General features: G+C 63.3%; 38 protein-coding genes, 3 pseudogenes and 1 CRISPR repeat array. Of the genes and pseudogenes, 9 read left to right on the top strand and 32 right to left on the bottom strand.

The window, feature by feature from the left end:
• The 3 genes from Mrose_RS18835 to Mrose_RS08000 all read left to right on the top strand — a co-directional run.
• Positions 1-426 (top strand): hypothetical protein (locus Mrose_RS18835; protein WP_182482731.1); only part of this gene is annotated, 426 nt, incomplete at its 5' end.
• Positions 427-428: 2 nt separating this feature from the next.
• On the top strand, positions 429-719 hold the full coding sequence (locus tag Mrose_RS18575; protein WP_147371590.1) for a hypothetical protein: 291 nt from the start codon (positions 429-431) through the stop codon (positions 717-719).
• Between the two features lie 17 nt (positions 720-736).
• Positions 737-2,191 carry an Eco57I restriction-modification methylase domain-containing protein gene (locus Mrose_RS08000; RefSeq protein WP_119277181.1) on the top strand — a complete coding sequence of 485 codons (1,455 nt, stop codon included), beginning with the start codon at positions 737-739 and terminating at the stop codon, positions 2,189-2,191.
• On the opposite strand, the gene Mrose_RS07995 is transcribed toward Mrose_RS08000, so the two are convergent.
• From Mrose_RS07995 to Mrose_RS07885, 23 genes are all read right to left on the bottom strand, one after another.
• Positions 2,126-3,238 (bottom strand): ROK family transcriptional regulator, encoded by a 1,113-nt coding sequence (locus Mrose_RS07995; protein ID WP_245969728.1) that lies wholly within the window; start codon positions 3,236-3,238, stop codon positions 2,126-2,128. The two genes, Mrose_RS08000 and Mrose_RS07995, sit on opposite strands and share 66 nt — an antisense overlap.
• Before the next feature lie 115 nt (positions 3,239-3,353).
• On the bottom strand, positions 3,354-4,400 hold the full coding sequence (locus Mrose_RS07990; RefSeq protein WP_119277177.1) for a Gfo/Idh/MocA family protein: 1,047 nt from the start codon (positions 4,398-4,400) through the stop codon (positions 3,354-3,356).
• Between the two features lie 196 nt (positions 4,401-4,596).
• Positions 4,597-5,367: an ATP-binding cassette domain-containing protein gene (locus tag Mrose_RS07985; RefSeq protein ID WP_119277176.1), complete on the bottom strand. Its 771-nt coding sequence runs from the start codon at positions 5,365-5,367 to the stop codon at positions 4,597-4,599.
• Between the two features lie 2 nt (positions 5,368-5,369).
• Positions 5,370-6,590 (bottom strand): sugar ABC transporter permease, encoded by a 1,221-nt coding sequence (locus tag Mrose_RS07980; protein WP_119277189.1) that lies wholly within the window; start codon positions 6,588-6,590, stop codon positions 5,370-5,372.
• A 104-nt stretch (positions 6,591-6,694) separates the two neighbouring features.
• Positions 6,695-7,732: a D-xylose ABC transporter substrate-binding protein gene (xylF, locus tag Mrose_RS07975; RefSeq protein WP_119277174.1), complete on the bottom strand. Its 1,038-nt coding sequence runs from the start codon at positions 7,730-7,732 to the stop codon at positions 6,695-6,697.
• 777 nt (positions 7,733-8,509) lie between these two features.
• Positions 8,510-10,246, bottom strand: a complete 1,737-nt coding sequence (locus tag Mrose_RS07970) for an McrB family protein (protein ID WP_147371592.1) — start codon at positions 10,244-10,246, stop codon at positions 8,510-8,512.
• A complete protein-coding gene (locus tag Mrose_RS07965; protein ID WP_119277170.1) occupies positions 10,243-11,616 on the bottom strand; it encodes a DUF2357 domain-containing protein in 1,374 nt (457 codons plus the stop codon). The genes Mrose_RS07970 and Mrose_RS07965 overlap by 4 nt, the downstream gene beginning before the upstream one ends.
• A gap of 105 nt (positions 11,617-11,721) precedes the next feature.
• Positions 11,722-13,657: direct repeats of the CRISPR family, unit length 37 nt; unit sequence GTTTCAATCCTCAGTGAGCTTAATTGCCCACTGCAAC.
• A gap of 179 nt (positions 13,658-13,836) precedes the next feature.
• Positions 13,837-14,136 carry a CRISPR-associated endonuclease Cas2 gene (gene cas2, locus Mrose_RS07960; protein ID WP_119277168.1) on the bottom strand — a complete coding sequence of 100 codons (300 nt, stop codon included), beginning with the start codon at positions 14,134-14,136 and terminating at the stop codon, positions 13,837-13,839.
• A 10-nt stretch (positions 14,137-14,146) separates the two neighbouring features.
• Positions 14,147-15,166 carry a type I-C CRISPR-associated endonuclease Cas1c gene (gene cas1c, locus Mrose_RS07955; protein WP_119277187.1) on the bottom strand — a complete coding sequence of 340 codons (1,020 nt, stop codon included), beginning with the start codon at positions 15,164-15,166 and terminating at the stop codon, positions 14,147-14,149.
• Positions 15,163-15,816, bottom strand: a complete 654-nt coding sequence (gene cas4, locus Mrose_RS07950; RefSeq protein ID WP_119277166.1) for a CRISPR-associated protein Cas4 — start codon at positions 15,814-15,816, stop codon at positions 15,163-15,165. The genes cas1c and cas4 overlap by 4 nt, the downstream gene beginning before the upstream one ends.
• Positions 15,817-16,863, bottom strand: coding sequence for a putative CRISPR-associated protein (locus Mrose_RS07945; protein WP_119277164.1), 1,047 nt, complete (start codon positions 16,861-16,863; stop codon positions 15,817-15,819). It lies immediately after the preceding gene.
• Complete coding sequence (gene csx2, locus Mrose_RS07940) at positions 16,860-18,026, bottom strand: TIGR02221 family CRISPR-associated protein (protein WP_119277162.1); 1,167 nt, start codon at positions 18,024-18,026, stop codon at positions 16,860-16,862. The genes Mrose_RS07945 and csx2 overlap by 4 nt, the downstream gene beginning before the upstream one ends.
• Entirely contained in the window at positions 18,023-18,997 is a 975-nt protein-coding gene (gene cmr6, locus Mrose_RS07935; protein ID WP_119277160.1) for a type III-B CRISPR module RAMP protein Cmr6, read from the bottom strand. Before cmr6 ends, csx2 begins: the two co-directional genes overlap by 4 nt.
• A complete protein-coding gene (gene cmr5, locus Mrose_RS07930; RefSeq protein ID WP_119277158.1) occupies positions 18,978-19,391 on the bottom strand; it encodes a type III-B CRISPR module-associated protein Cmr5 in 414 nt (137 codons plus the stop codon). The genes cmr6 and cmr5 overlap by 20 nt, the downstream gene beginning before the upstream one ends.
• Positions 19,381-20,181 carry a type III-B CRISPR module RAMP protein Cmr4 gene (gene cmr4, locus Mrose_RS07925; RefSeq protein ID WP_119277156.1) on the bottom strand — a complete coding sequence of 267 codons (801 nt, stop codon included), beginning with the start codon at positions 20,179-20,181 and terminating at the stop codon, positions 19,381-19,383. Before cmr4 ends, cmr5 begins: the two co-directional genes overlap by 11 nt.
• A 2-nt stretch (positions 20,182-20,183) precedes the next feature.
• Positions 20,184-21,320, bottom strand: coding sequence for a type III-B CRISPR module-associated protein Cmr3 (cmr3, locus tag Mrose_RS07920; protein WP_119277154.1), 1,137 nt, complete (start codon positions 21,318-21,320; stop codon positions 20,184-20,186).
• Positions 21,301-22,776: a type III-B CRISPR-associated protein Cas10/Cmr2 gene (cas10, locus tag Mrose_RS07915; RefSeq protein ID WP_119277152.1), complete on the bottom strand. Its 1,476-nt coding sequence runs from the start codon at positions 22,774-22,776 to the stop codon at positions 21,301-21,303. Before cas10 ends, cmr3 begins: the two co-directional genes overlap by 20 nt.
• Entirely contained in the window at positions 22,773-23,996 is a 1,224-nt protein-coding gene (gene cmr1 / locus Mrose_RS07910; protein WP_119277150.1) for a type III-B CRISPR module RAMP protein Cmr1, read from the bottom strand. Before cmr1 ends, cas10 begins: the two co-directional genes overlap by 4 nt.
• A complete protein-coding gene (gene cas7c / locus Mrose_RS07905) occupies positions 23,989-24,972 on the bottom strand; it encodes a type I-C CRISPR-associated protein Cas7/Csd2 (RefSeq protein WP_119277148.1) in 984 nt (327 codons plus the stop codon). Before cas7c ends, cmr1 begins: the two co-directional genes overlap by 8 nt.
• 28 nt (positions 24,973-25,000) lie before the next feature.
• A complete protein-coding gene (cas8c, locus tag Mrose_RS07900) occupies positions 25,001-26,842 on the bottom strand; it encodes a type I-C CRISPR-associated protein Cas8c/Csd1 (protein WP_119277146.1) in 1,842 nt (613 codons plus the stop codon).
• Positions 26,842-27,588 (bottom strand): type I-C CRISPR-associated protein Cas5c, encoded by a 747-nt coding sequence (cas5c, locus tag Mrose_RS07895; protein ID WP_119277144.1) that lies wholly within the window; start codon positions 27,586-27,588, stop codon positions 26,842-26,844. Before cas5c ends, cas8c begins: the two co-directional genes overlap by 1 nt.
• Positions 27,589-27,649: 61 nt before the next feature.
• Positions 27,650-30,892, bottom strand: a complete 3,243-nt coding sequence (locus Mrose_RS07890; RefSeq protein WP_245969725.1) for a CRISPR-associated endonuclease Cas3'' — start codon at positions 30,890-30,892, stop codon at positions 27,650-27,652.
• A 132-nt stretch (positions 30,893-31,024) separates the two neighbouring features.
• Positions 31,025-32,653 (bottom strand): tetratricopeptide repeat protein, encoded by a 1,629-nt coding sequence (locus Mrose_RS07885; protein ID WP_245969711.1) that lies wholly within the window; start codon positions 32,651-32,653, stop codon positions 31,025-31,027.
• A 51-nt stretch (positions 32,654-32,704) separates the two neighbouring features.
• On the opposite strand from Mrose_RS07885, the gene Mrose_RS07880 reads away from it, so the two are divergent.
• On the top strand, positions 32,705-33,424 hold the full coding sequence (locus tag Mrose_RS07880) for an RNA-guided endonuclease InsQ/TnpB family protein (RefSeq protein WP_182482730.1): 720 nt from the start codon (positions 32,705-32,707) through the stop codon (positions 33,422-33,424).
• A gap of 81 nt (positions 33,425-33,505) precedes the next feature.
• On the opposite strand, the gene Mrose_RS07875 is transcribed toward Mrose_RS07880, so the two are convergent.
• A complete protein-coding gene (locus tag Mrose_RS07875) occupies positions 33,506-33,700 on the bottom strand; it encodes a hypothetical protein (RefSeq protein WP_147371591.1) in 195 nt (64 codons plus the stop codon).
• A gap of 315 nt (positions 33,701-34,015) precedes the next feature.
• Here Mrose_RS07875 and Mrose_RS07870 point away from each other — a divergent pair, with 315 nt between their 5' ends.
• From Mrose_RS07870 to Mrose_RS19380, 4 genes and pseudogenes are all read left to right on the top strand, one after another.
• Positions 34,016-34,216, top strand: a complete 201-nt coding sequence (locus Mrose_RS07870) for a hypothetical protein (RefSeq protein ID WP_119277136.1) — start codon at positions 34,016-34,018, stop codon at positions 34,214-34,216.
• Positions 34,213-35,781, top strand: coding sequence for a structural protein (locus Mrose_RS07865; protein WP_119277134.1), 1,569 nt, complete (start codon positions 34,213-34,215; stop codon positions 35,779-35,781). The genes Mrose_RS07870 and Mrose_RS07865 overlap by 4 nt, the downstream gene beginning before the upstream one ends.
• Positions 35,769-35,969 carry a hypothetical protein gene (locus Mrose_RS07860; protein ID WP_119277132.1) on the top strand — a complete coding sequence of 67 codons (201 nt, stop codon included), beginning with the start codon at positions 35,769-35,771 and terminating at the stop codon, positions 35,967-35,969. Before Mrose_RS07865 ends, Mrose_RS07860 begins: the two co-directional genes overlap by 13 nt.
• Positions 35,970-36,657: 688 nt before the next feature.
• Positions 36,658-36,792 (top strand): annotated as a pseudogene (locus Mrose_RS19380) (IS5/IS1182 family transposase); the annotation flags it as partial.
• On the opposite strand, the pseudogene Mrose_RS07850 reads toward Mrose_RS19380, so the two are convergent.
• A pseudogene (locus Mrose_RS07850) lies at positions 36,788-37,388 on the bottom strand (ParB/RepB/Spo0J family partition protein); the annotation flags it as partial. The pseudogenes Mrose_RS19380 and Mrose_RS07850 overlap by 5 nt on opposite strands.
• A 343-nt stretch (positions 37,389-37,731) precedes the next feature.
• Here Mrose_RS07850 and Mrose_RS07845 point away from each other — a divergent pair.
• Complete coding sequence (locus Mrose_RS07845) at positions 37,732-39,255, top strand: DEAD/DEAH box helicase (RefSeq protein WP_119277130.1); 1,524 nt, start codon at positions 37,732-37,734, stop codon at positions 39,253-39,255.
• A gap of 20 nt (positions 39,256-39,275) precedes the next feature.
• Here the strand turns inward: Mrose_RS07845 and Mrose_RS07840 are convergent, their stop codons facing one another.
• The 7 genes and pseudogenes from Mrose_RS07840 to Mrose_RS18830 all read right to left on the bottom strand — a co-directional run.
• Positions 39,276-40,400, bottom strand: coding sequence for an RNA-guided endonuclease InsQ/TnpB family protein (locus tag Mrose_RS07840; protein ID WP_119277128.1), 1,125 nt, complete (start codon positions 40,398-40,400; stop codon positions 39,276-39,278).
• Positions 40,393-40,509, bottom strand: a pseudogene (locus Mrose_RS07835) (transposase); the annotation flags it as partial. The pseudogene Mrose_RS07835 and the gene Mrose_RS07840, both read right to left, overlap by 8 nt.
• Positions 40,510-40,577: 68 nt before the next feature.
• Complete coding sequence (locus Mrose_RS07830) at positions 40,578-40,922, bottom strand: PIN domain-containing protein (RefSeq protein WP_119277126.1); 345 nt, start codon at positions 40,920-40,922, stop codon at positions 40,578-40,580.
• The gene (locus tag Mrose_RS07825; protein WP_245969700.1) at positions 40,904-41,152 is read right to left on the bottom strand and encodes an AbrB/MazE/SpoVT family DNA-binding domain-containing protein; all 249 of its coding nucleotides are present in this window, start codon (positions 41,150-41,152) and stop codon (positions 40,904-40,906) included. The genes Mrose_RS07830 and Mrose_RS07825 overlap by 19 nt, the downstream gene beginning before the upstream one ends.
• 222 nt (positions 41,153-41,374) lie before the next feature.
• The gene (locus Mrose_RS07820) at positions 41,375-42,004 is read right to left on the bottom strand and encodes a TaqI-like C-terminal specificity domain-containing protein (protein WP_245969698.1); all 630 of its coding nucleotides are present in this window, start codon (positions 42,002-42,004) and stop codon (positions 41,375-41,377) included.
• A 45-nt stretch (positions 42,005-42,049) separates the two neighbouring features.
• Positions 42,050-42,340 carry a hypothetical protein gene (locus tag Mrose_RS07815; protein WP_147371590.1) on the bottom strand — a complete coding sequence of 97 codons (291 nt, stop codon included), beginning with the start codon at positions 42,338-42,340 and terminating at the stop codon, positions 42,050-42,052.
• A 2-nt stretch (positions 42,341-42,342) separates the two neighbouring features.
• A partial coding sequence (locus tag Mrose_RS18830) for a hypothetical protein (RefSeq protein WP_182482729.1) occupies positions 42,343-42,768 on the bottom strand: 426 nt, incomplete at its 5' end.

The raw sequence follows: 42,768 nt of genomic DNA, 5'->3' as shown, positions 1-42,768 counted from the left end.
CCGGTGGCCCCCGCCAGCCCCCCCGCGCTGTACTACGGCTACGAGGGGGACATGGGCGATCCGGCTTTCATCGAGTACACCAACGGCAAGTACACTGCCGCCGCGGAGTACGCCTCTATACTCTCCGGGGTCGCTGCCATCGCCCCCGCCGACGCCCCGCTGAAGATCGTGATCTACGCTTCCTGGCGGGCCAGGTGGCACCCCCTCTACGGGCGCTGGGTGCGCATCTACCCCAAAGACCCCATCGCCCTGCGCATGGAGGGGGACCGGCTGGTGTGCGAGGGCTACCGCCCGGCGGACTGGGTGGTGGAGATGATGCCCGAGGGCTTCAACTTCCCCGGCTTCGATCCTCAGCGGGAGCGCTTCGACGACTTCAAAACCCCCTACAAGCTGCCGGTCGAACTCGACCCCCACGCGGGGAGGTGAGCATGGCCAGGATCGAAGCGCTGCTGCTGAAGGCGTTGGGAGGTCTGGCCCTGGGGCTGGCCCTGCTGGCCCTGCCCCCCCTGCTGCAACCGGCCCGATACCTCACCCCGGTGGCCCGGGCCCTGCCCGAGGGCTCGCTGCCCCGCCAGGAGGCCCTGGCCACGCTGCGCCAGAACGCGCTGGCCCAGCTCAGCCTGGGCGGCCTGGCCGGGGTGGTGCTGCTGGGGCTGGGCGGGCTGCGCTCGGAGGTGGCCCGGCTGCGCGAGCGGCTGGAGGAGCTGGCGGAGGACTGACCGAGGACCGCACCACGATGACCCCTGACCTGCCCCCTGCCGCCCGTGTTTCTCCGGAAGCGCGGGCGGCAGTCGAGCGATTGGCCTCCAGCGCCGAAGCCACCGCTCGGGGTGCGGTCTACACGCGCCGGGAGGTGGTCGATTTCGTCCTCGATCTGGTCGGCTACACACAGGACCGGCCCCTCCACGAGAAGCGGCTGCTGGAGCCCGCCTTTGGCGGGGGGAACTTCCTGCTTCCGGCCATCGAACGCCTGCTGAGCGCATGGCGGGCGGCGAGGCCGGACGGTTCCCCCCTGGCCGACCTGGCCGGGGCGATCCGGGCGGTCGAGCTGCACCACGAGACCTTCCGCGGCACCCACGCCTCCGTGGTGGCCCTTCTCCGGCGCGAGGGGCTGCCCGCCGACGTCGCGACGGCCCTGGCGGACCGCTGGCTGCTGCAGGGGGACTTCCTGCTGACGCCGCTGGAGGGCGAGTTCGACTTCGTGGTGGGCAACCCGCCCTATGTCCGCCAGGAGCGGATCCCGGCTTCCCTGCTGGCGGAGTACCGCCGTCGCTACCCCACCTTCAGTCACCGCGCCGACCTCTACGTGCCCTTCTTCGAGCGGGGCCTGTCGCTTTTGTCGCAGGGCGGCTGCCTGGGCTTCGTTTGCAGCGACCGCTGGATGAAGAACCGCTACGGCGGACGGTTGCGCAGCCTCGTGGCCGAACGCTTCCACCTGAAGGTCTACGTCGATATGGCGGACACCCTGGCCTTCCACTCCGAGGTGCTCGCCTACCCCGCGGTCAGCGTCATCAGCCGCGAGGCACCGGGGGCCACGCGCGTGGCCTACCGTCCGGCCCTCGACCGGGCGACGCTGGCCGCACTGGCAGACGCGCTTTGCGCACCGATCCTGCCGAAGAAACCTGAACCCGAACCCGGCCCCGGCCAGGTGCGCGAGCTTGCCCGGGTCGCCCACGGCGCGGAACCCTGGCTGCTGGAGTCGGCGGACCAGGCGGCGCTCCTTCGCCGCCTGGAAGCCGCTTTTCCCACCCTGGAAGAGGCGGGGTGCAGGGTCGGGATTGGGGTCGCAACCGGCGCGGACGAGGCCTTTATAGAAGCGAGGGGGTGTGGGGGAGCTATAAAACCCAGCGGCTTTAGCCCTGGTCGCCTCGCCACGGCGAGGCGAGGACTCCCCCACGTGCCCCGCAGGGGCATGTGGCATAGTGGGCGGCTGGTATGTGATAAAATGCCCATCGGTCTGGTGCGGCGAAAACCAAGCCGCACTCTTGACCAAACTCCGTACCGTGGGACACACGGGAAGTCACGCTTGAGGAGACGGTCGAAATACCGTGCATCACCGTGTAAGACGCTCGTACCGGGCGCAGTGGTGAGCCCAAGAATCCCACGCGCTTTAGCCGTGGGAGTGTCAACTCACCTCTTCGTAAGCCATTTGCTCCATAAAAAAGTCTGCTGCCAAGGCTCCCACCCCTAACAGCGCCGCCTCCCGGCCCAGCGGCGAGAGCGCCACCTGCTCGGGGGCGTGCACCGAGAGGGCGTAGCGGGGGAGTTTGGCCTGAATCAACCGCAGAAGAGCCTCGCCGGTGGCCTCGACCAGCGGCCCTCCCAACACCACGCGCTCGGGGTCGAGGGTGGCCAGCACCACCGCCGAAAGCTGGGCCAGGCGTTCGGCCATCTCACCCAGCCGGGCCAGGGTGGGGGCTTCCTGCCAGCGGCGAAGGCTGAGAAAGGCCTCGGCGCAGCCGCGCTTGCCGCAGCGGCAGGGGGGGCCCTGGGGGTCTAAGGAGATGTGTCCCACCTCTCCTGCGTGGAAGCGGGCCCCGTGGTAGACGCTCCGCTTCACCACCACCCCGCTCCCGACCCCTACCCCCAGGCTCAGGTAAACGCAGTGCTCCAGGGCCAGGCTCCCCAGGGCATAAAGGCCGTAGGCCGCGGCGTTGGCCTCGTTTTCCACCACCGCCAGGGTCTTGTTTAGCCCTAGCGCCTCAAGCGCCGCACGGAAGCGCTCCAGCAAGGGCAGGTCGGCCCAGCCCAGGTTGGGGGCTAGGGTCAGGTGGCCCTGGGCAGGCTCCAGAAGCCCCGGGATGGAAAGGCCCGCGGCCAGCACCCGCACTCCCGAAAGGTGGGGCGCGGTAGCCGCTTGCAGTTGCTCCAGCGCCGCCGAGAGGCTGTCGGGGGCCGGGGGCAGCACCGCTCGAGCCCGCACCTCCCCCCGCAGGTTCAACAGGGCTACCGCCATCCGATCGAGGTCAATCTCCCAGGCCAGCACTCCATGACACTCACCCTCGAGGTCGAGGGCTACCGAAGGGCGGCCCTGGCCTGTGGGGGGCAGCGGCTTCTCAACCAACAACCCTTCAGCCAATAGTTCGGCGACCGCCTCAGTGACGACAGAAGGCGAGAGGTCTAGCTTGCGGGCCAGCCTGAGCCTGGAGATGCCCGCCTCGGCCCGGATGGCCTGGAGGATACGCGCACGGTGCCAGCGCCGCAACTGTCGGGTGCCGCCAAGGGGGGTGGTTCTCATCGCTTTGGCCATAGGAGCTTCAGGGAACAGGTATTTATTTCTAGTTACGAAATAATAAGGGGGTATCCCCTAGCTCGTCAATTGGCCTGGATGGGGTGTTCGCCTGAGACACAGGCTACCCCACGGCCACCCAGTCTTGCTGTTGGCTGCTTTGCACCACCGCCTCGATCACCTTCTGGGCAGCCAGGCCGTCCTCAAGGCTGGGCGAGGGCTGCCGGTGGGTACGCGCGCCCTCGAGAAAGCGCCGGGCCAGCTCGATGAACTGAAAATAGCCCCAGGCGCTTTCTGGGTTGCGCCCCCGAAGCAGGCTGGGGTCAGGCGTGACCGGTTGATAGAAACCGGGACGACGGGCCAGCAACAGTTGGAAGCTGTCTCCCTGCCCCCACAGGGCGGGCGAAAGCTTGAGGGCCCCCTTGCTGCCCTGGATTTCCAGCTCGAGCCGCTGGTCTGCGCCGATGTGTACCCTCGAGAGCGAAAAAGCCCCGCTAGCCTCGCCCAGCCGGGCCAGCACCGCCCCTTCATCGAAGTTGGTGACCGGGTCAGGGCGCTTTAGGTGAATGTGGGCCTGGGTCATCACCTGGGTAAACTCGAGGCCGGTCACCATACGCACCAGGTCGAACAGGTGCGCTCCCAGGTCGGCCAGCGCACCCCCGGCTCCGCCGATCTCTGCTTTGGCCCGCCAGGTGGTGGGGCCTTGCGGGTCGCCCATGAAGCCCCCGTGGAAGTAGCCACGCACGTACAGGATTTCGCCCACTTCGCCCGACTGCACAAGACGCTGCGCGGTCTCGGCGGCCAGGTCGCCCCGGCTGGTGAAGGCGGTCAGGCCGATGCGCTGATGGGCTCTGGCAGCATCCACAATGGCCTGCCCCTCCTGCACGGTGCGGGCCAGCGGCTTGTCCATGAAAAGGTGTTTGCCCGCTTCAAGGGCCTGGATGCCCAGGGGGGCGTGGGTATCATCGGTGGTAGAGACGGCCACGCCGTCGCAGGCTGCTAGCAGGTCTTCGTAGCTCTCAAAGGCTCGGACGCCAAACTGCTCAGCCAGTTTTTGGGCATGGGTCGGGGTGCGGCTATAGATGCCGGCAATTTCGGCCCCCGCATCTTTGAAAGCTGGAAGATGGGCAAAACCGGCCCACCAGCCTGCCCCCACGATACCGATTCGCATAGGGTTCTCCTTTCAGTCACCACCTCAATCGCCTCGACAATCCAGTGCGGAACGTCCAGGGCCTGCATGGGCTTTCAGCCCACCAGCCCAACCCGTAGCCCTTTGCCCAGCCCTGCGCAACAGACCGGGCAGGCCGCTGCTCGGGCAAAGATACGGTTAGCACGGGTTGACCGCCTGTTCCCTCGAGGCCTGTCCCTCAAGCTCGCGGCGCAGGCTGGTCGGCAGGCCGGGCGTTTTTGGGCATCACTCCACCGATAATCATGCCCAGTACGTCGTCGTGGGTGACGTCCTGGGTGTAGACGGTGCCTACCAGTCGTCCGTTTTTCATTACCGTGATGCGGTCAGCCAGGTCAAAGACATCGTGCAGGTCGTGGCTAATCAAAAATATCCCCACCCCCTCGGCCTTGAGGGCCTTAATGAGCTGGTGGACTTTCTGGGTTTCCTCCGGCCCCAACGCTGCCGTGGGTTCATCCATGATCAGGCAGCGGGCTTTGAAATAGATGGCCCGCCCAATGGCCACGGTCTGGCGCTGGCCCCCCGACATCTGGGCCACCGGCAGGCGCAGGGAAGGGATTTTCACCCGCAGCCGATCCAGGGTCTTGCGGGCCTCGAGTTCCATGATGTCCTCGTCCAGCCTCACCCCCCGTACCTTCTCCCGCCCCAGAAATACGTTGGCCACCGCATCCAGGTTGTCGGCCAGGGCCAGGGTCTGGTAGATGGTCTCGATACCCTGGGCCTGGGCATCCTGGGGGGTGCGAATCTGCACCTCCTGCCCGTTTACCCAGATCTGGCCGGAGTCGGCCCGGTAAGCGCCGGAAAGCACCTTGATCAGGGTGGACTTGCCCGCTCCGTTGTGCCCCAGCAGCCCCACCACCTCGCCGGGGTACAGGTTGACCGATACGTTGTCCAGGGCCTGGTTCCCTCCGAAGCGAAGACTGATGTTGCGCATTTCAACCAGCGGGGTCATGCTTACCTCCGACTCCTCAAATAGACGCTGTTCCAGATAACGGCTGCCAACAGTACCGTCCCCAGCACCACGTTCTGCCACTCGGTGGGCAGTCCCATCAGCACCATCCCGCTACGCAAGGAAGACATCAGGAGGGCCCCCAGGGCCGCGCCCACGATGGTGCCGCTCCCCCCCGCCAGGGCCGTTCCCCCAATCACCGCTGCCGCGATCACGTCGAGCTCGAGGAGGTTCCCCATGCTGTTGGTCACGAAGTTCAAGCGGGCGGCCTGCACCGCCCCGGCCAGGGCGGCCAGCATCCCCATCAGGGCAAACACCGCTACCAGCATGCGCTTGACGTTGATACCGGCCAGCAAAGCGGCTTCGGGGTTTCCCCCAATGGCAAACACATAGCGGCCAAAACGGGTATTGAGCGCCACCCAGTTCAACACAAACAGCACAATCAAGGTAATCAGCACCGGCACCGGCATGCCCCGGGGCACGTTGGTGCCCGGATAGGGGAAGGCGTTCATCACCAGCACGAAGGCCAGGGTCAGGGCCAGCAGAGCCCCGTTGACCACCACCTCGGCCCACATCGGACGCACGGGCAGGCCGTTTTTGATACGCCGGTTGCGGTTGGTGAGGGCCTGGTAGACGATGTAAGCCATCACCGCCAACCCCACCACCCAGGTCCAGAACTCCCCAATCGAGCCGTTGAGGCCGCCGCCCAGCACCTTGAAGTTATCGTTGAGGGGGCCAATGGTGCGCCCACTGGCCACAATGAAGGTGGCGTTGCGAAAAATTAGCAATCCCGCTAAGGTAACCACAAAAGCCGGTACGCCCCAGTAGGCCACCCAGTACCCCTGAAAGGCCCCGATCAGGGCCCCGAGCAGTAAGCCAGCCAGCAGCGCCAGAAGCCAGTTCCCACCCCAGCCCAGGGGTGGAACCGTCTGGATCAGGGCCATGATCATGCCGCTGAAGCCCAGAACAGAACCGACCGAAAGGTCAATCTGGCGCGTCACGATCACCATCACCATGCCGCCCACCATGATGCCCACCACGGCTGTCTGGACCGAAAGGTTCCAGAGGTTTTGCGGGCTCAGGAACTGCCCCGGCTGGCCCATGGTGAGAATCTGGAATACTGTCCAAACCACCGCCAGCACCACCAGCATGGTCAGGATACGCCCATCCACTCCCAGGCTGCTGACCAGGCTGGTGTGGGCCTTCGAAACACTTTGCATCTGCATGCGCTGGTCCTCCACCTGCTTTTGATCGTTAAATTGGGATTATATCGCTATTGGAGCCCACAAATAGGGTGGGCAGAGCCCACCCTATTCATCCGACCGAGGAACTAACGGCAGGCAGCCGGCGCGGTCGAACCGCTAACCCCTTGGCAGAGGGCTTGCTTGGTAATCCAGCCTGCCCGCAGCACTACGTCGAGATTCTGACGGGTAATCGGAATGGGCTTGAGCAGGAGGGCGTTCATGCGAACCTTATTGGGGCCGTCGGCAAATACTGTTCTGCCCGGCAGCTTGTCCATGGGGGTGCCACGGGCCATGAGCACGGCGGCTTCGGCGGCCCTACGGCCCAGCTCGCGGGCATCCTTCCACACGCTCACGGTCTGAAGGCCGCGGGCTACGCGGTTGAGCGCAGCCTGGTCGCCGTCCTGACCCGAGACCGGCACCTTACCGGCCAGGCCCACCGCGGCCAGCGCAGCCACCACACCCCCGGCGGTGCCGTCGTTGGAGGCCACCACCGCGTCTACCTTGTTACCGTTGGCGGTCAGAATCTGCTCCATGTTGCGCTGGGCCACCTCGGGCTTCCAGCCCTCGGTGTACTGCTTGCCCACCACCTTGATATCGCCCCGCTTAATGGCCGCGTCGAGCACCTCGAGCTGGCCTTTATGCAGGAAATCAGCATTGGGATCAGTGTTGGCCCCCAGGATAAAGACATAGTTGCCTTTGGGACGAGCCTTGAACACCTCTCTTGCCTGCATCCGGCCCACTTCCACGTTGTCAAAGGTGATGTAATAAGCGTAGTCGTTCTCGATCAGGCGGTCATAGGCCACCACTGGGATCCCGGCGGCCTTGGCCTTGTCAATGGCGGGCAGGATGGCATCCTTGTCCCAAGCCAGAATAATCAGGGCTTTGGCACCACGGGCGATCAGAGCGTCTATGTCGTTGAGTTGTTTTTCCGAGGAGCTTTGCGCGTCGGCGCTGATGTAGGTTGCCCCCATGCGACCAAGCTGTTCACGGATGGCCCGCTCGTCTATCTTCCAGCGCTCTTCCTGGAAGTTGGCCCAGCTCACACCCACAATTAACGGCTGAGCAAAACTGGCCGCTATAAGCACAAACAACAAAAACACCAACATCCTGGCGAGTGACTTCATGTCCTCCTCCTCTTCAGGTTGAGCCGAGACGACCAGAGGGCGTGCTTGAGAAGGCCTTGGTTTTTTCGACTCAAGAAAAAACTATCATTGCATCTCCAGGCTGTCAAGTTGTTGTAATTTGGTCAACACATCTGAGACTCGTGGGTACACGGCAAGGTCGTGTCAAGATTTATGTGTAGGGGCCCCTGAGTTCTCCCACCAGGCAGCCACTTCTGGAGGGTGGACATGAAGGTGGCTACCGAGAGGCTGTTGCCGCTACCAAGAAGGACCATAGACAGCGTGAGCAGCGGGATCGAGAGGGCAACCGCCAGCAGCCCGAAGCTTCTACGGCTACCGGGTCGACGAGCGGGACCCCAACAGCGGGGTGGTGTGCACGAACACCACGCCCAAGCTGCTGCCGACCATGACCTTCGAGTAGGCCGGGTGTGCCCGGGAAGACCCCGTGGGGCCCGGAACTGAAAGTTCCCGACCCACGCTAGAGCGGAGGGGGCGGGCGTAGTTCCGGATCGAGACCTGCTGACCCCTCGAGCACGGCCCGCAACCACCGCCTCGCCGCCCGGGTACATTTCCCTTAATATTCGTTAGGGGAAATGTGGGCGGTTTGGGCCTCGAGGGGATGGGGGCCGCCCCCGCCCCCTCGAGGCCGCCCCAACCCCAGCCCCTAACTTAGGCCCCTCCACGGAGGGGCCTTACTTTTCGTTTTATGCGGTCGGCGGTCTTGAGTCCGTCCTGGACGGCATTATTATTCGGTATGGGTCCAGAGATAAATAATCCGGCCTAACCCAACGCGGCGGCGTACCCTTCGTGCTGGAGTTGGAGCCAGAGCCGGCGCAGTTGCCCGGCAGTAGTGGGATAGGGGGTAGCCGCATCAGGGTCTTCGAGGTCCAGCCCGAGCCATCCCGCCAGGCCCTGCAGCAGGCCCTCGAGCTGGGCCCGGTTGCCGTGCAGACGGGGGAGCAGCTTGCTGGACAGCGCCGCGTCGCGCGGATTCCAGTCTTCCACCCTCAACCGGCGGGCGTGGGACAGGAAGGCCAGCACCTCGTCGGCCACGCGGTAGCCGAAAGGCCACTGGTGAGCCGAAAAGTTGCGATGCACCTCCAGCAGCCACTCCCTATCTTCCGGGGCCACCCCCAATCCCCGCCAGTCGCGGCGGGCCTCCAGGCGCAGCCCTTCGTCCACGGGCTCGTCGGGCTGGGGCCCCTCGAGGGCCCCGTTTAGGTATCCCGCCAGGTCCACGTCGTTGAGCTCGATCACGAAGGCCCGGTCCAGGACCTTGGGGCTGAAGGCATAGGTAGTCTCGTCGACGTTGACGGTCCCGATCACCCAAAGGTTCTCGGGCAGGCGCAGGCTCGAGGGGATCCCCTGCTGCCTCTCCACGTCCGCGCTCAGATGCAGCGGGATGGGCTCACCGCTCTCCAAAGCCGAGAGGAAGTCGGCGAAGTAGCGCTCCACGTGGGCCAGGTTCATCTCGTCGAGGATAAGGAAATGCGGCAGGTCAGGTTGCCGGGCAGCCTGCAGGATAAAGCGGAGCGCCGGGGTGAGCTGGTAGTCCCCGCTGAGGGGATTGACGTAGCCCAGCACGCCCCGGGTGTCCGTCCAGTCCGGCTTGACCGGGATCACCACGGCCTCCCCCAGGTATTCCCCGACCCGCAGGGCGAGCTGGGTCTTGCCCGTCCCGCTGAGCCCCGAGAGGATCAGTAGCCGCTTGGTCTGTAGCGCGGCCAGACAGTGGGCCAGCTGGGCTCGCGTGAAGGCCAGGCCGCAGGAGCGCAGGTAGGCCTGCAGATCGTCGAAGGCGTGCGCGGGAGAGGCCGTGCCGTGGGATTGCCGCTCCTGAGCTTCCGTGCTCCCTTCGGCCCCCACGCCCGCCACCAGGGCGGGCAGGTGCCACAGCCCGCTCTGCACGTCCAGGAGGTGCCGGACCGGGATCCCGGCCTCCTGCCATCGGGGCAGGAGCTCCCGCAGGATGGCGTAATAGTCGCGCAGCAGCCCACCCGGAGTGTCGCCTTGGGGGGCACGGTGGCCAAGCACAGCCAGGCCATTGGCGATCCCCCGCAGCTTATAGGGAGGGTGGTTGTGGGGGTCGTGGACGAAGAGGAAGTACGAGGCGATGTTGGCCTGTCCCCCTTTCCCGCCCAGGGCCTGCAACTCATCCTGGGCTTCGGGGTCCGAGAGGCGGGACTCGAGCACGCTCCAGAAGCCGTCAGCGTCCCCGGTCTGCCACAGCAGCCGGATGGCCTCACGGAAGGCCTCGGGGTGCCGGCGCATCAGGCCCCTGAGCTTGTCCGCGCTGCGCCAGCCGAGGATGTTGAGGTTGCGGTGGAAGCTCCTGGCCAGCTCCTGGGCGTCGGCCTGGCCCTCGAGGAAGCGGGTGATGACCTCCCGAGCCCTCTCGGCGCCCGGCACCTTGTAGGCCTCCTCCTTTTGGATGTGGTCCCAGCGGTCGTGGAGGTAGCGGATGGCGGTCTCGGCGGTTTCTGCGGTCTCTGCGGCTGTCTGAGGCATTTGATTCATGACGAACTCCCCGGTCTGAGAATCCAGGCCCCGATCCCCTCCGAGCGCAGGAGGTCGGAATGGGCCCGGAGCAGGTAGGACCTCTCCGCGCTCGCCTCGCCGGCCCCCTCGGAAGCGCCCGGGTAGACCACCCAGGCCGAGCGGCACCCCCGGAGGGCGTCGCGGTAGGCGTGCATCTTGTAAAGGTCCTCGAGCTTGGCCTCGCCCCCCTCCTCGCGGCGGAACTTGGCGTCCAGCACGGTGAGCGTGCCGTCGGGCCAGTGGACGGCGAAGCCGGGCCGCAAGGGGAGGGAGTAGCTTTCGGCGGGCGGGCGGTAGGTGCGGTTGTAGTACAGGCTGCCCTCGGGCAGCCCCACCGACGCCTCGTGGCCCTGGGCGAGGTCGACGTGCAGGCCGCTGGCGCTGCGGCGGGACGGCAGGCGGGGCCGCTCGACCCCCAGCCGGCGCTGCAGCTCGAGGAAGACCCAGTACTCGTAGAGCACCTCGGTGTTGCGCAGCCCTCCTCGGAAGGCCTGCTCGAGGCCGGCCCAGCGCACCCGCGCCCCGCCCAGCAGCAGCGCGTAGCACTCCCGCAGCTCCCGGTAGCCCCTGCGGCGTAGCAGCACGCGGGAGTTCCCCGGGTAGTGGCGCAGGCGGCCTGCCCCGTCGAGGGGCCTGCGCCGCAGGGCCCGCCCCAGCCCGTCGGCCAGCCGCGCCGCGTGGGGGTCGTCCCTGAAGGGGCGCAGAACGGCCAGCATCCCCTCCACCGCGTGGCGCACGAAGCGGTTCTCCGGGGTGTCATGGCTCGGGCTGAGGTGCTCGTCCAGCCAGCGCCGGGGCTGCGCGTTCACCGGGGACCGGGGCCCCGCGGCGGGCACCAGCTCCCCGGCGGCAGCGACCCGGAGCAGGGCCTCGGGGCTCGCCCGGGTGGCCTGCCCCGGCTCCACCCAGCGGGCCTCGCGGGCCAGGGCCTCGTGGGGGCGGGCGTGAATGGCCTCGAGGGCCTCCAGCACCCGGTCGCCCAGCCCCCGCAGCAGCAGGTACTGCACGTAGCGGGTGCCGGGGGTGGGCTCCGGCGTCAAGCTGGCCCCGGAGGCCAGCTCGGCCAGGGGCAGCCCGCTGACGGCCCTGCTGAGGTCCTGGAGGAGCCGCTCCCAGGCGGCGGGGTCCAGCTTCTCATCCTGGATCCGCAACGACAGGGGCTCCCCGTCGCGCCAGAGGCGGGCTTCCCCCATCCAGCCGCCGGTGGACAGGCTCCACAGGCCGGGGACCAGCGGCGCGACGGTGAGGGCTTGAGGGGGCTCGAGCCGCACCTCCTCAGCCCGGAGGTGGTAGCTCCGCCAGGTGGTGAGCGCTTGGGGGTCCACCTCTCTCCCGGCTAGATACAACATGGATTACATAGTACATGTCCAAGAATAGCCAAAGCAAAGTGGTGGTTCAGAACCATCCTCCCAGTATCGCGGTACAGCAACAAGCAGCTCTACCGGTTGGCCAATGTTTCAATCCTCAGTGAGCTTAATTGCCCACTGCAACCAGTGCGAGCCACAGGAGAAGGGAGAACCAACCTTAGTTTCAATCCTCAGTGAGCTTAATTGCCCACTGCAACCGCCGGGGTTGCGTAGCAATCCCCATTGGCCTGGCGACGTTTCAATCCTCAGTGAGCTTAATTGCCCACTGCAACTCGCTCGATCCGGCGCCCAACCCGAACCAGTGGTGGGATGTTTCAATCCTCAGTGAGCTTAATTGCCCACTGCAACGCACGGGTGTGGGCGGAGGAGGCGGGCATGAATGTTTCAATCCTCAGTGAGCTTAATTGCCCACTGCAACTGTGTGTGCGCCTAGGTGCGCCTAGCCCTAGGTGCAGTTTCAATCCTCAGTGAGCTTAATTGCCCACTGCAACGCTCCGGCACCCGCCGAAGAGGTTTACTTCCGCTTTGTTTCAATCCTCAGTGAGCTTAATTGCCCACTGCAACGAGAGCAAAGGAGGCTTACATGGCTACAGCAGCGCTTGTTTCAATCCTCAGTGAGCTTAATTGCCCACTGCAACGGGCTACACCGCTGGAGGAGCAACCCTCACGGGAGTGTTTCAATCCTCAGTGAGCTTAATTGCCCACTGCAACCTCCCACGCCCATTGGGCGTTCGGCGCAGTAGCATAAGTTTCAATCCTCAGTGAGCTTAATTGCCCACTGCAACGCCTGGAAAGAGGAAACCAAGCAAAAAGCGACTACGTTTCAATCCTCAGTGAGCTTAATTGCCCACTGCAACCTGGATCGCCCTGAGCTGGCAATCACCTCTGAAGGTTTCAATCCTCAGTGAGCTTAATTGCCCACTGCAACAGGGGTGGAAGCCGTGGCAGAGGTAGCCCTGCCCGCGTTTCAATCCTCAGTGAGCTTAATTGCCCACTGCAACGGGGAAATCCCCATCTGGTAGGCAAAATCCCAATTTGGTTTCAATCCTCAGTGAGCTTAATTGCCCACTGCAACCTTCTTGCGCTATGGCGTCCTGCCGCCCGCTCCCGTTTCAATCCTCAGTGAGCTTAATTGCCCACTGCAACCTGCGCACACACGGGTGGTGGTTTCATGGACCCTCTGTTTCAATCCTCAGTGAGCTTAATTGCCCACTGCAACTTGACCTCCGCCACAATCATCTTCGAGGACGGAGGGTTTCAATCCTCAGTGAGCTTAATTGCCCACTGCAACCCGCTGAGGTAGCTCCGGGAGCGGGGGCCGATAAGGCGTTTCAATCCTCAGTGAGCTTAATTGCCCACTGCAACATGGTACGCGTGATGCAACCGCGATTGCACCAGCCGGTTTCAATCCTCAGTGAGCTTAATTGCCCACTGCAACGCGCGGGGGCCGCCCAAAGCGCACAAAGATTTTGGGTTTCAATCCTCAGTGAGCTTAATTGCCCACTGCAACCGCGTGCCCTCCCGCGCTCCCGCGCGCGCGCGTATAGAGTTTCAATCCTCAGTGAGCTTAATTGCCCACTGCAACTTTGGTAGCTTGGACGCTGCAGGCCCCCAAGCCTAATGTTTCAATCCTCAGTGAGCTTAATTGCCCACTGCAACACACGGAGCCTAGGCGCACGCACACCTAGGCACACAGTTTCAATCCTCAGTGAGCTTAATTGCCCACTGCAACCTCGTGATTTTCCGCGGCGCGGCGGTAGCGGAATACGTTTCAATCCTCAGTGAGCTTAATTGCCCACTGCAACGTGTAGCGCCGCCAGTAAGCCCGCTCGCGCCGCACGTTTCAATCCTCAGTGAGCTTAATTGCCCACTGCAACGCGGTAGCCCACATGCTCCAGGCCTGCGAATGGCTGGTTTCAATCCTCAGTGAGCTTAATTGCCCACTGCAACCACGCACCCCCACCAGCCAGCGCCCCTGGGCCCGCAGTTTCAATCCTCAGTGAGCTTAATTGCCCACTGCAACGGCCTCAAAAACCCACACGTGCAGGACTGCATTTATTGCCAGCGCTGCGCGAACCTGGGAGCCAAGGCCACCTCCGCAGTGCGAGGTGCTTCACAGTATAGCGAAGTTTTCAAAGTACCCAAGCCACAAAATGGCTTTGCGCGAACCTCCTGGATTTTTGCAACTACTAGGGGTTCGCGCTAAAGGACTAGGGGGTCATCGAAGTCCTGGTACCGGTCTTGCCCGTGTGTTCTCAAGCATTTTTCCCGCCCGCCTGGAAGGGTGTAGATACGCAGGCTGTCCTTGTCAGGCTCGATCACCTTGAGCAGCTTGGCCTCTAGCTCCTCGAGCTGGGCCCGGGTGACGCGGCACTCGAACACCGACATCTGGACCCGCTGGCCGTAGTTCTTGCAGACCTTAGCCACGCGGGCCAGCCGCGCTTTGCCTTCCTCCGAGATGGTATTGACGTCATAGGTGACCAGGATGTCGAGCCGTTCCATCGATGCACTCCTACTTGCCCACGAAGGGCACATACTCCGGCAGATCACCCCGCAGGTAGCGGGCGAGCAGGCGGGCTTGGATATGGGGCAACAGACCGATGGGCACAGGCTCTTTGAAGAGCGGGTGCTGTACCGTCTCCTGACGGCGCTTCTGGAAGGCGACGATCATCTCCTTGCGACCGTCCTCCGACAGGAGCACTGCCCCGCCGGGGCGTTCTTCGAAGTGCCTCGAGGTCAGTTGTTTGCGGTTGAGGAGGGCCAGAACCAGGCGGTCACCCCACCAGGCGCGGAACTCCTCGAGCAAGTCCAGGGCAAGTGCGTTCCGACCCGGACGCAAAGCGTGCAGGAAACCCACTTGTGGGTCAAGGCCCACCCCCTCCAGAGCAGCGGTGCACTGGGTCGCCAAAAGAGCGTACACAAAGCCCAGCAGGGCGTTCACGGGATCGCGCGGAGGGCGCTTGTTGCGGCCGTCAAAGCAAAACTCACCCAAGAGCAAAAGGTCGCCAAAGGCGGAGAAGTAGGCACTGGCAGCCTGTCCTTCAAGCCCTCGCACCTCGTCCACCGATTGGGCGCGAGGAAGCATCCGCAAGGCAGCCTCGTGCTCGGCCAAGGCACGGGCCAAGGCCCCCGTCTCGCCGCGCTCCCGCACCGCCCGCTGAAGCACCAGACGGCTGTTTTTGAGTTTGGCCTCCACAAATCGGGCAGAAAGATGCACGACCGCAGAGGGGTTGTCGAGGACCTTGTGCTGGGCTCGCCTTAGAAGCACGTTTCCCGAAACCAGCCCCGAAAGCCGCCCTCGAAAGCGCCCCGACTCGGTAAACCATGTCACCTCGAGGCCCTCTTCGGCGCAGCGGTGCAGCAAAAAGGGCGAGATGAGCACATTCCCAAACACTGCCAGCCCACCTAGGTGGTGTAGGGGCACGTTGCGCAGGGTTATGTCCTCGTGCTGGATGCGCAGGGTGTCGCCCTCGAGACGCAGGTACACCCCCTGGGTCTGGACGTAGAGCGTGTTCAGCAGTTCGCTGGTCACGTCCGCTGAGCCCTCCACTCGACCAAGGCCTGAGGTACATGTGGCATACAGACCGAGAGCAGCGAGCAGTGGCGGCACCGCTCGTCGGCAGCGGGTGGGGGCAGACGCTCCTCGCGCAACAGCCTTCGCAGGGCGCTGATGGTGGCCAAGGTTGCGGCTCGGAGCTCGGGGGTAAAGCGCACCGGCCGCCTGCGCCGACTCGTCTTGCTAAAGAGGGCACCCTCCTCTACGCCCTGGCCGAACATCTCCTCCAGACACAAAGCTTGGGCGCAAAGCTGTACCTCAGCAGCCCGGCGTGCCAGTTCCCTGGGCCAATTGCGACCCACCTTGTACTCCACCGGGTACGGTGCCCCCTCCACAAACTCCACCACGTCGGCTCGGCCCGAAAGCCCCAGCCGCTCCGACCACAGCGGCAAAGCCCGCTCCACCCAGACCCCCTCCCGCAGTAGGCCCTCGGGCAGGTCGGCCTGCTCGTGGGCGCGGGTTCCACGCAGGGTGAACTCGTTGTCGGCCCACTCGCCCTCGAGCAGAATCAGGGCCGCCCGACGGGGGCAGTAGGTGTACTGGGCCAGGGCGCTGATGGGCAGGGGCTCCTGGGCCTCGAGCGGGGTCAGGGCTGCCTCGGGTAACAGGTCGTCCAGGTCGTCCATCTAGCCCTCCCAGAGGGTGAATTCTGCCGGCTCGAAGTCGCGCCAGCTAAAGCCCTCCTGGCACATACGCTCGTACCCGGGGCCGTGCCGGGTGAGAGCGAAGACGTAGAGCCCTCCGTCCCGTTCGGCGTAGAAAAGCCGCTCGTCTACACGCCCCTTGGGGTAGCCCAGCACATCGCCACCGCCGCTCTTGAGTTCGCTGTTGGCCGCACGGTTGGGCAGGCGTAGGCGCTGGAGAAGCTTTTGGTAGCGCTCCTGCGCGGCGGGCTCGAGGTTTTCCCAAGTTGCCCTTGCCTTGGGCGAAAAATAGACGGGAACACTTTGAGCCTGCTCAAACTCGCACCGGAAGGCCTCGAGGTAAGCTTGGCCCAGCGGTGAGAGCACCGTGTAGCCGTCGGGCATCTCCTCCAGCAGTAAACCTATCTCGGCGGGCAGCCCTCTGACCCGGGAGCGTACCTCGGAGGTAGGGCGAAGCTCGGCATCGATCCAATCGAAGAAATCGGTGTTCCAGGCAATCAAGCTGTTGTCCCAGCCGAAGGGAGAGGGTGGTAGCGTCACGATGTCGCCGAACTTCTCGTGAATGTAATAGACCGGCACCTTGAACACCAGACCCAGCGCGGTGGCGTAAGCGATCTCGGCCTTGAAGCCTCCGGTGGCATTGATGGCCGCTTGGTGACCCTGTCGGTGGACCTCACGAATCCGCCCAGCCAACAGTTGAACGAACTGCCTCAGTCCGTAGTCCACGAAACCCCTGGCCTCGTAGGCCAGACCCTGTACCTTGAACAGCTCAACGGAGAAGCCCTTTTCACGCAGGTAAGTAGCTACCCACACCGCGCACCAGCGCCCTTCCTCGGTGTCGCTGTGCAGGAGTTCTACCCGCTCTCCCCCCCGCAGCAGGCGCCCCAGCGAGTTGGTCTCGGCGCTGGCTTTGGCCGGGTCGCTACGGATGAACTCGAGGACGCCTCGAGCGTCCTCTTTGCCAATGCCCGCTCGCGCGATGTTGCCCAACAGGCTGGTACCAACAGTGGTGAGGATGACGGTGCTCATGAAACCTCCGGAAGCTCGAGGCCCAGCGAAGAGACAACTTCCCTGAGGCCATCAATTTTTTCCTCAACCTCTTTAGGGATGGATGCTTCCGTTCGAGGAGCATCTCGGAAACCAAAATGCATGAGGTCATTTCGCAAGTTCCCAAGGTCTTTCCACACACCAATAAAAGCCTCCCAGTCATCGGGTGTGGCAACATTCCCTTTGGCACAGTCGTTCAACCAATCTTCCACTGCTTTTCTCTTCTTGCGCTCAATGGGTTGCCAACTTCCTTGCCTCTTCAACTGCGCGAATGACACCATCCACTCTCGAGCCAGACCGAGCGCCTTCTCGAATTGCTGATTCTGCAAAAGCCACTCTACTTGGCCAAAGCTCTGCCTCAGTTGTTCTTCCTGCGAACCTTGCTTATCTCGGCTTAGCAGGCTCAGGCTATCTGCCAGGCGCGGCAAAAGCAGTTTGAGGGGTTCGTGTCTCGGTTCCCACTTCCCCTGTTGAGCTTTTAACAATTTCTCCTGTACCTTTTGGGCCAGTTCTCCGCTCCGTAAGGCGCGGTTAGTAGCGAGCGCCTGAGATAACGAATCCAATTCTTTTACTGCGGAATTGAGGTGCACATTGAGCGGCCTACCCCCTTTAGTTTCAATCAGTGGTCGAAATTTTCTCGCATCGCCCGTCTCCAAAAAACGGTTGGTGGCACTAGCCCAGTCCAGCATGTTCAAGAAGGGCAGTAGGTCAAGTACCGGGGTCTTCTCACCAACCCTGGCTTCAAATGCACCATACAGAATATGCTTAACTTTCACACCCTTAGCCGCCCTCAGGTACGCCACAGCAAGCAAAGCCAGAACCGGTAGGGAACGAAAACCATGGGTTATGTCGAACACCAATTCACTCTCTGCGGGTATATTTTCCTCGATTCGGTTGTATATTGTCCAGAATTGCTTTTCGTTTTTTCCCATCGGAATGTTAATCATTTTTATGTTTGGAATAGTTTCGCGAAGGACTTTCCCATGCTTACCCTTTGCCTTACGTGTGGCGCAAACCAGAAGGCTCGTGTTAGGAAACCATGCGGAGAGGGCTTGTTGCATGAACTGGGCTGACTTTTTCCGTCTCCCCCAGGTGTAGATGGTTTCGTTATAGTCTCCGGTTCCCAGTAGTGAAAGAATAATCATGTCTCCTCCAGCATTGCCCGGATTCGGTCTATATCTCCCGCACCCACTCCAATGGACTTGAGATGTTCCACGATGGCCTCGATAGTCTTTGAACGATGCCTAAGTGGATATTTCTTCAACTTTGCGGCTATTTCCCGTACGTCGCGCATGGGGTCGCGCAGTTTGATTCGCTCAATTAGTGGGCGGAACTCGAGGTAAATCTCCTGGGCAATATCCGCATCGGTTTTTGGCTTCTCGGGTGGCCTAACCTCAAAATACCCATACCCCGCATTGGTCTTACCCCCCAAGCCCAGGTTTTCCAAACCCCACTTGAGCATCTCGGCGGCCTTGTAGGGCCAGTCCTGGGCGTTTTCGGCGGGGGAGGTGATGGGAATGCAGAACTTTACTCCCGGCTTCACCGACAAAAAGGCCACGGGATTGGGGTCGTCGAAGTCGGTGGGCCAGACCGCGCCTTTTTTGCCGTAGTATTCGCGGTGATGCACGGTAATCACATCCGACTGGAAGGGCTGGCTGCTGGCGGGGTCTAACCAGCCGTCCCAGTAGACCAGGTAGGCCGCGTTGCCCTGGTTTTTTCGCTTGGGGTCGGGGCCTTCGCCCAGCAGCACCGCTTTTTCCTGCTCGGTAAGCCCATAGCGCTCGGCCACCCGGCGCAGCAGGCCCTTTAGCGCGCTGCCCGGCAGGTAAGGCGTGCCGTAGGTGTGGTGCAGGGCCAGACCGTTCTCCAGGGGGCTGCTGTTGCCCAAGCCAATGGCCAATGGGGTGCGGGTGGTGGCCTCGAGCCAGATTGCGCCCTTGAGGCTTTCCTTCCAGCGCTCGAAGGCGGTGCGGTACACGGTAGAGACCTGGCTGTTGGCAATATGGGTCAGGAGTTCCCGCGCCGAAGCGTTTTCATCGTCTTGCTGCTTCAAGTAGCGTTGAAGGGCCAGCCCGGCGTGGGGGGGTGGGGGAAGGTTAAGTCTGCTGGCTCTCATCGTGTCCTCCGGTATGCACGCCCAGCACGCTGGCGGCAAAGCGCTTGAAGTAGACCCAGGCTGAAAGCACCCGGCGGGTGTAGTGCATGTAGCCGATAGCGTCTGTTTGCTGAACAGCCTCGAGGGCGCTTTGCACATCCAGAATGTCGCCCACATGCTTCAGAAGCAACTTGTGTGCCTTGTTCCGATCAGTCTCTTTTTGATTGGGATTTACCCTCGCCTTATCTGCGCTAAAAGCCAGCGCCTGGCAAAGCCCGCTCTGCCGCACCAGGATGGGAAAGTTGTGGCACAGGCCGCCGTAGATGTTCTTGACCTCTTCATTTTCGCCTTCAAGGCTGCTGACTAGATCGAGGGCTTTTCTCATATCCGCCTGCGCGCGGGTCTTAAGACTCATGCTTCACCCCCATCCGCCGCAACAGCCCCCTTCCCACGCTGGCCTGGCCGCCTATTTGGATGTAGGGCCGGTTGATTTCGTCAAAGCCGCTCTTGCCAATGGCGAAGCTCGAGAAGACCGTCTCGGCGGGGATGGCTTCTTCGTACCAGAGGCCACCGCGCACCACTGTTTTAGAGTCCGAATCCAGTTTGACCCGTGCGATAATCTCCATGCCCATCTCGCTGAAGTAGGCAAATACGTCGTTCGACACCAGGGCAAAGCGCTCAACAAAGTAGCCCGCTTCCTCACCGAACACCAGTTTCCCAAGTTCCTGCGCCAAGGCATCTGCGTCCCCGACTTTTGCGCTCAGGTCTATGTCCTCGAGGATCACCTGATTGTTGTGGGTAATCTGCGTATTCTGCGGCAGGAAGGCTTCTTTTTGCCCTGGATTCGGAATCGTAGCTTTTAGCTCGGGAAGGCCCAAAGCCTTCTGGTCCCGCTTGAGCCGCTCGAGCACCAGCGGGCAGGTCAGGAAGGCAAAGGTGCCCGCGTACGAGCGCACCGGCAAAAACAGCACCCGCGCGTCGGTCAGGGTCAGTTCGGCAGCGTTTTCCAGGGAGCCGAAAAGCTTATTGCTTTGCTCATCCTCGCGCCCGTCCCGCAGCACCCCCTTCAGGCTGCTGGCCGGAATCACCGGGAAGCCGGTGGCGGCCTCGCGGGCTACCGGAAGGTCAATCACGCTGCTTGAATCCTGCCCGGTGCCGGGGTGTACCGGCGTGAGGGCCTGCCAGAAAACCATTTTTGCTTGCATGTTCACCACACTCCCCAAAGGGCCAGTCCAAAGCCGTCCTTGCGGTCTTGCTCGTTGTCGCTAACGGGCCGGAGCCAGCTTTCCAGCAGGTCGGCTGGGTTCCCGTCCTCTACCTCGAAGAAGTACACACTGCCCGCGGGCGCCATCCAGCGCACCCGTTTGGGCTGGTTTTGCCGCAGGTTCCAGCCGCTCACCGGCTCGCGCCGCCCCACCGCCGCCGAAACCAGCTTGAGGCGTACCCTGGCCAGCCCGCGCGGCAGGTGCAGTTCGCCCGTGCCGGACTTTTCAATCCAACCGGGCTTCCAGCCACCCTCAAACAGGGCCGGGGTGGCCAGCACCAGGCGCACCCTTGCCCCCTTGCCCAGCTCCGCGAAGCGCTTTTTGATAGCTTCCGGGCAGTCGAACCAGTAGTCCGAAAGGCTCTCTTTTACCTCCACCGCCACCGGGCGGCGCTCGCCCCCCAGGTGGCCAATGGGGGCCGGGGTCTGCCCGTTGGGCAGCGAGAGCCGCACCCGCAGGCTGGCGGGCTGGTAGGTTTGGGGGTTCTTGCCCATCTCCAGGGGCCGGTAGGCCACGCTGAAAAGTTGGCCCTCTTTGGCCTTGCCCCTGGTCGGATCCATAGCCACGTGGACGCGGGTCTCGGTGGGCAGACCGGCTATTTTTTGCGGTATAACCTTCTCTCCCAACAGCCAGCAAGTCATACTCTGGGCCGTCCAGAAGTTGTAGCCGGACTCGGGCTTCACGTCCTGGGTGACCTGCAGGGGCAAAAGGCCGTCCGGCAGGTCACAGTCCGCGCCGTCGGGGGGGCTAAAGGGTGTCAGCTTCATGACCTGGGCATTGCCGTCAGCACCCCGGTAAACCACCGCATCGCGGGGGGCGGGTAGCAGAAGTTCATTACCTCGAGCCAACAGCGGCCCGCACACTTGCCAGCTATTTGCTTCTTTGAGGGCTTTGTGTTCCGACCAGTTCAGCCCTTCTGCCTTGCCAATCTGGGTACGAATAAAACTTGCCACAGTGCTGGGCAAGGGCAGACTCAGGCTCCGGGCGGCGGTCTCGGTGCCGTCGGCGGCGCTGAAGGGCCGGCCATCGCGGAACAGCAGGGGGCTCAGGGCGTGGATTTCAAGAACTCGTTCCGGCATGCGCTTCCTCCCGGATGCCGCTCAGAAAGCGGGCGATGATAAGTTGATCCACAAAGCGAAGCAAATCGCTTCGGTAGGTTGGTGTGTCGGTGGTAGGCGCGGGGATTTTCAGCTCGCGGGCCTCTTTGCGGGCCAGAACCCGCAGGGCTTCCTTATGCAGGTAGTCGGCCCGCATGTCGTCCTGCCACTCGCGCACCAGATCCCGCAGTTCGTGGGCAAAGCCACGGGTAATCTGGCGGGACTTGTATGTTTGTAGCAACTCCTGCCAGGTCAACCCGTCCCAGGATTGCACTACCTGGATGGCTGCGCCCCCTCGAGTGTGCAGGGCTACCGCCAGCGCATTGCGCCCTCCGTTCTTGGCGGCTTTTTCCGCGTCTCGCGCATTTTGCAGGGAAATCGAGAGCGGTTCGCGGTAATGCACAATGGCAATCCCCGCTGAAAGGGTACCCTTGACCCGGTGGCGAAACTCCTCAGAAAGCTCTTGGGCGCAGGCCACCGCTTGGTTCACCGGCAGGAAGGCCAGCACATCGTCCCCACCCGAATAGACCATAAAGCCCTTGTGCTTGAGCACAATGTTGCGGGCTTCCCTGGCGAAGTCGTCCAGGGTTTTCGAGAGGCTGCGGTGGGCCTCGGGGTCGTCCTGGCGGCTGATCAGGTCACCCATGCGGTCGCCGTCGGCTACCAGGATGGCAAAGTAGGGCTGGGGCTCCGGGATATGGTCGTCGTCCTCGCCCCAGCGCTCATCCGGCATGGCTTCAGGGTTGATGGCCCGCCGAGCCATGGTGCGGGTGTCCACCACCACCTCAGACTTCAGCGCCCCGTAGCAGCGCTTTAGAAGCGAGACTGCGTCCAGAAACTCGGTGGGCTTGATGCGGAGCGGGCGATAGGAGCCATCCTCCAGCCGCACGCTGGCCTCGGCCCACTGCCGGGGGTCAATGACCGCAGCCCGCGAAGGATCCAGGGCCGACTTGGGCACGCCATCGTCGTTTTGCCGGGTAGGCGCAAAGTCCCGCAGAGCCTTGCGGCCTGCGAGCAGTCGCTCCACGGCCTGGCGGCTTTCGGGGTATTTCTTCAAGGGCACCCAGGCAGCGTAGAACTCGAGGAAACTCCCAAGCTGCTCTTGGACTCGTTTATCGTCAATCAAGCTCCGGTACTCACCGGAAAGTTTGCCGATGGTCTCTTCCCAGATTGCCTTCAACTTCTTCTGAACTTCCCTCCTGGTATCCTCGGCAAGCTGCTTGGGGTCTGTGCTCACCTTAGCCAGAATCTTGTTGGCCCCGTCGGCGTTCGGGTCGGCTGGGAAGATGAGCTCTGCTTCCTTTGAATGGAGAAACTGCGCGGCGTGCTTGCTCAGCTCCTGCAAGATTTGCGAACCTGCGTACAGGTCGGCGGTGCGGCGGGCGGCGGCGATGAAGTCCTGCACGGGGCCGATGGAGATGGCGAGGAGGTGGGTCATAGGCGCACCTCCTGGGTGAAGCCCTGAAGCTGGGCAGCCTTACGCACAGCCTCGAGGGGCTCGTCGGCCTCGAGCGCATCCAGCACAGGGTCGTTGTCAGGAATCTGCAAAGAGAGTTCTTCTCCATTGACCCTGATTCGTGTGGGGGCAGGGGCATTGAGGATGATGACGGCTGGCCAAATGCTGCCATCCGCAAAAGCAATGGGCTTCAAAATAACCGGCGAGGCCATGCGTCTGCCACCTGAGTGAACCGCCTCGAGGGTTCCGCTAAAGCTGTCGCCCAAGCGCTGGTAAACGATGGGCAGGCCGTAGAAGGGCTTGGCCAGGGCAATACGCTCTTGCCTGGGTCGCAAGGCCAACAGGGTCTTGTGGTCGCGCCACTTGCCCCCAGCCATGGGGGTGTAGGCCATGGTTTCTCCGGTCACGGGGTCTTCCAGATAGTGCCCTTTGCGAAAACGCGCCCAAAAGCGCCCCAGCTCCCGCCAGGCCGAGTGCCCTTTATAGGGATCGGTGTTGCTGGGCTTGCGGGGCTGGCCCAGGCAGATCACCGCGCCAGCAAGGGTGGTGTGATGAACCTCTTTCTGCGGTGGAACCGCAAACCAAGTTTTGAGCTGGTCGGGGGTAGCGGGTAGCCAGTCTTTGAGGTTCGCGGTGACCTCGAGCGCCCCCACCCCGCGTCGGGTTCTCGCCCCAATGCCGCCGAAGGCAATCCAGGCCCGAACAGCCCGACGCAGGTGCTCCGCCTCGGTTTCGGAGAGGGTATGGGTGAGCTCGAGGGTAAACTCCACCGACTTTAGCCCACTAGCTTCTGACAAACCCTCGCTTCTATTTTCGTTGAAAGGGTGCAGAAAGAACTTCTCCATCGGCCCGGTTCTCGCTGTACCCCTATCCGGCACAAGTTCCGAGGGTCTCACGGCCTGCCCGGCAGACTGCTCCAGAACCCGCAGGGCCACTTTTCCGTACTTCTCTGCACTCCCCCAAATTTCCTCTTCCGCCTTGAACAGCTCCTCCGCACTGGCATACTGCGCCCCCGCCGTAGCCCGCCACCAGAAGCGCAGGTGCCCCCGCACGCTGGCCGCGCGTACCGGGTTCTTGGGGTCTACCTCGCGCGGAGTGGCGCTGCCCCCGAACATGGGGGTAATGGTTCTCAGTTTGAGCGTCCAGGTGGTTAGCTCCGGCGCTCTTAGCTGGGGGGGTGGGATGGGGATGGTTCTAGGCATCGGCCCCTCCCATCCAGCGATCAAAGCGGGCCTCGTCCCAGACATCCAGTTCCAGCATCCGCACGCCTCTGGGCAGCCGGGTGGGATCGGCCTTCACCTCGTAGTCGGCGAAGCGGCGCGGGGGCTTGCTCTCGTCTAAGAGGCGCACCGAGACCACCTGGCCCAAATCGAGCAGGCGGTGCGCGGGGGCGCAGCCCAGCATGGCCTGGCGTTTGCTCTGCTCGGCGTTGTGAGGGTCGGTGCCCACGTGCTGGAACAGGTAGAGGCGGCGGGTGGCCATGTGGCCCTTGCTGGCACTGCGGTCGTGCTCGAACATGTTCAAAAGGGCTTCCACCAGAAGCTTCAGGTCGGTCTCGCTAAAGCCGGTGCCCTGGGCCAGGTGGGCGCTGACAAAGCCCTTGGCCTGGTACAGACCATACGAGACCTGGCTTTTGCGGCCCATGGTGCGGAGCTTGTCCTCGGGCTGCTCCTTTTCCCACTTCAGGTAGTCTTCCAGGGTCTTGGCGTTCTTCACGTCTTCGGCCACCGCACCGCGGGTGATGCTGAACTCGGCGGGAAAGATGGGGTCGAGGCTCCTAGCAAAGGTGATCTGCACCGGCCCCCGCACCTGCCCGGCGTTGGCCCCGGTGCTCATCACCGCTCCAAAGGTGCGTACGTCGAAGAACTGCTCGCACATCCACCGGCGGGCGGCCTCGACTTTGTCTTTGGTTTTGGTTCCGGTAAAGCCGCCGGTTTTTTCGTGGGCTTCGAAGATGGGGCGGTTCAGGTTGGTGCCGTGCTGCACAAAAATGCTGGCCCCGGCGGCCTGGGCATAGTTGCGAATGCGGCGCTTCAGGGCCACGTCGCTCACCAGGCCGTGCCCGTCCTCGGGGTCTACGCGGGGGGCGTTGCCACTGTCGGGGTCGCCGTTGGGGTTGCCGTCCTGCACGTCGAAGAAGAGCAGAAATTCGTAGCGGTTCTGGATGGGTTGGGACATATACATCTCCTTTCGGTCACGCCTGGGATTATGCGGATTGGGCTTCACTTTCTTGCTTGCCCTTGCGGCTTTCGGCCAGTTGATGGTAGTAGCCCAGGGCAAAAAGGCTCTGCTCCTCCAGGCTCAGCGTGCGCGGGAGCTTGGGTCCCAGGGCGCTCCAAACCTGGGCGAGCTGGCTGTTGAACCAGTAGGCCAGGCCCGGGGAGTCCTTGGCCATTTTGCTCAGGTGGTGCTGCGAGAGCCGGGTCAGGCGGCCCAGCACCAAAGCAGGCGTGCTGCTGGCCGCGCCGTAGTAGCGCTGCACCACGCCGGCGTTGATCTCGGCTTCGGTAGATGCCTCCTGGATCTGGGCCAAGAGGCACATCAATCGGCCACAGTGATAGGCCGGGCTGGGGTGATGGGGGTCTAGTGCGGTGCTCATCTTCCCTCCTTTGCGGATGTGGTAGGCCTTCAAAAGCCCCATGCGGGCGTAGATGCGCCCCAGGGCGGCGGCGTCGGGCTTTTGGGCTTTCAAAGCCTCGGTAAAGGCCCCGGTCATGACCTCGGCGGTGTGGGACTCCATGACGCGAACGACGGCCGCGTAAGGGATGGGCAGGTCGGGGTTCAGGGCGGCCCGCCAGAGGGGGAGTTGCAGGGTTTTGACGGGCTTGATGTAGTCATCGAACTTTTGCTCGGGGGCTTTGGGGCGTTGGAGGCTCAGGAAGAGCCGGTTCAGCCCCGGTAGGTTGGCGGATCGGTCGCCACTTTTGCGCACGATGGAAAGGTGGTCGAACCAGGCCTCTACGGCCAGAATGAAGCCCTCGAGCGAACCCGTCTGCCAGTCGCGCACCATCACCCGGCCCGAGGCCGGGCTCATGGCGGTGGCAAAAAAGCGGGCGTGGCACAGGCTGGGCGGGGCTTCGCCGGTCTTTAGGGCTTTGAGTACCTTGCGGGCGCGCTCGAGGGCCTGGGCTTCCTCGGCCTCGGGCGCGCTGGGGGCGAAGAGGTCGCGGAAGAAGTCGTCTTCCTGGGGCACTTCCTGGTCGTACCAGACCACCACCTTCATATCGCCCAGGGTCTCGGCCTGCTCCAAGAGCGTGTCCAGCCCGGCCCGGTAGGCGGTGGCGGCCATTTCTTCCACGGCGGCGTTCTCGCCCTGCGAGAGCCCATACGACTCGAAGGCCTCCTTGTCGTAGGTGACCAGGGCGTGTCCGAAAGCGCTCCCGCCCAGCTTGGTCACCTTGGGGTGGGTGGGGGCCGGTGGGGCCAGTTCCCCACTGGCAAAGGAGCGCATCCCACCAGCATTGGTGGCCGGAAAGGCCTGAGCCCGGAACCGCCGCCACCAATCGTGCCAGTCGGGAAAGTCAAGCACGCACTGCCTTTGCACAAAGAACGAAATTTTGTCGGTGGGCTTGAGCTTATCGGCCCCTTTTTGCTGGGCCTGGGCCTCGAGCTTCTCCAAGGCCCGTGCCATCTGCACGGTGTTGGCCAGGGCCTGGGCGATGGGCTGTAGCAGGGGCACCTCTTCAGCAGCCAGCTTGATTAGCAGTTGAAAGGTTTGCTGCTTCTGGAGATTTTTAGCGTGCTCCTCGGGCTTCTTGAGGTTGCCCTCGCGGTCCCGCTCGGCCAGCCCAAACACCACCGCGCAGGTGTCGGCCAGAAAGTGGGCGGCCTGCTCTGCCGGATGGCCCTGGGCCCGCAAGTAGCCCGGCAGGGTCATCATGTCGGGCTGGGAGAGGTCGGGGGCAGGTTTGGTCTGGTTTAGGGGGATCAGCTCGGTGAACTGCCCCGCCGGGCTCACCCCCATCAGCCAGCGAATCTCTTTGGTGGTAAAGCCGGGTTCAGCCCCCAGGCCCTTCTGTTGGGCGTACTGCACGAGCTGTGCGAGCATCAGGCCCCTCCTTTGCGTACTTTTTCGCTCCCGTAAGGGGGCACCTCGAGCACGCCGTCTTTCACCTCGGCCTCAAACACGCTCACGCTGGGCTTTTCGCCTTTATCGGTGCGGAGCGGGCCCCTGGGCCTGGCCAGGTCGAAGACGTCGTAGAGCATCCAGCCGATCTTTTCGCTGTAGGGCACGGGCTGGGCCTCCTCGCCGGGCTCCACCAAGCGGAAGTAGCCGGCAAACTCCCGGCAGCCCAGATAGGGCTGGTAAACGCACTGCCCCGCCCTCGCACGGCGCTCAAAGCTATGCTCGATTTTCTGGCGCAAAGCGTGGTCTTCCTGATAGAGCACGGCGTGGGCGGTGAGGCGGTAGTGCACGTCTTTCAGGGCCACGGTTTGGCGCTGGGTACGGCCCTTGGTGTCCTGGCCGGTGTCTTCTTTGGTGGCGTCGGCAAAGATGGGTTCAAAGCTCGTGGGGTCTTTCATCCAGCTCTGGATGCTGCGCACGCTGGCCTTTTCCTTGACCTCGTTGCGCATCAGGGCGATGTAGCGCACCGGTTTGAGCACCTCGATGCGCTCGATTTGCCAGTACATCAGGGGTCTCTGACCCTCCGGGCTAAAGTCCAGGTAAATGGCATCGAAGATGCCCCTCGCGGCGCTGGGCGTGATGACCGGGTAGCTGAAGCGCTCGACCTTGAACTCGGGCCGCGTGAAGCAGGCCAGCTCGCCCCAAACTTCCAAGCTAAACCTTCGCATGGCTCCTCCTCTCCGCTTTTTTGGGGGCGCAGGATACCAGAGGATGCGCCCCGGCACGGGGTTAAACGACCAAGCCCGCCCCGCTCCCCTCTTCTGGCGTAAAACCCAGCAGGCGGTCGTAGAGGGCTTGGTCCGGGCAGAGGTACCAATCGGGCACTTCACTCCGCCCGTAGCGCAGGAAGATCGTCTCCAGGAACGACGGGGGCCCGCCCTTGGGCAAAAAGAACGGCACCGTGTAGGGCCTGGCGCGGTGAATCCAGTCGGCGGCGATGCCCCGGTCACGGGCCTCTTGCATGAGGGCCAGGGCTTCGTCGTTGTAGGGCACCACCACGTTCACGGCGGCGGTTTCGATGAGGCGGTAGCGGCGGGCCAGTTCGGCGTAGTTCTGGGTCTGAATCAGAGTTTCGATTTCGGGGTCGCTTACGTTTTGCAGGGTGTAGAGGCTCTGGTAGTAACGGCGGAAGACGGCGGGCTCGAGGGTTAGCTCCCCCTCGGCCTGCAAGGCGCGGGTCAGCCTGGCGGCCTGTTGGTAGGCTTTGTCCGGATACCCCTCGTCCTCCGGCACAAACACCACCAGCCGCCCCTCGCGGCGCAGCCCGTGTCGGTTGATGCGCCCGGCGGTCTGGGCGATGGCCTCGAGGGGGGCCAGGGCCCGGTAACCCATGGGGAAGTCCAGCTCTACCCCGGCCTCCACCACCTGGGTAGAGATGAGGCGGCAGGGCTGGCCTTCCCTGAGGCGGTCTTTCACTTCTTCCAACACCTTGAGCCGGTGAGCTGGACACAGCGCGGTGGAAAGGTGGTAGAGGCCCTCCAAACCCCTTTCCGCGGCCTGCCGGAAGAGGGCGTGGGCCTGCCGTTTGAGGTTCAGCACCATCAGCGCCTGGGGGTCGACCTCGAGCAGGGTGACCAGGTGGGCGAAGGGGGTGGGGTCTTTGAGCCACCACTCCACCTGCACCCGCCTCGTATTTCGGAAAAGCGCCTCCAACTCGGGGATCATTTCCACCGGCTGCCAGCCCTGGGGCTCGCCCTCCTTAACCTTGTCGTGCAAGGCATCGAAGGCAGGCTGGGTGGCGGTGGCGAAGACCACCGTGGTGCCGTACTTTTCGCTAGCCAGCCGGGAGAGGGTCTTGAGGGTGGGCACGGCCAGGTGGGTAGGCAGGGTTTGCACTTCGTCGAAGAGCAGCACACTCCCGGCCAGGTTGTGCAGCTTGCGGCAGGCTCCGGGCCGGTTGGCGTGCAGGCTTTCCAGTAGTTGTACATTTGTGGTCAGAATGATGGGCGCATCCCAGTTTTCCGCCAGCAGGCGGCGCTCGAGTTCGGCCAAGTCCTGCTCGTCGGAAAGCTCCTTACGCAAAGGTCGGTAGGCCAGGCTGTGGTCTTCCAAGATATAGTGCGGTCCAAAGTCTGCAAAAAGCTCCTGGTAGATTTGGGCGGTCTGGTCCAGGATGGACAGGTAGGGCAGCACCACCACGATGCGCCTTGCGCGCTGATCTTGTACAGCCCGCTTCAGGGCGAAGCGCAGCATGGCCAGGGTTTTGCCCAGGCCCGTGGGGGCGGTCAGGGTGAAAAGGCGCTCAGGCTGGTCTGCGGCCTGAGCGCAGGCCCCGGAGACCTGCTGACGCAAACAACGGATGCCTTCGGGCAAGTTCTCGTCAGCGGCCAATCTGTTTAGGTGGGCCTCGAGACGCTCCAAAGCCCGCTCGGGCTGCAAAGGCGGGGGGCTGGGCCGAACTTCGCCTTGCATATGCCGCTCGGTGTCCAGGAAGTCGGCATCTACCAGGGCCGAGAAGAGCATCCGCGTGTCCAGCATGGTAGCAGCGCTAGTAGAAACGGAGATTTGTGCCTGACTGGAGGGGGGCAGTTCCAAACCGTCTGCCTGCAAGCGCTTTTTGAGCAAGTTGATGTCGGTCTCGGTGAGGCGCAGCTCGAGCGGATGCTTTTGGCTTAGGGACTCAAGCCGCATCCCCTTGAGGCTCTCCCTGGCTCCACTCTGTAACCCGATGTGATGCCCCTGCACCGCGAGGGCCACGTCCACCAGGCGGTACTCAAACAGGGCCAGGTGGGCCCCCGCCGACCAGTGGTCGAGGCCCCTTTCCTTACCTTCCAACCGAAGCTGGAAAAGATCGCCGTACTTGCCCAGATCATGCAGCCTGCCACTCAGGCCGGCCTTCTCCGACTCACCAAAGGGCGCGGCTTTCTCTGCGGCCAGCCGGGCTACCTCGGAGACATGCTCCTGCATAGTCTGCCAGCGAGCGCGGTCTTTGTGGGTGTGGGCCCAGTAGGTTTTGGGAGCCATCCAACTTTGGGGTTCGTATTGCTGGAGCAGTTGCCGGGCCTCGGCCAGCCAGGTATCGCGCAGGTTGGCCGGCTCCAGCACCTCCACCCTCGGTCCCCAGCTCTGCACCCACGAGAGCAGCTCGATGGGGAAACCGTCCTCGTCGGTGCCTACTGTGACTTCCACTACCAGGCTGCCGTCATCGCGCTGCCCCAGCTCCTTGAGGTTGGGATAGCCCCCCTCCCGGATGCGCTGGGCGGCCTGAGGTAGGAAGCGCAGCTTTACCCGGACCGGGTTCCCCCCACTCCCCACGATGCCCCAGGCGTCGGAGAGGTACTCCCGGGGGTCGAAGCTGGCTGGGATCTCGTAGGCCTCGGTCGGACCGACCAGGGTGACGAACTGCATCCGCGCGAGCTTAAAGGTGCGCAGTTCGTTCTTGTAGCTGCGCTCGCGGCCGATAACGTAGACCGCCATGTTGGCCCGTGAGACCTCGATGAAGTAGGTTTCCAGTTCGAATTTGGTGGGCTCGCGCCGCCCGGGGAGCTGGTAGTGAAACTGGACGAGCTGGCGGCGGAACCAGGCGCTGGTGATCTTCTCGAGGTTGCTGCCCTCGAGGCCTGGCCCCCGGGCAGCCATGGCCTCGGCACTGCGCTGCGCGACGGTCCGAGCAGGCTCAGGCAGGCCGCGGGCCAGCTTGAGCATGGCCTCGAGGTACTGCTGGTTGTGGCCCGGCGAGTGGTGGTAGAGCATCCGAAGGGCGGTGTGCGCCACCACTTTGTCGATGTCGCTCAGGAGCACGCCGGCGTTGAGGGCGTAGGTGTGCCGGAGCGGGTCGTGTAGCAAGCGGAAGCCCAGGTAGGGCTCGAGTTCCTTGAGGTCTTCGAGGTAGTACAGCACCGCCCGCTTCTTGACCCCCAGGGCGGTAGCAAGCTGTTGCGCAGTCCAGGGTTTTAGCTTGAGCAACTCGAGGATTCGCACCAGCCGCAGCGCCTTCTCATGGGTAGCCTTGAGCGAGTCGGAGTCATCCATCTCCATACTCCATAAGAATCGTAGGTAGGTATGACTCTACCAATGCCCGTCTACCAACCATCTACATCAGCGTGCGACGAGTATGGTCGCGCAAGAAATTTGAGCGTGTTTACCTCATAACGATTATAACCATTAGACAACCCAGGGGAAGACACCTCGTCGCTCCTGAATCCAGTTGGCGTAGTGGCCCACCATGAACTCCTCCGCCCCCCGTGAAGGCTGATCCCGGTAAACCCATTCGGCGGTTGGGTCGAGTTGGTAGACCCCTCCCTGGACTCGAACACTACCCTTCCACCCCAAAGCCCGCCGCAGTCGCATGACGGTTGCCCACAGGGCCTTGCGGTTTTGAGGTTGATCCTCCCCGTAAAGCTGGTCGATAAGGTGTTCCACCCCGGCACTTCCACCATGCTCCAGCAGGAACACCAGCAACTCGCCTGGCCGACCCGTTGGGCTTATTGGCACCGGACGGCCATTCACCTTGACCTCGAGCGAGCCGAAGGGGTTGACTTCTATCCAGTGTTTTTGCCGCACCGTTTGCTCGGGCAAAGCGAGGTAGGCCCGTAACTCAGGGAAACAGTGGACTTCCTCCCGCACCCAGAGGTTAGTGGGATCAAGCCCATCCAGGAGGGTCCGGGCGGCTTCCAGTGCTCTGCTGCGGTGATGCAAGGCCGCCTGCACCATCGTTCGTACAATCTTGCCCCGCTCACCCACCTCAACCGCCTGGCTTAAAGATTCCTCGGCCCCAACGGCGTCTCCCAGCATCAGCCGCGTCGCGGCGATATCGGCGTTGAGCCAGCTCTTCGCTGGAGAGGTGTCGAGTTCACGGGCCAGCGTGAGCTGGGCCAGGGCTTCCTCAAGGTGGCCCAGTAGGCGAAGGGTGTGGCCGTAGCCCCATAGGGCTTGCTGTCGGTCGTCCCGGTCGCAGGCAACCCGTATGGCCTCCTGGTAACTTTCCAAGGCCCGCTCCCACTCCCCAAAAGAGCGGCGGACGGCTCCCAGGCCACACAGGGCTCGCGCCCGGAATTCCCGCGCCACCGCCTTGCGGCTGAGCCGAGCGGCCTCGAGCAGGTGCTGCTCAGCCTCCTCCGGACGGTCCTTGATGAGTGCCATTCCCAGACTGTGGCGTGCCCAGGCCAGGTAATAGGGGTCGTCGCGCAGATAAGCCAGGGCCTCAGCCCACACCACCCGCGCCACGGAGCACTGGCCCGAGAGGTAGAGCAACCCGCCCTCGTCGACGAGGCTGCGGCCCAGCGCTGCCCCCTTTAAATCTCCCCGCGCATTCACGAACACCTCGTGCCACTCGGCCCGCCCCAGGCGAAACAGCACCTCCCCTTTGGTGCGCCAGTAGAGCCCCCGTTCGAACGGGGTGTGCTCCTCGAGGGCGGGCGAACCCTGTGCCACGCCCAGGGCCTCGAGTTGCTCCAGCGCCTCCAGGTAGCGGCCTTCCCGCAGAAGGGCCCAGGCCCGGTACGTTCCCAGGACAGGGGAAATTGGTATCGTCAGCGCGTCGAGGTAGACCAGCAGCGCCGCAGATCGACGAGAACGGCACAAAACCGCGGCGTACAGCCGTTGGAGAGAAACTTCTTGGCGCAACCAGCCTTCGGGAAGCAGGCCGAACAGGTCTGCCACCTGCTCAGCCTGCTGGTGGGTAGAAGCCTGATGCACTAGGCTTTCCAGCAAGCGCACCGCCGGGGCCATCCGGTCCGCTTCTACCAGGGCCGTGAGGCTTACTCGAGCATCATCAACCGCGATTTTCCCCACTCCAAAGTTATTTTACAAGCATGTTCGCAGAATCCCACGCGCTTCATCGGGGTGGACCGGGGTCAACGTCATCTGGCGGTGGCGGTCACGCCGGAGGGCCGCTCACTCTATTTGAGCTTCGGCTGGATTCGCCACATTCGCAGGCACTACGCCGCCAAGCGACGCAGGCTGCAGAAGGCGGGGAAGCACAAGACCGTCAAGCGCCTGGAGCAAAAAGAACAGCGCATCATCCGGCACACCAACCACATCCTCAGCAAGAAGCTGGTGGCCTTCGCCAAGGAGCATGGCTGCGGGATACGGATGGAAGATCTCACGGGCATCCGCCAGAGCCCGCAGCGCAAGGCTACCAAGTCTCAGGCCGACCACAACCGCGACTTCTGGCCCTACTACGACCTTGAGACCAAGACGGCGTACAAGGCCCTCTCGGCAGGAATCAAGTTCGAGAAGGTGCCTGCCGCCTACACCTCCCAGACGTGCTGCAAGTGCGGGGCCATCGGGGTAAGGAATCGGCACAGCTTCAGATGCGAGAGATGCGGATACCGGGGACACGCCGACCACAACGCTGGACGCAATCTAGCGAACTGGTTGGGGTTGTCCTGCCCCTGGGTGAACAGGCCCGTCAGGGCTCTGTCCCAACAGGGGATCGTCCCTGTGGCTCTTCAGGCTCCGCAGGGCGGGGTGCATGGCACACCCTGGGGATATCCCAACGGGAATCTACCCCCAAGCTCGGTACGCCCAATGCAACGCGCAAGCCGGGTTGCCGAGGGCTAGAACGAGAATCCCACGCGCTTCAGCCGTGGGAGTGTCAAAAACCTTAGGGGAGGCCGTGTGCCTCCCCATGCCCGATACCCTCTAGCCACCGGTACCGATCTTGGGGTCATCGCCATCGGCAATCACTTGGGAGTGGCTTCCTACCAGCTGGACCGGGGTTGGCAGCGAGCCCACCGACAGGAGCAGCACCAGAAGGAAACCCAGACCTCCTTTCACGAGAAGAGAGCGCTTAATGCCGAGATTGCCGACCATTCGGGTGAGGTATTTGTCTCTCACGCCACACAGGGTCGGGGCAAGGCGCGCATGATCTTTGCGCGGTGCTCAAGGATAGCCAACTTCACCTGCGCCGCCAGCGCGAACCTCAAGCAAGGACGAAAATACCCGGGGTTCGCGCAAACCGAATTCGGCCCTTCAGGACGTCATAAACCCGGTAAGCCTATTGAGGCTAATACCGCGTTGCAGTGGGCAATTAAGCCCACTGAGGATTGAAACGCGGCTCCTGTACTGGCCCTGCTCAACCGTGTCCTCCATGCCCCACCCCCTTCAGGCCTGGGCATTACCGATTACCGCCTGCGCGCCGAGTTCCGCGACGTGGACATCATCCAGCAGCGCATCGAGACCATCGTCAAGGCGGTGGGGCGGCCCATCCTCACCGGCGACGAGGGCCGCGAGCTAATCGGCTACGAGCCCAGGGGGGATGACGAAGTGCTGGTACCGGCGAGGGCGCTGAGCGGCCTCGAGGGCCCGGCCACCCAGCCAAGCCCTGATGGTGGGGACGACCTCGAGGCATGATCGCCTGGCGCGCCCGCCCCACCCGCCGCGTCGAGCACCACATGGCATTGGTCGAGGCGGCGGTGGCCGAGTATGCCGACCGGCTGTGGCAACGCGTCGCGCCCCAGCGCCTGCGCTGGTTGCGCCTGGTGCTGCGCCGGATTCGGCCCGCCCTGGATCGGCTCATCGTTATTCGCACACCCAGCCCGGAAGAGGTTTTACTCGAGCAGCTCATCCGGCAGGCCAGCCTCGAGTTCAACCCCGACCTCTCCACCCTCGCCGACGACCTGGCCGAGTTGGCGCGGAAGATCGCCCTGCAATACGGCTTCCTGCCGAATGACCCCCGTACCCAGACCCTCGAGCGAGAGTTTCGCCGGTTGCTCGAGGGCGACCTCCTGAGCTATTGGCGCACCCTCACCGAACCGAAGGCATTGGCCCGGCGGCTGGCCGAGCTGCGGGGAGAGAACAAAACCACCGCTCAGATTATCCGCCAGGTGCAGCAGGAGTACGGCGCGGCTTACTTCTCGGCTGAGCGCCTGGTCAGAACGCTCTATAACTCGGGGGCCAACCGGGCCCAGCTCGAGGCCCTGCGGGCCGCAGGCTACACCCACAAACGTTGGCTGACGGCGCGGGATAACCGGGTGCGGGTGGCGAAAAAGGGTAGCAGGTTCGACCACCGCCGCATGGACGGGGTGACGGTGCCCATTGAGCAGCCCTTCGTCACCCCGGCAGGCTCGAGGCTGATGTACCCCGGCGACCGCAGCCTGGGCGCTCCGGCGGGGGAGGTGGTGAACTGCCGGTGTACGCTGGTCGGGGTTATGCAAGAAAACGAAAGCGCATCTGCTTCACGCGACAGCTTTGATGTTCCTGCACCGTCTGCCCAGCCCCGAAGCCAAACTTGGATGCCAACAGGTTCCCCTTGGCGGAACTTTCTCCGCTTACCCCGCAAAGGGCTTCTGGGGCTTGATTACGAGGTCTTTAAGCTGGTCGAGGAGGCTGCTGCCATCGCCTCGAGGGTTCACGGCCTTCAGGGATTGCCTCGGGTACCGGTGGTGCAACGGCTACTTGATGCCGATGAACTCGCCCGCTACACCCCGGATCCCAAAACGGGAGACCCGGCATACATTGGGATTGAATCGGGGAAGACCACCCTGCTGGCAATTCTCGAGGAATTTGGCCATATGATTGATCACCAGGCTTTCTACAAAAACCAATACGCAAGTTTGAAAGCCTCGATGGGCGAAGGCCCGCTAGCTCGTTGGTGGAGTGTAATCAACCAAACTACTGCAATACAAGATCTTAGGTCATTGCGGCGAGCGTTTTACACCTACGACGTCGAGGGACAGAAACCGGTGGATCGAAGTTTCGTAGCCTACCTGCTTCGCCCTGACGAAATCTTTGCTCGCAGCTACCGCCAATTTATTGCGGTTTACTCCGGGGATCGTCGGTTACTCCAAGCGGTTGGTTCACGGCAGAACAAACCGGGTTTTGAAATCGGATATACTGTGCAGTGGACAGATGATGAGTTTGAAGCAATCGCGCTCGAACTCGAGCAAGTCTTCAGGAGGCTGGGATGGCTAAGGTAATCGAAAGTAAGCGCGAAAAGCAGGCAGTCGCAGCCCGCCGCCTGAAGCGCTTCCGCAGCATGGGCATCGAGGAGACCGAGGCCCGCATTTACACTGGTTTGGGGAGTGGTGAATACCGGAGCTCCTCCGAAGGCCCGCGCAAGTTCGAGCCACCTACGCCGGAAGAACTGGCCACATACGAAGATTGATTGTGCTATAGTCTAAGTTAGACATCCCCCTCGGGGAACGCCCACCGGGCACCTCGAGGGGGATTTTTCGTTGCGCTTCCGCAGTAGCCAAAGCAGCCAACAATCGAGTAACCCCACGCGCCGCGTCCCGCTGCAACTCCGCCAGGTACGCCCCGGCGTGGTCGTGGTGCGGGCGTCTAACGATACGGTCGTGGACGAATACGGCACGACCATCACCGTCGAGGCGCTGATGCGCGACTGGCTACCCGGCTTCTGGCAACACCGCACCATCAGCCTCCAGCACAACCTGCCCGAGCTGCGCGGCATCCGGGGCAAACCCTTCGTGGGGCGGGCCCTGCGGGTGGACTTCGCGCCTCAGCTCGAGGTGGAGGTCGAGGTGCTCGACCCCGAGACCCGCCGGCTGGTGGAGGAGGGCACGCTCACCGGGGCCAGCCTGGAGTTCGTGCCCCTGGAATCCCGCACTCAGCGCGTAGGAGACCAGGAAAGCGAGGTCTACTACCGGCTCAGCCCGGAACCCGAGCACGCAGGGTTGACCCTCACCGACCTGCCGGCGGTGCCGGGGGCGGACATCCTCGAGGTGCGCAGCGACCTGCCCGCCCCCTGGCAGTTCGCCGTGGTGGACCCGGCGGTGTTCCAGACCCGCAGTTTTTCCGAAGAGGCTTCCCCTCCCCCGGAGATTGTGCGGGTGAAGGGGTTCAAACCGGTGCCGAAGCGGTGGGTAGTGGAAAGGACGTTTGCTTGGATGGGGCGGAGCCGGCGGTTGGGGAAGGATTACGAGTACTATCCCGAGGTGACGGAGGCGTGGTTGTACCTGGGCATTTAATCTTCTTCAGCTCCAGCGCGGCGGTGTAGGGGATGGCCCCCTCCTCGAGGGCCTCCTTCAGGTCATCGGGAAGGTTGAGCAGGGGGAGGCGGGTACGCACGAAGGATTCCCAGCTCAGGCGGCCCAGCGTTTGGAAGGTGTTTTCGACGGCCTGGGCCTCTGAGCTACCTGAGATGTTTCGGGTAACTTTTCCCTTCGCTTCATTCTGCATCCGGTGCAAGAGGCTCACCACCTCTTCCCTGCCCTTGCCGAGCTTCATCTCCAGCAGGGCCAGGATGCTCAGGGTCTCCTCGTAGGGATTGAGGTCCTCGCGCTGGAGGTTTTCCACCAGGGCCAGCTGGCGGGCGGTGGCCTCGTCCACGTCCACCTCCACCACCGGCACCTCCGTCAGTCCCGCCATCTGTGCGGCCCGGTAGCGCCGTTCACCGGCGATGATCTGGTACTGGCCCTCCGCGACGAAGCGCACCAGCAGGGGCTGGAGCACCCCCTGCTCCTTGATGGACTCCTCGAAGTAGCGGCGGGGCTGGTAATGGGGGGCTGAGGGCCGAAAGGGGGACGTGGATTTTGCTCTTGAGCTTTTAGGCCTTCAGCAGCACGGTGCCGAGGACTTCATCGAGGCAGGTCGGGTCGTGAGCCTCTCGGTCTCCGACCTGCTAGAGCGGCGTGCGTTCTCAGAAAGCTCCAGCGGCAACTCGTCCTCTTCAGGGGTTAACTTAGATGCGCACGAGTATACTCATATGACACGTCAAAAGTCGCAACTTTCTGCCTAAAATGGCAGTGTTCTCACTTTATCTCGCCAAGGGCATGAGCACTCCGAACCGTCTCGGTAGAGTTCGAGCCCATTTCACGAGCTTAAGTGGGGTAGCCAGCAAGGGAATCGCCAGGGATTAGACGTTGGATGGTTTTGCAGGCATTGATGACGAGAAAAGCTCACCGATCATGAAACCCTACGTAGCGTTGGACCTCGAGGCCACCTCCCCAGACCCAGAGGAGGCTGAGATCCTGGAGATCGCCACCCAGGACGCGGAAGGCAGGGCCCGCCACTGGTACGTAGCCACCTCAAAACCGCTCAAGGCCGACCACGAAGTTTTCCGGTTCACAGGCATCCCTTTTGATGAGTATGAGCGTGAAAAGGTGCCGCTGGAAAGGGCACTCAAGGAGTTTCTGAACTTCGTAGGAGATCGCCCCCTCCTTGGTCACAACCTGTTGCGTTACGACCAGCCCATCCTAGAGCGGGCACTGAAAGAGGTCAGACTGGACCTCTCTCTCATTACCACAGCCCCTCTAGACACCCTCCGCCTCGCCCACCTGGTCTTCCCTATCCCTTCCCAAGGACTTTCCGGCTACCGATTAGGGGATCTCCACGCCCACTTCACCGATGAAGCACTGAAGGATGCCCATCGGGCTCAGGCCGACGTGGAGGCCACCTGGAGGGTTCTGGCCGGGCTGGTGCTGCAAAAGCTGCCCGACGGGGTGGCCCGGGCCTGGCGGGAGCTCGGGCTTGCCGAGGGCGAGCTGTTCGCGGACACCCCAGGCCAGGTCAAGGAGCTCCTGACCACACCCGCTTTGGTGGAGCCGGTTTTATACGGGGGTCGGCACCTGTCGCATCCCTCCAACCTGGGTCCAGAGCTGCTGCCCACCCGTAGGGAAGCCCAGGATCAGATGTTCAAGGAGGTAGAAGCGGCCTTGCGGGATGGGCGGAGGGTCCTCCTCGAGGCCCCCACCGGCACCGGCAAGACCAAGGGCTATCTCTATCCCGCTTTGCACCGGGGCGAGAGGACCTGGGTGGCCACCCATACCAAGGTGCTCCAGGCCCAGGCTCTGGATGAACTCAAAGATGTGGGCAAAAGAGGTTATGAGGTCAAGGCGGCTTTGGTCAAGAGCCCGCGAGACACCCTATGCCCCGAGGCCCTCTTCGAACTTTTCCTGGACGTCCGAAAGGAAAAGGATGAGGAAGAGGAATTCAGGGCTGCGGTGGGCCTGCTCCTGCACTACGCGGCCTTGGGGGGGCACGACCTCGAGGCCCTCCCCGGTTACTGGCACTTCTCTCGAGGCTTCCGCGAGGTGAGGGACCGGGTAGGCACCAACCCCCGCCGCTGTCGGGTGGACTGCCCCTTTTTCCACACCTGCGCCTTCCAGCGCCAGCTAAATCATCGCAAAGGGGCTCAAATCCTGGTGACCAACCAGGCTTACCTCCTGGCCAGCTTCCTGCGGGAAGAGGAGGAAGAACAGCAAGAGGAGGAAAAAAACCAAGAGAGGCCCCACCTGGTGCTCGACGAGGCCCACCACCTCGAGGACACCGCCACCGAAGCCCTCACCTTCGTCCTGGACCATGAGGAACTCACCCACCGGATCAACCGCCTGGCCCATCCCCAGAAGGACCGGGGCCTTCTCAAGGATGGTCGCCGGCTGACCGAGCTGTCCGAGGAAGAGCAGGACAAGGGTGACGACTCCCCGTTCTGAAGAACGGGGCTTCTCGGTTCTCACGGGACGGCCCATGCCGTACCCATCCCCGAAGGCTCCGTCCGAGCCCTGGCCAGGACATTCAATGCGGCGGCCACATCCCGGTGAAGAGAGGCCCCACAAGCGGGGCAGGTGAACTCCCTGACCCACAAGGGTTTCTTCTCCCGGTGCCCGCACACCGGGCAGTCCTGGCTGGTATGTTTGGGGTCTACCCCCACGACCCGCCTACCAGCTTCTTCCGCTTTGTAGGCGAGGATTTGGAGAAACTGTGCCCACCCCGCGTCCTGCACCCCCTTGGCGGTGCGGGAGCGGGCCAGTCCGAGGATGTTCAGGTCTTCGTGGACGACGGTGCCATAGCGGCTTACCAACCTCCTTGCCAGCTTGTGGTGGAAGTCTTTGCGCTGGTTGGCGATTTTGCGGTGCAGTTTGGCTACCCGCCTTCTGGCCTGTTTACGACGACGGCTACCTCGTTTCTTACGGGCAAGGCTGCGCTGGGCGGTGGCTAGTTTGGCCTGCGCCTTCTGGAAGTACCGAGGGGCCTCGACCATCTCCCCCTCCGAGGTGATGAGGAAGTTCGGGTTGGTGCCCAGGTCTATCCCGATGGCCTCGTGGTTTTCAGGGAGTGGTTGTGGTTCGAACTCGCAGACAAAGACGATATACCAGTGCTCGCCTTCTCGCTTGAGGGTGGCGGTTTTGATGGCTCCTTGGATGGGGCGGTGGAACTTGCACTTGACCGAGCCGATGCCATACAGCAGTACCCGCCCATCCTGCACCTTGACCCCGGTCTGGTTGGCTTGGGGGAAGGTGAAGGAGTCGTAGCGCCCCTGCCCCTTGAAGCGGGGGTAGCCGGGCTTCTCCCCTGCCTTGACCCTACGGAAGAAGCCCTGGAAGGCTTTGTCCACCCGCTCGATGACGTTCTGCAAGACCTGGGAATGAATGTGCTTGTACTCCGGCAGCTCGGCCCGTATCTCCGGCAGGTGGCGCTTCTGCTCGTAGAAGCCCACCGTCTTGCCCGCCTTGCGGTAGGCATCCCTACGCTCCTGCAAGGCCGCGTTGTAGAGCTGGCGGCACAGCGAGAGGGTGCGCTCCAGGTCTTTTTGCTGGGGCTGGGTGGGGTACAGGCGGTACTTAAATGCTTTAAGCATCGTCATCCTGATGCTTGCATTGCAACTCGATGTAGCGCTGAATAGTCTGGGCTGAGATATTCCCGGCGCTGCCCACGTAGAAGGAGGGCGTCCATAAATGACCGCCGCCCACTATACTATGTCCGCCTCCGGCGGACGTGGGGGAGTCCATGTATCCCCGGTTTGAAAACCGGGGGATTATAGCTCCCCCACACCCCCTCGCTTTTCTAAACTGAGCCCGCCCCGGCCCGCCTCCGCCAGCGCCTGGCGTATCGCCTCTTCTTCCAGCACCTCCATGCCTTCCCGATTGAAAAGCTCCTCCAGGGCCTGGGCCACCTCCGCCCTGGGCAGCTTGTAAAAGGAGCGCAGGGTGTAGAAAGCCTCCGCCACTACCAGGGGGTGAACCCGCAGGGTGTATTTCCCCGCTTCGGCCTCCCGGAAGACCTCGAGGGCTTTCTGGGCCAGCTCAGGGGGTTCACCGGTCAGAAGGCGCAGGACGAGACTGGTGTCCAGCCAGAAGCGCCCTACTTCTCCCGCGCCCACGCGCCCTCCCGCACTCGCCGCTCTTCCGCTTCGCCGGGAAAGGGAACCTCGCTCTTGAGGCGGCCCCGCAGGGCCTCGAGGGGTACCTTGCGCCAGGGTTTGAGCAGCACCTCTGCGCCCCGGATTTCAAACACCACTTCCTCCCCTAGCCCAAGACCCAGGACTTCCCGCACTCGCTTGGGTAGAGTGATCTGGCCTTTACTGCTAATCCGGCTCTTTACCATAGCCATGCTCACTTTACATCATCCGATTTGACCAAAGCGCGCCGTAATGCTCAAAGCGGGGATATCCGTACCTGGGATCGTGCAGCACCGCACTGGAGTTCCCCTGGGACGTTTAGGGCGGGCCATCCGATATGTCTATATGGATTAACACATTTTGCTCCACCGTGACCCTCAGAAGCCCCCTCGAGGGAGCGAGGGGCAGAGCTTTCCGTGGGGAGGAGGTTGGTCTCAGTCTCCGTCGCCCCCGAGGGCAGAGCGTTCCTCGGGGCTCAGGCCGTAGAGCCTGAAGGCGGCTCGGTTACAGGCTTGCAGGTCTCGCCGGAGGGCGGCCTGGGCCAGCTCCCGGCGCAGCGCTTCGGGCACCTCCGCCCAGCGCGGAAGGCGGATGCGGCGCAGGTACTGCGCCTGGAAGCGCAGGAAGCCACCCCGCATTTTCGTCGAATAGCTGGCCACGAACAGGCGACCGAGCGCAGACAGCAGCACGGCTTGCAAAGCCCGCAGGTCCCAGTCGTCCGAGACGACGTAATAGAGGTTGTGGTGGGGATACAGCCTGCCTTCCTCGAAGACGACGTGGGCCTCACCCTTGATGTCCGGGATCAGGAGCTTGGGCCTCGAGGCCAGCGCCGGGGTGATGCGGTCGAGCGTGCGATACCAGCTGGCCGGGGCTTTCCGTGCGCACTGACGCCGGGCGATCCGCTCTCGGCGGGCCTCGAGGTATTGCCGCAGGCGCGGATACTCCTCGAGATCGACCAACCTGCCCGACTCGGTGAAGGGGTTAACCACCCCTAGGCCTTGCCACCTGACCTCGCCGGAGGCGACGTCTTTCGTCGTCGCCAGCGGCAGCTTCCGGAGAAACACGGGCGGCAGGGGGCAGGTCAGGGGTCATCGTGGCGCGGTCCTCGGTCAGTCCTCCGCCAGCTCCTCCAGCCGCTCGCGCAGCCGGGCCACCTCCGAGCGCAGCCCGCCCAGCCCCAGCAGCACCACCCCGGCCAGGCCGCCCAGGCTGAGCTGGGCCAGCGCGTTCTGGCGCAGCGTGGCCAGGGCCTCCTGGCGGGGCAGCGAGCCCTCGGGCAGGGCCCGGGCCACCGGGGTGAGGTATCGGGCCGGTTGCAGCAGGGGGGGCAGGGCCAGCAGGGCCAGCCCCAGGGCCAGACCTCCCAACGCCTTCAGCAGCAGCGCTTCGATCCTGGCCATGCTCACCTCCCCGCGTGGGGGTCGAGTTCGACCGGCAGCTTGTAGGGGGTTTTGAAGTCGTCGAAGCGCTCCCGCTGAGGATCGAAGCCGGGGAAGTTGAAGCCCTCGGGCATCATCTCCACCACCCAGTCCGCCGGGCGGTAGCCCTCGCACACCAGCCGGTCCCCCTCCATGCGCAGGGCGATGGGGTCTTTGGGGTAGATGCGCACCCAGCGCCCGTAGAGGGGGTGCCACCTGGCCCGCCAGGAAGCGTAGATCACGATCTTCAGCGGGGCGTCGGCGGGGGCGATGGCAGCGACCCCGGAGAGTATAGAGGCGTACTCCGCGGCGGCAGTGTACTTGCCGTTGGTGTACTCGATGAAGGCGGGATCGCCTACCTCCCCCTCGTAGCCGTAGTACAGCGCGGGGGGGCTGGCGGGGGCCACCGG

The organism is Calidithermus roseus (assembly GCF_003574095.1).
Taxonomy (GTDB): domain Bacteria; phylum Deinococcota; class Deinococci; order Deinococcales; family Thermaceae; genus Calidithermus; species Calidithermus roseus.
The sequence above is the reverse complement of the archived record's forward strand: the minus strand, read 5'-3'. Positions and strand labels throughout refer to the sequence as shown.

What these genes read in the sequence shown, in the direction of transcription:
- Mrose_RS18575 (WP_147371590.1), top strand. Translation starts at nt 429, where the DNA reads ATGGCCAGGATCGAAGCGCTGCTGCTGAAGGCGTTGGGAGGTCTGGCC.
- Mrose_RS08000 (WP_119277181.1), top strand. Translation starts at nt 737, where the DNA reads ATGACCCCTGACCTGCCCCCTGCCGCCCGTGTTTCTCCGGAAGCGCGG.
- Mrose_RS07995 (WP_245969728.1), bottom strand. Translation starts at nt 3,238, where the DNA reads ATGAGAACCACCCCCCTTGGCGGCACCCGACAGTTGCGGCGCTGGCAC.
- Mrose_RS07990 (WP_119277177.1), bottom strand. Translation starts at nt 4,400, where the DNA reads ATGCGAATCGGTATCGTGGGGGCAGGCTGGTGGGCCGGTTTTGCCCAT.
- Mrose_RS07985 (WP_119277176.1), bottom strand. Translation starts at nt 5,367, where the DNA reads ATGACCCCGCTGGTTGAAATGCGCAACATCAGTCTTCGCTTCGGAGGG.
- Mrose_RS07980 (WP_119277189.1), bottom strand. Translation starts at nt 6,590, where the DNA reads ATGCAGATGCAAAGTGTTTCGAAGGCCCACACCAGCCTGGTCAGCAGC.
- xylF (WP_119277174.1), bottom strand. Translation starts at nt 7,732, where the DNA reads ATGAAGTCACTCGCCAGGATGTTGGTGTTTTTGTTGTTTGTGCTTATA.
- Mrose_RS07970 (WP_147371592.1), bottom strand. Translation starts at nt 10,246, where the DNA reads ATGAATCAAATGCCTCAGACAGCCGCAGAGACCGCAGAAACCGCCGAG.
- Mrose_RS07965 (WP_119277170.1), bottom strand. Translation starts at nt 11,616, where the DNA reads ATGTTGTATCTAGCCGGGAGAGAGGTGGACCCCCAAGCGCTCACCACC.
- cas2 (WP_119277168.1), bottom strand. Translation starts at nt 14,136, where the DNA reads ATGGAACGGCTCGACATCCTGGTCACCTATGACGTCAATACCATCTCG.
- cas4 (WP_119277166.1), bottom strand. Translation starts at nt 15,816, where the DNA reads ATGGACGACCTGGACGACCTGTTACCCGAGGCAGCCCTGACCCCGCTC.
- Mrose_RS07945 (WP_119277164.1), bottom strand. Translation starts at nt 16,863, where the DNA reads ATGAGCACCGTCATCCTCACCACTGTTGGTACCAGCCTGTTGGGCAAC.
- csx2 (WP_119277162.1), bottom strand. Translation starts at nt 18,026, where the DNA reads ATGATTATTCTTTCACTACTGGGAACCGGAGACTATAACGAAACCATC.
- cmr6 (WP_119277160.1), bottom strand. Translation starts at nt 18,997, where the DNA reads ATGAGAGCCAGCAGACTTAACCTTCCCCCACCCCCCCACGCCGGGCTG.
- cmr5 (WP_119277158.1), bottom strand. Translation starts at nt 19,391, where the DNA reads ATGAGTCTTAAGACCCGCGCGCAGGCGGATATGAGAAAAGCCCTCGAT.
- cmr4 (WP_119277156.1), bottom strand. Translation starts at nt 20,181, where the DNA reads ATGCAAGCAAAAATGGTTTTCTGGCAGGCCCTCACGCCGGTACACCCC.
- cmr3 (WP_119277154.1), bottom strand. Translation starts at nt 21,320, where the DNA reads ATGCCGGAACGAGTTCTTGAAATCCACGCCCTGAGCCCCCTGCTGTTC.
- cas10 (WP_119277152.1), bottom strand. Translation starts at nt 22,776, where the DNA reads ATGACCCACCTCCTCGCCATCTCCATCGGCCCCGTGCAGGACTTCATC.
- cmr1 (WP_119277150.1), bottom strand. Translation starts at nt 23,996, where the DNA reads ATGCCTAGAACCATCCCCATCCCACCCCCCCAGCTAAGAGCGCCGGAG.
- cas7c (WP_119277148.1), bottom strand. Translation starts at nt 24,972, where the DNA reads ATGTCCCAACCCATCCAGAACCGCTACGAATTTCTGCTCTTCTTCGAC.
- cas8c (WP_119277146.1), bottom strand. Translation starts at nt 26,842, where the DNA reads ATGCTCGCACAGCTCGTGCAGTACGCCCAACAGAAGGGCCTGGGGGCT.
- cas5c (WP_119277144.1), bottom strand. Translation starts at nt 27,588, where the DNA reads ATGCGAAGGTTTAGCTTGGAAGTTTGGGGCGAGCTGGCCTGCTTCACG.
- Mrose_RS07890 (WP_245969725.1), bottom strand. Translation starts at nt 30,892, where the DNA reads ATGGATGACTCCGACTCGCTCAAGGCTACCCATGAGAAGGCGCTGCGG.
- Mrose_RS07865 (WP_119277134.1), top strand. Translation starts at nt 34,213, where the DNA reads ATGATCGCCTGGCGCGCCCGCCCCACCCGCCGCGTCGAGCACCACATG.
- Mrose_RS07860 (WP_119277132.1), top strand. Translation starts at nt 35,769, where the DNA reads ATGGCTAAGGTAATCGAAAGTAAGCGCGAAAAGCAGGCAGTCGCAGCC.
- Mrose_RS07845 (WP_119277130.1), top strand. Translation starts at nt 37,732, where the DNA reads ATGAAACCCTACGTAGCGTTGGACCTCGAGGCCACCTCCCCAGACCCA.
- Mrose_RS07840 (WP_119277128.1), bottom strand. Translation starts at nt 40,400, where the DNA reads ATGCTTAAAGCATTTAAGTACCGCCTGTACCCCACCCAGCCCCAGCAA.
- Mrose_RS07825 (WP_245969700.1), bottom strand. Translation starts at nt 41,152, where the DNA reads ATGGCTATGGTAAAGAGCCGGATTAGCAGTAAAGGCCAGATCACTCTA.
- Mrose_RS07815 (WP_147371590.1), bottom strand. Translation starts at nt 42,340, where the DNA reads ATGGCCAGGATCGAAGCGCTGCTGCTGAAGGCGTTGGGAGGTCTGGCC.